This is a genomic window from Litoreibacter sp., assembly GCF_039974535.1.
GTDB lineage: Bacteria > Pseudomonadota > Alphaproteobacteria > Rhodobacterales > Rhodobacteraceae > Litoreibacter.
Window position 1 is genome coordinate 1 of record NZ_JBDWIU010000017.1, and the last position, 44,108, is coordinate 44,108.

The following is a 44,108-nucleotide window of genomic DNA, read 5'->3' on the forward strand; positions in this document are numbered from 1 at the left end:
CCCCGGCGTAGCGTGTCTCGCTGCCGGTGAAGTGGGTTCTAGGCCTACTGCCCCGTGCCCGCAACACCTTTTTTCAAGAAAGCCAAAGTTTTTTGCTGCACCGCACTCAATCCCCATAAAAACAAAGACTTAACGCTTAAACTTTCCATTAATCATAACAATCAACACACATCTACCAAACCCAAAACCAACCAAAACACAGCCCAAATACACCCCGCCAACATCCAAACCACTAAATCTAGCAAAACAAGCGGCATGAATCACCAAAACCGCACGACTCACAAACAATACGAGTCGGAGGAAGCCCCCTGCCCTCTCAAACAGAACACTCCATTATACTGTATAGCTGGCTCGCTCCCAAACCCTCACCCGCGATCAAAGGAAACCAACAAGCCCTATGAGGCTCAATCGACATCGTCTTTCAGACGAACCGTCAGAGCGGACATTCGTGGCTCATGCCGCGAGCGGTAATTTTGCGCCGACTTTACCGGTTCCTGCATCGCGCTTAACCGCATTTTTCAGGTCAATAGAATGAACTCACAATCATATTGCTGTTCCTCAAGATCAACACGAGAGCAGATATGATAACGGTGCTCCTTTATCTGGTTCCGGTACAGAAGCCTCTCCTCTCGACATGCGTCGCCTTCTTTATCATCGCTTTGGCCCATCTATGTGGCTGATTGCGCAAAATTCAGTCCGGCAAGCTGTATCACCGAGCCCTATGCCGGCACGCGTTAATGCCGTCATCCAGACTGCAATCTACGGGGTACACCCCCTGTCCGCTCTGATCGAAGGTGCATTTGTCGGGGCAACGACGCCCCAAGCAGGTCTTGCGCTGGTGTCTACAGCCTTCGCGCTATCTTTCTTGGCTGCGGCCTTCAGCAGCCTGCGGCATCTGAGAAACTACGAAAGCCTCGAAACAGAAGCCGTGGCATAGCTTTCGTATCACCACATAAGAGATGTGCAGCACACCATATTTTAGGCTTCACCGCCTCACTCATACGAGGTCAGTTGTCCGCCTTGTATATTAGAACGCTCGACGACACTGTCCAACGCGGTGCGGCAATTGTGGGCCGTCAGCATCATCGCCGACATCTACAAGGTAGTCCCAGATCTTTTCGGTCAGGGCTAGATCAATTTGGTGAATTTCCTCATCAGAAATGATGCCCCAGATATAATTGCAGCTGCGGTCGTCTTGTTCCGGCGCAAAGGTACGCAGAAAGTAGGGCCGTATGTTCGCTTCGTTGTCGCCGTCAAATTTAGTCGCGCGTGGACGCTCTGGCGGCGATCAGGTGCTGTGGTGGGGCAGATTTCCAGCTGTCCGATTCAGGCACCCTCATGCTGGATTTCGCGTGGGTCGTTCGCAAGACGCCCAAACCTTTCATCGATTTGCATGGCGTCACGCAATTGATCAAAGCAATAGCTTAGATGATTTTCGACCTCAGCGTCTGATGCATACGCACATCTCCGAAGTGACATTCTGCCGATGTTGTAAATGTGCAATATACACATCTATGCAACCGCTTGGCTGCTGGCCGTGCATGTAATAGATGCGCAGCCAACCTTCTTTGGTCAGGGTTGCGGCTAAGTCACGTCAGTCAAGCGCATCCAAAAACGCTTCAATAGCTTCCTGCAATCTTGCTTGGCTAATGGACGAGAAATCCCGATGCAATCGCAGCTCCACCTTGCCGTCTTGCGCAGTCACACGAGCCTCGCCTTCCGGCCGTGCCAACCTTAGGGACGTTTTCGCCACCGATTTTGGCGGAACAGGTTTCGACGCTTCAGATAGTTCCAAAGCAGACCGCAACACCTTCGCCTCCGAGGCGGCGTCACGGTTGGGAACAGCAGACAACTCGGATGCGATCGCAGCCCCCCTGCCCTCTTCCGCTTCTATGACCTTATAGAGTTCCGTCCCCAACGAACGCGGGATTGCTTCGGGATGGCGGACAGAATTTCCCAACGCATCTAGCACACGCGCAAATTGACGGATGTAGCTGCGCTTTTGCTTCAACGCCGACGCATAGAGAATGGAGACCGCTTTGCCTGACTCTATCCCCTCATCCTGCGCGTAGGACAAAGCCAACTGCGCCATCTCACCAAATGAGATGTCTTTACGGACCAAGTTTTCGTCCACCATCTTGCGATAGAGATCGGCCAAAGGTTCCCCGCGGGGAACCAACGCGGCGGGGATTTTCTTGTATCGCGCGTCCCCAGTTTCCGCCGCCAGTTCTTTGAAAGCCGCCAATCTGCGGAAGCCTTGGATCAGCTCATAGCCGTCATCGGTCTGCTCTACGCGAATGGAATTTGAGAGCCCAACTGCCTGTATAGAGTCTTTTAACTCCTGCAATTCAGGGTCTACGTTGGCAGATCGGTCCCGTGTCAGTTTTGTGATCACTACAGACGATGTGTCGATCAAGTCTGTGATCAAGCCCATCTTCTTCAGCCGAACATGCTCATGCGCCAATGCATCGTTCTCGGCGCGAATGGCGGCCTCTGCCGTTGCACGCTCAGACGTCGCGTCAGCGGCCTCAGTGATCGCACTCGCCATCGGACCGCGACGCGTGGAGCCCCCTTCATTTTGCAACGGATGCCCCTGCACATTGAAGGACTTGGTTTCCAACTCAGGGTTCCCCGCGGGGAACCTTTCTGTTTCCGCTTCGTCGTCAGCTTCGAAATTGATATCGAAAACGCTACGCTTCTTAGCCATCTATCAATCCTCCAGTTTTTCCCACGCATCCGTCAGCGTGTCGCGAAATTCATCATAAGCCCGATCAAACGACGCCCGAGCACGGCGCCACGTTTCGCGGGTCATTTGTCGGTAATCGATCTCGTAGACCGACGATAGGAACCGTCCAGATTGCTCCACGGCGCGGGTCATCTCGATCGGGTGCTCTGCCACATGTGACTTAAAGACCTGACCAAATGCTGACTGCATCGCGCGGTGCAAATCGTTGTTGGCCTCGAAACGAGTCAGCAGGAACTTAAGATCCAGGAAGGCTTTGTCGACATCGCCGCCGCCCGGCAGACGCCCTCTGAAGCGGCCGAGATCTTCCAGTGCTTCCGAGAGCTGGCCAATGAAGCTCGTTGTTGAATCGTATTCCCAATAGCCAGGACCCGATGGGATATAAAGCACATCCGCCGCGAAGACCGCATTCATGCTTTGGTAGCCAATAGCCGGCGGGCAGTCGAAGATGATCATGTCGTAGGCATCATCTGGAAGCTGGTCTAAGTAGCGATCAACAGCCGCAAAAAACGACCACTCTGGATTGAGGTGGCGATACTGTGCGGAAGCGAACTCTACGAACGCCGCATTGGCGCAAGACGGCACCACATCAATTGACGGCCAGCTAGTGGGCTTGATGAAATCCGAAACCCGCAGATCATTGAGCCCCATCCCTGTCACCGCGGCAGGTAATGAGCGGCGGGGCAGGGTAGTGCCACTTTCCGCACCGGCAGATGCGTTGTTCATCCGCTCCGTCTCACGGATCAGATCGCGGGCCATGATACCCCAGACGGTGAATTCCTCGGCGACGTCGGACAACCCCATAGAGTGGCTAAGTGTGGCTTGCGGATCGAAGTCCACACATAGAACTCGGTAACCATCCAGAGCCGCCGCATGAGCGAAGTGCAGGGCGACGGTGGACTTACCGGCACCGCCTTTGAAGTTGGCTATCGCTGCGCGAATGGCGCGCTTTCCGGCAGGTCGCTTCGGCATCAGCGTCTTGCCCTTCACTTTGATCTTGCGGCGCAGCTCATTGATCTCTTCCAGCGTGTACCAACGCTGACGACCGTCTTCCTCCACGAGCCCTTCTGGCAAGGACGGGTCAGCCGCGAGTTTACCGCGCAGCGTAGAAGGGTTCATCTTGAAGATAAGCTCCGCGACCTCCCAACTGGAGAACCGGCGAAGGGTTTTCTCCATCTCAGGGGAGTAGGTTTGCTGCCGAATGAAGCCCTGCATCTTCAACGATTGCGCCTGAAGCTTCGCTAAATCGGAGTGGTTGAACATATGTCGATCCCAATAGGTGGTTCCCCGCGGGGAACCTTTTCACCCACCGAGACGCTTTTTATCATTATTTCCTGATTTACGTCTAATTTGCCTTCTTTGGAAAGCCTAATTATCATTTTTAGAGAAATCAGCGTTCTTCGCCAAAACATTATGCAGCGTTGAACCAATCTGATTCTAAGTCGACCAACGCCTATTGCGCATTTGGTAGGGCAGGGGACCAAATATTGGGGGACATGATGTTGACGTTCACTGCATATTGGGGGACAAAACTGACACAATAGGGGACAGCCTGTATGGCCCCCTATACCTATAATACCTTTTTAATCTTTTGAGTTAGGTTTGAAGATGTCCATTTTCGAAAGCAAGACTTGACAGAATCGGGTTAAAGGACGCAAACCAGAGACAGATCGGGAAAGGCGTTGCCAAATACGAATCCCGACGACAGAACCACTATAAGTTCAAACAGAGCAGGCAGGCATCCATCTAACACGATCGGTGCAACTTCGAGGGTAATCATGCATTCTCCGAAAGCTGTGGGGCGTCAGGCCGCCACACGTAAATACGATATTATCACTGCACTGGGCACCTATGCCTTGGCGCGAGGAAAGCATGACCATCGGTTGGTGCTTCGACTGCTGACACTTATCACCGCGCGATATAATTGGCAGCGGGACGAACTGGCCGTTGGTCAGCGCGAAATTGCTCGCATGTGGTCAGTGGACGAACGTACCGTGAAGCGCGAGATGGCCAAACTACGTGGCATGGGCTGGCTTGTGATCAAGCGTCAGGGAGCGCGGGGCCGGGTGTCCGAATATTCGATGAATTTTGAACGGATGCTGGAGGACAGTCGTGAGGACTGGGCCAAGGTGGGTCCAGACTATAACCAACGCATGCAAGGTGACCCTGCGCCAACACAGGGAGCGGAGGTGGTCCCGTTGCCAGTGCGGGGTGTCGTGCCAACGCCTGTTTCGGGGAACGGGTCTACGTGGGATCTGGCCCGTGCCATATTGCATCAAGAGGACGCCGCGAACTACGGGAGCTGGTTCCACGCGTTAAAGTCCGGCGAGAGGGTAGGGGGGCGCTTAACGCTCGTCGCCCCCAGCCGGTTCCACGCGGCTTACGTGCAATCCCACTTCACCGTTCGTCTGTTAAACGTGTGCCAAACAGTGGACGAGGGGATCACTCAGGTGTTCGTGACGGAGTGAGGTGCAGATTTGCATTGAAAAATTCGTTTTTATGACCTATATGTTGGTCATAACGTCAATGGAGTGCGTCTTGTGAAAATTGCAATTGCAGAAGCTAAGGCTCAGTTCGCCGAAATCATCCGCCGCGCAGAAGCAGGCGAGGACATAGAGCTGACCCGTTACGGGCGTGCGGTGGCGCGTGTTGTGGCTGTGGATGCCGCCGCGAAGACGCCGCTGATAGGGGCGATGGCTGGTAAGTTTGAGGTGCCGGACATGAATAGCGGTGATGCAGAGGTCGCCTCGATGTTTGGATCCGATACGTGAAACTGCTGCTGGATACGCATATACTACTTTGGGCGCTGGCAGATGACCCGTCCCTGCCAAAACTTCATCGCGAAGCATTGGCGGAGGCAGATATATATGTGTCTGCGGCAAGCGTTTGGGAGGTTGGGATAAAGACCGCGCTTGGTAAGTTGGATGTGCCTGAGAACCTGTTCGATGTGGCCGTTCAATCGGGGTGCCGGCAGTTGCCGATCAGTTGGGCCCACGCAAAAGCGGCGTCTTCATTGCCCCTACATCACGGCGACCCGTTTGATAGAATGCTCATCGCCCAAGCGAACCTTGAGGGGATGACGTTGGCGAGCGTGGACAAAATGATGCGACGGTATGATGTGGAATTGCTGGAATAGTCAGTTATTTCTCATAACCCAGACCTTTGCACTTCCCGCGATGCTGCTGTTATTTCGCATTTCGGAGAAAACTTGTCGCCGGCCAATTTGATTGTGGCTTGATCACGAGATATAGGTATCGGTAATTGTTGAGGTAAGACTATGGATGTCGTTACCAGCTAATAAGAGAATGAATATGTCGGATGTAGATGAAGCGCCACGTACCCCATCTTTAGAGGGCAGTGAAACCAGACAGGCTGAGCAGACCCGTGAAATTGGGATGTTAACATCTGCGCTTTTGGAGGCTGAAGACGCGTTGGAGCGGGAGCAGGCCGCCCATGCGGCCTTGCGTGGTGAAATATACCAGTATGAAAACGCTGCGCGTAACTACGCAGAGATATTGCATAGCACATCCTGGCGTGTGACCGCTCCCATGCGTTGGGCAGTTAACAAAATACGGAAATAGATGAGGCCATACCTGTGCGCCAAAATGATGGCGCAGCAATCAGTGTGCCGCAGGTATTAGACATCGAAATGATTGGCGGGCGCGGAAGATCTCCGCACCCGGTTTGTTTAAAACATCATTGGCGATGCCGATACGACCGATACAGCATTTCACCAACAGTACTTGCCAGCTGGCGTGCAGATTTCTTGGCTGCAAATTTTGGTGTGATTTCAGAAAACGCTGCTCGCCCGATTTTACTGCGTAGCTTGGGATCACTGATGAGTTTCTCCAAAGCAGCTTCCCACTCCGCCGTTGTTTGTGCGAGCAAACCATTATGGCTATCTTTGATTGCCGCTGCATAACTGTTGGTGGCTGATGCGATCGTCGGCACGCTGTGTAGGGCGGCTTCAAAGATCTTCAACTCGCTTTTGCAGTCGTTGAAGTAACTTGGTGCTAGCGGAGCAAGGTTGATATCCATACCTGCGAGGAAATCATGCATCGCATCGTAGGGCATCAGATCATGACGCACAAAATCGATGTTCAGCTCCGAATGTCCTGCCTTTGTCTCGTTTATGTCCATGCGGCCTACGATGTGTAGTTCAGCCTGTGGGTGGCGCTCCAAGACGCGCGCTAGCCCTGCGCGGCATTGCTCGAAGTCTTCGGAATGGGTGGCTGTGCCAGACAGATAACAAATGCGCACCTTACCCGATGCGTCGGCGGCATGCGGGACGCCACCGTATTTTTTCATCAAGGTTGTTGAAATTGAGTTGGGAATTACCTCTACCTGCTTAGCCGGATCATTCAAACTTTTAGCGAGGGAAGGCGTGGTGACTGTCACCAGATCTGCCATATCGATCATCTGCTGTGTGCGTCTCGATAGTACTTTGAAATCGCTTGCAAATTCGGGTCTCATGCGGAAATACTCAGACTGACTGAAGGCATCCATATCATGGATCAAATCGTCTATATCAAAGATTATTTTACCGCCTAATGTATGATAGGTTTCGCACAAGTCACGTAGCGTTTCTGTCATTGGAATACGGCAAATGAATAGAGCGCTTGCGTCTTTGAGCATTGCTGGGGACAGCGCCTCTTCGGTTACAATCCTGCAGCTCCATTCCATGTCGCGAAGATGTTCGATTACATTGAAGATGCGGTAACGATTTGTGATGTTATTGTTGCCTGAGTAAACAAAGGTGATTGATCGCGGCTCATCAGGGGTGTGCAGAGTCTGCTCTGCCCACAGTGTTTTTGATCCTTTGTAAGTCTCTTTTACCTTTTCAATGACACGGTCGGAATTGTGGTCGTCGCGGAACTTATGGAAAAAATCAACTTTCGATTCATAAGCGGCCTGCTCTTCTGATGTTGGAGTTATCAGCAGCTTCTCCAGCCCGATCATCAGGTCGTTGAAATTTGTGCAAACAGGTCCAGGAAAGACCATTTCCTGATCGTAGAACAATCCTCGCTGGGTGTGCACATAGCTATCTTGATCGAACGCGAAGCTGGCCATAGGTCGGCCGGTGAGCATGAAATCAATGAAACAACTGGAATAGTCGGTCAGCAGCATATCTGCGTGCCGGTAGAGCAGTTCGATGTCTGGAAAATGCCGCTCTGATACATCAATGAAACAACTGCCCTGAAGTTGTGAACTGTATAGGCGTGTCGTGTCAGCCATATGTTCACGAATGCCCATGACCATATTGTTGCGCGTGAGCCAATCGGCAAGTTGCTGCACTTCGTCATCGGTAAACTGGTAATAGCCGTCTTCTTGATTTGCCCGAAAGGTAGGCGCGAACAAGACAAACTTACGACCGTTTAGCTGGTTTGCCAGATGATCGTATCTTTTGTGGAAATCTGACGGAAGATCGGCCTCATTGGCCAAGATAAAATCGTGGCGGGGCAGGCCAGTGACCCAAATGTCATGGTATGTCAGTGGCCAATAAGCCGCAGCCATCGCAAGACGATCTACATCTGAAGATGATATGACAGATTTCAATCGTTTGCTTTCCGCGGCAAGCCCCTCTAGGTCATGCGCTCTGTCCAGTGATGTATACCCGATCCGCTTTAGCGGGATGCCATGCCAAAGGTTGTAGAAGTTATGTTCTTCACTGGAGAGGGGATACCCCACGTTGGCGTCTACCCCGTGGCGCAAGAACACCTGGCGCGAGCGTAGTAGGTAGCTTTGACCTTCATAGCTGTGCAGCGGAGCCACCACGACATTAACGCCGTCAACGTCTATATGGTTGTTACGAGTCAGGATGATTTTTTTGATCGTAGGATCATTCTTGACGCGTTCGAACACAGCGCGGGTATTGTCGGAAAAAAGATGGCTATAGCTGCAAACCGGAAAGGCCCACCAATGGTCATATTTTGGTGTTGCCAAGTCTTCGGAGCGCATAACCGCGTGGCTGCGCGGCGGGCGGGACAAGATCGGATTCTGAGCAATGTGAAAATTATTATATAGCTTGGTAGCGTTTCCGACCCGATATAAGTTTTTTTCGAACATGGCGACATCTACGTCCGGATTGGCTCGCTTTACCCGCATTTTCCATTGCGCCAAGCCTTCAATTTTATAGTGATTTTCGGTCAGAAAGTACCGCTTGAGCAAAGGGAAGCCTTCGTCGATCAGATCAAAAGCACGTTCGGTGAAAATAGGATGTTGTTTCGTTACTGTGCTGACCAGCGTGTCGAATTCGTATCCATTCCCAATCAGAAAACGTGTGATCCCGATTTCGTATTTGCGAATAATCCGTAATTTATTGGTTTCTTCACCTACGTTATCCATTACGCGACGGAAGCCGGCGTCGTTGATCACGTCCTTACGGAAGGCCAAGAAGTAGGAACCAACATGAAAGTCGTAGGTAGGATCGGTTTCGAACAGGTCTAGATGCGTGCTCTTTATATCCTCAATCGTCAGTGGCTGGTCTTCAGCAATCTTGTTCTGATGATTGGTCGAAATAAGCCCTTTGGTGGCTTGCAATCCCCACCATGCACAGGGGCGTTCTGCCATCGTGTTGAAGGTGTCCTCTAGTGAATGGACCAGATAGCAGCTGTCGTTGGCAAATATAGTCTCATCGTAGGTCTCGATAACATCCCAACCGACTAGGTCGCGCGCCAAAATAGACCATGATCCGAAGTCATATTTTCCGTGCCGTTGACCCCAAGCACCTTTGACCAAGCCGTCTAGCTTAGCAAGTTCGGTGTCCTGCATAGGCCCGTCTGCAAGGTAATATATGTCCGCGAATTTTGACATGTCTCGCAAATACGCCAAGACATAGTCGTCAACGATCCCGTCGGCATCGTACGCCGCAAACAAACAGATTCTGCGAGGGGCGTTTGGCAATGGACGGGAATGGGACGCATCAAAAGCAACTGGTAGAGGAGGGTGTGGTAGATGCCCAAGTCCTGCCCCGACTTGGTTGTAATGTGCCAGTGCATTGGCATCACTATCTGGCGTACCCAAGAGGTAGTTTTGAGTGTACCACCACATGTCAAAGTCAGCGCGCGGATTGCGCATTTCCATATAGCCGTAATTATCAAAGTGCTTTTGGACACTTACACCAGAAATACCTATGTCTGGATTGTGTAGATGATAATAAGCCTGATCTATTTGCATGACATTATAGGCCACAGGATCAACAGGACCGTTTTCGGTCACTGTTTCTTCAGAGGCGGCATTTAACGCGTAGCTTGGGTCATCCTTGATGATCGAATGGATGAAGGGCACAATGTCCTTCCCACTGATCTCTGGATTTTCTCGCAGGTAGAGACTGGAATCAAATGTGGCGTTGGGTTCGCGACCCAACCAAGATCCGATGCGCAGATAGTGTTCGACTGCTCCCAATCCGCTTTGGGCGACATCTGGATACCGTTCCAGATACCATGCTTGGTCAAATGAGCCGGATGATTTTATGCGTTGTATCAAACTATTGTTTTCAGAACGGTCAATCATCTACGTCTACTTTCGTTCAATCTGTATTTAGCAGTTCTCATATTGGGTAACGCCTTTAAACGCCAGAGGTGTTGAGCTTCCCTTCGGCTTTGTTGCAAGAACTGGGCTGAAGTTTGATAGCACCTTGAATTACTTACCTTAACCACTGTGGAGGGTGCGGGAAGTTAGGTGATGAAAGACTCATTTGGCCGGCAAAATGTACCATCCAATGGCCTAAGAATAGGGGAATAGTGGACGCAATCACACCCGACCTTTCATACTTGGTCATCTGATATCCCCAACTGAATTTTAGAGGGAGGCTAAATCTATTTAAGCCATTGAATCAGAATCTTTTTACGGCAATTTCACTGTGAATCAGTAGCATTATTTTGGGTGGCTTAGAAGGGGAAGGTGCTCAGGGTGCCGTGCATTCGCCGGTTTACTTTGAGATTGTGAATGAAAGTGCGCTTTGCACGGGGACATCACCATTCATGTAGGGTTGGTGGGTGTTAGAATTAAGCGAGACGACCAACTCATATGCACCAGGAAGGATTGGGCCCAATGAGAAGGCCGTATCATATAAGCGCCCAAGCTTGAGGCCGTTTAGATAGATGTGGGCGTGACCATGATTTGGGACATGGGGGGCGTCATTCTCCGCCCGAACAAAAGTAAAGTTCTCAACCGCGATGGAGATTTCACCGCCGTCAGCGCTAAACCCGCTCAATGCAGTGAGCGTGATTGTCGGATTTTGCTCCGACTGGACGCCGTTGCTCATGTCGTGGTTCATACCTGTCTCGCGGCCTACATTGAGAACGCGAGCCGTTACCTCCGGTGCATCAGCAAATTCGAGGGTTAGGGGCAGGGATGCGCCTTCCGCAATGGCGCTATTGGTCCCCATAACCATCACATGTGCCCCGTCCATAGCGAATATTCCATTGCTGTTCGCGGGGATCACAAGTGGTGTGTCACCGTAGCCAGGGTTCATAAAGTGAACCATATTCGCGGATGCCGAATGCAGTCCTGTCACTGTTTTGGCTGGACCGTCGTTTTGGAGTTCAAAGGTCACCATAAAGCGGGTATTATCGTCGTTTAGAGGGATGCCTCGGGCGTTTAAAACCGTTACATCTGTATTTCGGTCAGTGCCGAGTATGAAAGCGCCGGAGACGATGATGGCGAGAAGCGCCAAACCTAATACTCGTTTGTTCATCGGCTTGCCTCTTTGGTAAAATTCATGTGTAAGCTAACGATATGCAGCCTGAGTTAAACCCCCGTTTTTATATTCTTTTGGCCTGTGCTGCGTTAGTGGCTGGATCAGCCAATGCTCATGCATCGGAGCAGGGGCTTGTCTTGTTGCTGCCCACAGACGCATATGCGGCTGCCGGAACGTTAACCGTGATTGCATCGATTGTTCTTGTCACCTGCCTGCCGCGCCAATTGCTATCGAAGCTGTTTTGCGGCGTGTCGTTGGGCATCGAGAGGGCGGGGTGGGCGATCACCGCGAGTAGACTGACATCTGTTGGGGCGACTTTGTTTTTGTTGCTGCTCATCTTGATTGGCCTTCTGGGCCCAACGGATCCACAAAGCAATTTACTCCCGTTAACGATCTGGACTGTTTGGTGGGCCGGTGTGTTCGTTACGCAAGGGTTGGTGTTCGATATCTGGAGGTGGGTTAACCCTTGGACAGGCATCGCCAGTGTTTTCGGATTGGGAGAGGACCCCGTTCTTAAGCTGCCAGACCGGTTGGCAGCGTGGCCCGCAGTGGTGGTGTTGATACTATTTCAACTGTTCCTACTCGCGGATGTTGCACCGAGTGATCCGCAACGGCTGGGGTATATCGTGCTGGGTTACTGGGCGATTTCCCTAATTGGGATTGAGGTGTTCGGACGGCGGGTTTGGTTGGAGCGCGTGGAGTGTTTCACCGTCATGTTCCGCCTCATTGGGTCGTTGCGACCTTACCAAGCTGGCGATCAGTTGCGCATAGGGTTTCCGGGATGGGCCGCCCTGAAGGATATTCCTTTGGAGCTGAGCCGCGCTGTCTTTTGTCTTGTTATCCTCACCGGAGGTAGCTTTGACGGTGTGAATGAGACGTTCTGGTGGTTGGCGAAACTTGGCATTAATCCGCTTGAGTTCCCGGGACGATCTGCCGTTGTGTGGTCATCGACGGTAGGATTGATTGGCGCGACCATATTGCTGTTTATGCTGTTTGGCATGTCGATTTGGATTGGCCTCAAGATCGTCCATAGACGCAGTCAGTCCGATGCCATCCCATTAAGTCATGCGTTTCGGATGTTCGCTGTGACGTTGCTGCCAATTGGGTTGGGTTACCATTTCGCGCACTACTTGGTGACCTTCATGGTTCAAATAAAGGTCACGCTTTCGACCGCCTCTGACCCGTTTGTGCAGGGGTGGAACCTGTTTGGTCTAGGGGCAGTCAAAGCGACAGTTGGGTTTCTGAGCCTGCCAGAAACGGTGAAAACAATATGGTTAACCCAAGCGGGTGTTGTTGTGTTTTCACATGTCGTATCGATTCTTATGGCGCACCACATAGCCCATAAGCTATGTCGTCAGCCCAAAGATGTAGTACTCGTTCAGGTCGGCCTAACAGGTCTTATGATCGCGTATACGATTTTCGGGCTGTGGTTGCTGGCAAGCCCAAGAGGGGCATGAGGACGAAAAAGCAGTAGAAATTTCATTCGCATACACATAATTGTTCTTGCGAAGAGCTGTGCGAACAATACCGCATCACTACATGGAGTACGAATATGACTAACGATCTTAAGAATTCGACGAAAATTAGCCGTCGTTCTACGCTGCTTGGATTGGGCGCAGGTGTAGGGGCGTTTGCTACAGCAGGTGCGCTGCCGGGATCCATGGGGTTTGCGCAAACGCAAAGCTCCGCCCCTATTAAGATCGGGTTTCAGAAACACGCGACGGGTATCGGGGCTGCATATGGCCGTTGGTATGACGCAACAACAGCCGCCGCAGTAAAACGCATCAATGACAACGGCGGCATCAATGGTCGGCCCGTTGAAGTTGTCACGGAAGATGACGGCACAGACCCCAGTCGCGGCGCGGAAGTGCTGGAGAAATTTGCCAATCAGCATGAAGTAGACGTCGCATTCGGGACTTTGTTCAGTCACGTTGTAATAGGCTCGGCTCCACGTGCAGGCGAATTGAAGCTGCCGTATTTTGTTGTCTCCGAAGGTCACCACGTCGCCAGCGGCATGTTGAACCGGTATACCCTACAGCCGGGCATTACGGATGTGAAAAGTCAGGTGCAATCTATGGCGCCGTTTGTAGCGAATAACCTGGGTAAGAAGGTCACCATGATTTTCCCTGACTTCGCGTTCGGCCACGACCACCGCGATTTCTTCACCAAAGCGATTGAGGCGCAAGGTGGCGAAGTGGTCGCTCATATCGCCATCCCACCTACCGAGACAACGTTCACCCGCTACTTCCCACAAATCCCGCGCGAGACAGAGGTTATCTATCACGTGATGGTTGGTCCGGCAGTTTTGACCTTCGTGAAGGAGCTTGGTGAGTTCTTCGGCCCGAACCGTCCTGAAATATTTGGCTTCATCGACAGCCTCGAGGCGGTTGATATCAATAGCACCGGTTTGGAGTTTCTTGAGGGTACGTATTTCTGGGAGGGCATGCCGCGCCACGCGCAGGACAACCAGGCGGACTTTGAAAAGAACTACCGCGCCGCTGTTGGCGTTGATGATCGCGGCGCGTCGCTTGATGATCCGGCTGATGTTTCAACCTACGCACATATGTTTGGTTGCTGGGAAACTTTGAACATCATCAAGGCCGGTATGGAGACTGCAGATTATCAAGGGCCGCAAGATCGCGCCAAGCTCATCGAGGCTGTTGAGGCCATGACCGATATGCCTGCATCTGAGGATCATCCGCAGGGTGCGAAGCGCTTCAACGGAAAAACGCACCAAACCTTTGGTTGCCAGTACATATCAAAGGTCACGGATGGGAAATTGGCAGTTGAGCACACCACGTCGATCGAAGACGGCATGTACGAAGACGAAGTCGATTACACAACGCAGTCCTTCTAAATCCTGATAGGATATGGTCTGACTGGGCGTTGCTCGGTCAGACCATATGAGAAGTAGGGATAGCAAAATGGATTTTGGCCCGCATCTGATGCTCGCCACCCTAGAGGGTGCGGTCATCGCAGCCATACTTGTGCTTACGGCCATGGGTCTGAGCATTGTTTTCGGCGTTATGCGCGTTGTGAACGTGGCACACGGCGAATTCTTCATGCTGGGCGCTGTAATGGCGTGGTTCGTGACCTCGTTGATTGGGGGGCATCCCGCATTAGGCTTCGCAGCGGCCGTGATTGTGGCACCTTTGGTGGTGGGGGCCTTGGCGGCATCGGCGGACTGGCTGATCTTGAAACGGATCAACTACGACCCTGACCGCACGATTGTGGGCACCATTGGCATGCTGTTTGTGATCCAGCAAACAACACTGATGACGTTCGGCCCCGAGGCCCGTCCGGTGGAGGCCCCTTTCAATCATCGCCTGTCATTGCCATGGTTCGAATTTGGCGAAAATGGTTTTGCGATGGTCTGGCCGTGGGGTTTGAGCATAACCAGCTACAAGTTGTTTGTGATCTTTGCCGCGATTGTTGTTCTCATTGCGTTGTGGCTGTTCCTGACCCGAACCAAGATCGGCCTGATCATGCGAGCCACCCAGCAAGATAGCGAAACCGCGCAGGCGTTCGGAGTGCCGGTTGGGTTGGTTTATTCATGCGTCTTTGGGTTGGGTGCCGCACTTGCCGCACTTGGTGCGGTTCTGGTCGTACCTATTCAGCAGGCGCATTACTTGATGGGCGCTGACCCGTTGTTGCTGGCCTTTATCGTGGTGATTATTGGCGGCTTGGGAAGTCTGCCGGGCACCGTGGTCGCGGCTGTTTTAATCGGGATGAGCGACGGGATAATCTCGGTCTTTTTCTCCCCCACATTGGCCAAAATCATCGCGACGCTTGTTGTGGCCATGGTGCTGGTATTCCGCCCACAAGGACTGATGGGGAGGAAAGGAGCATGACGCTTTCCCGTAAGCCGGTTGCGCTTCATCTTGGTGTACTTGCGATCTTGTTTGCGCTGTTCTTCGTCCTCCCGATTTACCACGTGGGTGCGCTTTCGCGGATCATGGTGTTGGCGATCTACGCGATGGGGTTCAATCTTTTGTTTGGCTACACGGGGCTTCTGAGCCTCGGGCATGCGATGTTTTTTGCCGCCGGCATGTATGGCTTTGGGCTTGTCATTAAATTGTTCGGCGCACCCGTGCCGCTGGCGTTTGTAAGCGCGATCGTTTCTGCGGGGCTCCTTGGGCTTGTCGTCGGATTTTTGGCACTACGCACCGCTGGTGTCGCGTTCATGATCGTGACGTTGATGTTCGCGCAAACCACATATTTGGTCGTGCTCTATTTTGGCGAATACACGCGCGGCGACGAAGGCTTCGTCTTGCAACAGGCGGATCGATTGTTGTTTGGGTTTGATGTCACCTCGGAGGCAGGGCGCTACTTCACCGCATTTGCCTTATTCGCAGCTTGCTTTTTGGCATTGGCTCGCTTGGTCCAAACCCCGTTCGGGAAGCGTTTGGTTGCCATCCGTGAGAACGAAGAGCGCGCGCAAATGTTGGGGTATGATGTTGGGCGATACAAACTTCAGGCGCTCATTATTTCCGCGATAGTGTCTGGCATTGCGGGCGCAAGCTACGCTTTGTTGTTCGGGTATGTTGGAGCGACGTTTGCTTCTGTTCAATACTCGATCCTTCCCCTGTTGTGGGTTTTGTTGGGCGGCGCTGGCACAACGATTGGCCCATTGATTGGCGTATTCTTCATGTTCTACCTGATTGATGCGTCCAGCGCGTACACCAACGCTTACATGTTGATTGCTGGTGTGGTCCTAATCGTTCTGACGGTCTTCGCGCCTAGGGGTTTGGCTGGGGTTCTGCGCTCGAAGGTGATGCCATGGTTGCCGTAAATATCCTTGAAACGAAGGGGCTGACCAAGATCTATAGTGGCTTGGTTGCGAACACGGACGTCGACTTCACCCTCGCACGAGGCAAGGTCACCGCTTTGATCGGGCCAAATGGTGCGGGCAAAAGTACGCTCGTTGGTATGATCAGTGGCCGGACCGAAGCCACCCGTGGGCAGGTGTTCTTTGAGGGGCAGGATATATCTGCGTTGCCTGCACATAAACGTATTCAGCTTGGGCTGGCTTATACGTTCCAAATCACCTCGATTTTTCGCGGTCTCAGTGTCTATGAGAATGTAGCCCTTGCGGGAGGCCGAACGTTAGCGGCGAAGCCTGAGATGCTTGATAACAAGGTTCGCGAAGTCTTAGAGCGTGTAGGCATTGCGGATCGCTCGCAGCAGATCGCGGGCGACCTGAGCTATGGGCATCAACGCATTTTGGAAATCGCAATGGGTCTGGCGCAAGATCCAAAAGTCTTCATCCTTGATGAACCGACACAAGGCTTGGCGGAGACGGAAGTGGCGGACTTCATTGAGTTGATCGGGTCGCTTGCAGGCCAGACCACAATTCTTTTGATCGAACATAATATGAAAGTTGTCCAAGAGACTGCCGACTACATCACGGTTCTCGACCAAGGGATGGTTCTTGCCGAAGGAACCCCTGACGATATCCACAATAATCCCGCCGTTCAGGCTGCATATCTTGGGACTGATATTGATGCTTGAAGTCAAAAACCTACACGCAGGCTATGGGCCGGTTAAAGTTCTATTTGGCTTATCGTTATCGGTGCAGCGGGGTGAGATTTTATGCCTACTGGGGCGCAACGGAGCCGGTAAGACCACAACGATGAAATCCATCATGGGGTTACTGCCCGCAACCGAAGGATCGGTGGAGCTGGACGGTGAGAACTTAAGCGCACTTCCCGCGCATATGGTTCCCAAACGTGGGGTTGGCTATATTCCGCAAGGGCGCAGGTTGTTTGCTGAATTTACCGTGGCCGAAAACATCGAGATGGGCTTGATTGCGGGGGGACAAGGTGGCGATACGCGCGCGTGGGTGCTCGATCTATTCCCCCGTTTGCGCGAACGCCTTGATCAACGGGCACACACTCTGTCTGGAGGCGAGCAGCAGATGCTTGCGACGGCACGCGCGCTTAGCCTTCGGCCCAAGGTGTTGTTGCTGGATGAGCCAACCGAAGGGTTGCAGCCCTCCATGATCGAGCACATTCGCCAGATAATTGTTAAGATGAAGGCTGAAGGGTTTGCGATTGTCCTTGTTGAGCAACGGGTCGACGCCGTGCTGTCGATTGCCGACAGGGTGACTTTCATTGAGGGCGGAAAAGATATGGAAACAACGACTGCCGCCGCCCTGCGAGAAAATCCTGCAAAGCTAAGCCGGTATCTAGGCGTGTAGCCGCCCTACGACATTTTTCGTAACAGCTTTAGAAAGGTCGTCTGCTCTTTTGCACTTAATGGAGCGAGCGTCTTTTCGGTGATGTGCAGGCCAGCCTGCTTGAGATCATTCACAAAAGCTGCACCCTTTTCAGACAGCGTAATAATAGATCGGCGTTTGTCCACTAGGTCCGGAGTTGACTGTATTAAACCCTTCGCTCTTAGCCGATCAACAACACCTTTGATGGTGGCAACATCCATCGCGGCAAGGCGCCCCAAGTGGTTTTGGGATGCGCGTCCAACCTCTGCCAGACGTATGAGTGTACTGAACTGTGTAGGAGTTAGTTTTCCAACGATATTCGATTGAAAAATTGCTGCATGGCGCTGACTTGCTATGCGCAACATGAAGCCAACCTGCTCTTCTAGGCTGTAGTCGATATCTTCGGAGGTCGTAGTGTCTGTAGCCATGGAAAGTGTGTATATTGCTTGCCCTTACAGCACAATATCGACCCGATCCTCCCAACCCAACGATTGGGAGCATTAAGTCACCGCAGGCCATCTTCTGTCTTTGCCTTTATGGCGGCGCGCACACGTGCAGGTGTTGCCGGAACCTTCAAGATGCGCACACCAATGGCGTTGTGGATCGCGTTTAGAATAGACGGAGCGGTCGGGACCAAAACATGTTCGCCTAATCCTTTGGCACCATACGGGCCATGGGCATCGGGTTCTTCGATGATCAATGTCTCGATAGGGGGGATGTCCCCAATCGTTGGGATCAAATAATCATGCAAATTCTCGGTGCGCCCGGGAATGTATTCTTCCATCAGCGCCATTCCAATACCCTGTGCAATGCCGCCGTGAACCTGGCCCTCAACCAACATCGGATTGATGGCCTTGCCAACATCATGAGCCGCTACAAATTTGATCGGCTTGACGGTGCCAAGCTCCATGTCCACTTCGACAACAACCAAATGTGCGGCATAACCGAATTGGGCGTAAGGTTCGCCCTGACCGGTTTCATCAAGTGGTTTTGTCGGCGGATCATAGGTTTCTTCGGCGCGGAAAATGAACGCGTCTGCATCGGAGGATAGACCGCTCAATGCCAGCTCATGGGTGCTGCTCTTATCGGTTGCGCGAACCGTCCCGTCATCAAAGCTCAGTTCTGCATCACCGTCAGCATTCACACGTTCTAAAATAGAGGCTCTCAAAGCCTCACCGGATAGACGTGCCGCGTTGCCTGATACGTAAGTTTGACGCGAAGCAGAGGTTTTACCTGCATCGGGGGTGACATCTGTATCCGGCCCCACAAGTGTGACTGCGCTGACGGGGACGCCCAAGGCCGTTGCAAAGATCTGTGTGATGACTGTGTTGGCCCCTTGGCCAATATCCGTGGCCCCTTGGTGTAGCAGGATCGTGCCGTCCGCAAGAATGCCGGATTTGATCGTCGAAGGATTGGGTTGAGATGTATTGCCGGATCCGTACCAGCCGCCGGCAAGCCCAACCCCGCGCTTGCGGGTTGTCTGCGTGGCGTTAAAGTCGGCGGCGGCTTGCCTTTCGCTGTTCCATGCGGGACGCAGCGCCTCGAAGCAGGACGTGATACCGACACCTTGGGTGAAAACCTGTCCACAAACCGTGGGTGCGTTGTTTTGCAACGCATTGGTGATCCGGAAATCGAGCGGGTCGATACCTAGCTTTGCGGCCAGCTCGTCGAATAGACATTCCTGCGCAATCGCTGATTGGGGCACGCCGAACCCTCGGAATGCACCAGCAGGTGGGTTGTTGGTGTGAATGCCTCTGGATTCCGCGCGGTAATCCGCGATGTTATACGGACCAGATGCATGTATTGGGACGCGGGTGGCCACCGTTGGACCCCAGCTGGCATAGGCACCTGTGTCGAACTCTCCATAGAAGTTAAACCCGTTGATCTTACCTTCTTTGGTCGCCCCTATCTTTAGGTGAATGTCTGATGGATGACGTTTCGTAGAGCTTTGCATCGACTCCGTGCGTGTGTAATTCAGCCGTACAGGTTGGCCTGTTTTTATTGCTGCGAGCGCCAAGTATGGCTGAACCGAGATGTCGAGCTTTGCCCCAAACCCACCGCCGACCGCGGTGGGAATAATCCGAATTTGGTCGCGGTCCATGCCTAGAATTTCTTCAAGCGCATCTAGATCCATAACAGGCGCTTGAGTGCATGCGTGGATTTCAACACGCCCGTTTACGAGCTGGGCAAACCCCGCTTCAGGTTCAATATATGCATGTTCAACAAACCCACTTTGGAAATGCCCCTCAACGATGACGTCCGCCTTGGCAAGCGCGGTTTCAGGGTCGCCGCAAGCCACGAAACCACCACACATGACATTGTCGGGGCGGCCTTCATGGAGTTGGTCCGCGTCGGGAGACTGGGCCGAGGTGATATTCGTCACAGCAGGAAGTTCGATCCAACTGACAGGGAAATTCGCAGGATTAAAGGCCTGAACGGCTGCAGGCGTGCCTATGATTGCGGCGACGGCTTCACCGCGAAAGCGTACCTCGTTTTCTGCAAATACGGGTTGGTCGACAAACTGGGGGATAACGCCAAACAGGTTACGGCCTTTGATGTCTGCGGCGGTGAGAACGGCCTCAAGCCCATCCTGCGCAGTAATGAATGTATCTGTGTCACCAAGCTCAAAACGAGCGCGCGCAAAGGGTGACCGAATGACGAAAATCTCGAGTGTGCCAGCAGGAGCGACATCATCGCCAAAAGCTTGTGCCCCTGATACCTTACTCAACGCGTCTACATGCCGGATAGGGTCACCAACGTTGCCCTGTGCATTTCGTGCGACCGCTGGCGCGGCCATCACGGCATCAATGATTTTGCGGTATCCAGTGCAGCGACACAGCACCCCACCAAGGGCATCTTGCACGTCTCTTTCGCTGGGTGTGGGATTCTTGCGTAGCAAGGCAACCGCAGAGACCATCATGCCGGGAGTGCAAATTCCACATTGCGCGGCACCCATATCTTGAAATCGTTCGGCCAGTTCCTGTGTGGTGCTGTCGGTCGTGTACAGACCAGCCAACGTCTCGACGCGGCGCCCCTCCACCTGTTGAGCAGGGGTCAGGCATGCGCAAACGGGAGCGCCATCGATCAAAACGGTGCAGGCACCGCAATCGCCAGCATTACAGCCTACCTTCACATCGCGCGCGCCAAGGTCTTCACGCAGCACCTGCGACAAACGCTTACCAGCGGTGGGGGTTATCTGGACCAACCGACCATCAAGTTTGAATGTCGTAGGACTCGTGTTGTTGGTCATGCACAGGCCCTTCGAATGGCGCGTTCACACTGGGTTGCGACGACATCAAGGCGATATGCCCGACTGCCACGAACATCAGTTATAGGTGATAAACGGGATAGATGGTCTGCGGCTACCTTAACCTCCTCCGCGCGTTTGCCGATCACATCCTTTTCGAGCTGGGGCAAACGCATCGCCACGGGTGAGCAAGAGCCAACTGAAATCCGTGCATCGGTTATCAGGCCGCTCGCATCGCATGTGATAACCGCAGCAACCATGGAGATTGAGATTACAAGATATTTGCGGCTGCCCAGTTTTTCAAAGGCTGACCTTGCCTCATCCGCGATTGGGGGAATGACAACGGCTGTGATCAATTCATCTGATGCGAGGGCCGTTTGACGTGAGCCTTTAATGAAGTCTGAAAGGGGCAATACACGGCAACCGCGCTCGGCGCTGCAAAGCTCAACTTGTGCATTCAATGCCATAAGAGGCGGGACGCCATCAGCTGCGGGGGAGGCGTTGCAGATATTGCCGGCAATCGTTGCGGCGTTTTGTATTTGTACGCTACCCACCGTTTGTGCGGCTTGTTTCAGCGCATCAAACGCGGGGGGTAAGTTCGTTTTGATAACATCGGCCCATGTTGTGGCCGCGCCAATTCGGAGTGAATTTTGGTCTAGTGAAATCCCCGCAAACCCCGCGATACATTTTACATCAAGATAGGACTCGGGCTGTTCGCCCTGCCTCAATGCAGGGTAAATGTCGGTGCCACCCGCGATAATTTTGCTCGTGCCACTAGCTACAATATCGAGGGCCGAGGCTAAATCAGTGGGTTTGTGGTATGTCACCTGGATCCTTGTTTTATGCAGTGTTTACATGCAAGTGCTATTGATGGGTCGGTGTGTTTGTCAACAAAAGAACATTCGGGACAATGCTGAGCGCGGTGCAAGCGGGTGTCGTTTGGCCGACGCTTTCAAAGGAGCGGTGCCAGATCATGCCTCCGCGGATACCTGAGGTATAGAAGGTCGCGTACCCCTACCATTTAGCGCAGTGAGAGCCCCAAAAATTGTAAAAACCGCCCCTTGGAGGGGGCGGTTAATTTTCCGAACAGAGAAATCAGATTGTTATAGCGCGTAAGTGCCGCGTGGTGGGTAATCGTGCTCCAGCGCGTAAGGCACCTTGCTCAGTAGGTTGCCAAGGTCGGGGCGTGCCCACGGCATGTTGGAAATATCAGCAAGATAGAGCGACCCATCTGGTTTGATCCAGAACAGGCCGGGCTCGGTGAAGAATTCAGCTTCAACGTCTTTGAACGCTTTGGAGACCCACAAGCCCCAGTCTTTTGCTTGCTCTAGGGTCAAGCCGTAAGCCACGCGTATATTGCCGAGGTCCCATTCTTCAGCGGCTTTTGTCGCCAATGCTTCGTCGTTCATCGAGGCGATGACAACATTGAAGCCTGCTGCCTCAAAATCTGACAAAAGTGCAGACAATCCGCCGAGGTAACCCTTGCAGACCGGGCAATGGTAGCCGCGGTAGAACAAGACCATTGTGAAGTTTTTTGGCGTCTCATCCGCAAGGTCGAACGACCCACCACCGACGAGTGGCAATTTGAGTGCGGGGGCTGGTGCCGCAGGCATCAATTTTTGGCTCATGATGATCGTTCCTTACATAAGTGATCCGAGATTTGCCGCCAGGATACTGGTGCAGTGCAATGACTTGAAATCAGTTCTAATCATGGCCCGTATCAGAAACGGTTCTATTTGGTCTCGCGCGCATAAATGCGTTCAGCAATGCAGAAATACATATCCAAATTGTCGGCTATGACCTGCTCGACATCGGGTGCCACACGGAGGTTTAAAACATGCTTACGCCAGCCGTAATGCATTAGCCCGCCGTGGATTTGCCATGCGGGCTCTAACTCGGCCGCTCCGACGTAGGCCTCGTCCGGTAGACCCAACTCGACGCGGTGCTCGCGAACGAGTTGCTTCAAGATTAGCTCTTCCACGAGGTGGTTGTACCACTGATTGATGTCGGCGTCGCGAAGTCCTGCATAGTAGGACAGGCGCAGGGGGATAGGGGTGAATGCTACGTCTACATATTCGCGGTAAAACGCTTCAAAGCGATCCCGTGTTGTTTGTGATCGGTCTTTTAGTTTTGCATCCCAATCTGCATTCCAGCGCTCTAGATACACAGTTCGGTAAACTGCCTCTATTAGATCGTTCTTTGTGGGGAAATACCGGTACAGAAGTGGTTGTGTGATCCCTGCACGTTTTGCGATCTCGCGGGTGCTGCCTCCAAACCCGACCTCTGAGAAATGCTCAGATGCGGCGGAGACAATGTCCCTTGCGCGCTTGCGCGACGCTTCACGCATGGGTCTAGGGTCCGCTGCGCGAAGCGAAAGTTGTTCAACCTGATTGCTAGACTCGGTCATGGTGTCGCTTTTTAAGCTTCGAATTTCTTGTATCTTAGCCGACTTCGCATATTGTCTACAGAGAAATATTATCGTTCGATAAATTTATAGAGAGAAATGTCTAAAATATGAAGCCAAAGCTTAAATTATGGGGCCGCGCAACCTCTTACAACGTCCAGAAAGTGGCGTGGATCGTTGAGGAACTGGGTCTTGAGTGCTCAAGAATGGATGCGGGCGGGGCTTTTGGTGGCTTGGATGATCCCGAGTACATCGCGATGAACCCCAATAAGCGGGTGCCGACATTGGTAGATGGTGATCAGGTGCTTTGGGAATCCAACGCAATTTGTAGGTACTTGGCGCGAGCTTATGACGCCCAAAGTGCCCTGGCCCATGAGACGTTGATCGCCGATGCACAAGCGGACATGTGGATGGAGTGGTTTCAGAACAACGTCTACACCAACTCTATCGCACTGTTTCACCAAACCGTTAAGCTGCCGCCCAGCCAACGCTCGGCTAGCACGCGCGAGGCCGTGCTCGATGGATTAACAAACGCGTTACGAATTTTCGATGCGGCACTTAGTGGGCGTAAATTTATCCTCGGGGATCAGCTGTCGCTTGGAGATATCCCCACTGGCTCGTTTTTGTATCGCTACTTCACACTGGAGATTGAGCGCCCACCACTACCCAACCTTGAACGCTATTACGACGAGTTGAAAACTCGGCAAGCCTACAAAGATGCAGTGATGGTGGACTATAGTTCGTTGCGTGGATTGGATTAACGGAAGGCTACGGCGCTTCCGTCATTCCCAAGAAATCCATAATCGCCAAGGAGAACGCCTTGGGTTGATTAACGTTAACAATGTGCCCCGCGTCTGGGATCACCGTGAACTCGCTGTTCTTAGCCTTAGCGTCCATTTCGCGCATGGTGTCAGGGGCGGCGCCTTTGTCTTCGGAACCGGCGACAAATAAGATAGGCACATCTAAGCCACCAAGATCTTTGAGGAAATCGAGGTCTTTCAGGGCCATTGCGCAGCCATGATACCCGTCGTCGGTTGTTTTCAAGAACTCCGTCTTCATTGTCGCTACGGCATCTGGGTTCGCTTCCTTGAAGGCAGGCGTTAACCAATTGCCAAGCGATCCGTCCCAGAGGGCTGCGACACCCTTTTCTTTGATGACGGCCACTCGGTCGTCCCAACTTTGGCGGAAGGGGGCGGGGGAATCGGCACGTGCCGCTGTGCACACGATACGCTCAATGCGTTCTGGCGAATGAATACCCATTCCTAGGGCGGTCATACTGCCAAGCGAGCAACCCATCACGCTTACTTTCTCAACTCCGTTTCGGTCCAATACTCCAAAAGCATCTGCGATCAGGTCATCGAAGCTATAGGGGCTAGGCGGCGTCGCACTTTGGCCGTGCCCGCGAGTATCAATTTGAATCACCTTGTAGAACTTTTCCAACATCGCAAGCTGTGGTGACCACATCTGGGTGGTTGTCCCCAGCGAGTTCAGCAGCAAAAGCGCCGGCCCATCAGCCTTGCCGGATATTTTGGTGAAAGGTTCGTAGTTGCTCATGTTCTCTCCAGATTTTTGAGTGGGCTGACGTAAGATTTCTCGATCATTGGCATCACGTCCTGCGCAAGGCGGAGCATTGTTGCTTTGGTCATATTCGGGTCGGTTCCAATTGGGTCGACGATGTTAAGAGCGCCAAATTCACCAACGGCTTCACGCAATTCCAAGATCTCCTCGGCCACTTTGTTGGCAGAGCCTGCGATGACGACCCGATTAAGGTGTGCATCAACATCGGAATCGATCAATCCATGCTGGGCGTGCCGCGCGAAGTGGCGACGATAGGGACTGTTAGCCCCATAGGCGTATTCATTCAATGTCGCGTCATCGTCATGCACTATGATCAAGCGATTTACCTGCCACTGTGAAGGCTGAGCCCGACGAACAGCAGATGTCGCGCCATTGACGATCGCAGGCCAAACCCTTGCGACATCCTTGTCGGATAACCAACTTGGGGTCATGGGCGAATAGCCGCGCGCCGCCGCGAGACGCGCTTCACTTGAGGCTCCGGTTACGGGTAATCCGATGATTTCGGGGCGCGGCGGCTTCATCGGGAAATGGGATACTGGGATGAGTTGTTCGACGCGCGGGTCATAGGAGAAGAGTGTTTCAAACGCCTGCGCTCGGGTCTTTGATTTGGTGTCGGAGGTGGCGCTAGACATCTGGATGCCAAGGGACAATTGTGCCCCTAGTTTATCGCTGACAAGACGGACGGCCTCTTCAATTTCGCTGGGGCTAAGCGGGCCAAATGCAGCGGCATCCAACGCAATTTTCATCGTGCTGGCCGGTTTGCGTTCCGGCGCGGCGAAGTATTCAGGTGAAGTTTCAGGAAAATAGGCCAGATGGAAGTTCAAACGATCCGCGAGTGCTAGATGTTCATGCGTTCTGAACTGGGAGTCCCCGTTCGGCATTCCGATATAACCAAGTTTCATAGAGCCCTCCCAAGCGCGGCGCAGGGTCTCAACGAAAAACACTGCCCTCTAAAGTTAGAGGCAGTGAGGCAGTCAATAAAAACAACAAAAGATGCGGAGGGCTATCAACTTTGTTGAGAGGCCTGCCAAGATCAAGCTGGCGGCCCGACTAATGTCAGGCCGCCAGAGCGGTGATTACTTCAGGTCGTAAACGACAGGCCACTTGTGACCAACCGCGGTGGCTGCATCAAGATAACCCTGCATAACCTCTAGTGCGGGCTCACCACGAGAAATGGATTCTGCCATTTGCTGACGTGGGAAATCTGCGAGGCTTGAGGCCCATTCAGCGCGAACTTCTTCAGGAAGTGTTCTGAGTGTAGCGCCGTTTTCTTTCAGAGCGTTCAGGCCGAAGGCTTGCACCTGGTCCATTTTAGCACCGTTTGCGGCTTCCCATTCTGCGCCCACTTCAAGGATGATCTTGCGGACGTCTTCAGGAAGGGATGCGAGCTTTTTCTCGTTCATTGTCATCATGATGACTGGCATCGCGCCAAACCCGATCAAGGTATAATAGGGTGCAGGCTCGTAGAATTTGAAGCCGTTATAGGCTGATGGAACCATCAACCAGCCAGTGTAGACGCCAGTTTGCAAGGCAAGGTAGCCCTCTGGCAGGGTTGATTGCACAGGAATTGCATCTACGTATTCCAGCCAAGGCAAGTTCGGGCCAGCGCCGCCGATTTTAATACCCTTGAGATCTTCTACAGTGTCCCACGGGTCCTTGGTGCCTAGGTGGTAGTTGTCCCAGACGCCCAATCCCAAGTTTACTTGGTCGAATTCTTCAACCATCACTTCGGACAGCCAAGGGTTTTCGTCATATACCATGCGCGCTGCAGTAATCGCGTCGGACGAGTCCTGCGGGCCGAATGCCATATAGTAAGGGAAGTTGTGTAGGAACATTTTGGATGGCTCGAAGCAGATGCAGAAGCCGCCAATGTCGAGAATACCCTGTTGAACAGACTCGAGGGTATCTGCAACGCCAGCGATCGCGCCACCGTAGGCTTCAATAAATTCGACTTCGTGCTCGGTCTCCTCAGCAACACGACGGTTCACCTCAACAGCGAAAAAATCGGACATTGTTGTCACGTAAGGGGCGGGGCCTTTCGGGTGTCCCGAGCCTATTCGTAACGTAAATGTGTCGGCGGCTGCGGGTACCGCAGTGGATAAAAGTGCGGCGATTGTGGGAATCACGGCAAAGTTAAGCGACAGTTTCATTAGTCCTCCCAACGGGCGTTTGCCCTTTATTTCTTGCAACAAATGATGCGCGCAAACGAAGTGCGGGCCCTTTGACACCACAACTCTAGTAAATATTTATCGATTGATAAATGTTTTATTGCGCGAAATACCGTGAAGCCTTACGCTATCAAGAAATTCGTCATCGAAAGGGATTTCATATGAGATTCGGAAATATGGTCGCAGCCGCTCGACTGATCCATATCTTGTCATCGGTCTGGGTCTTCATTCTGGCACTGGTCATCTTGATAGATGTGTTCGGCCGTGTTCTGTTCCTTGCGCCACTGCCTGGCACCAAGGAGATATTGCAGAACTCTGTAATTATGGTGACGTTCTTACAAATCCCTCTAGCCATCTTCTCGGGCTCTATGTTGCGAACGACGCTGCTAACGGAAGCGCTTCCTCCCTTTGCCCAACGCATCCTACGCACCCTGACATATGCACTTGGGCTTGGTTTGTTCGGAGCCATCGCATATGCCGCGCTACCCGAGGCCTTTGAGGCCATGCGTCTGAACGAGTACGAAGGCGAGGGATCGTTGCGTATCTACACATGGCCAATCCGCTTCTTGATGGTAGCCACATCGGCCTTCGCGGCTTTCGCTTATCTGTCGATGTTGATCGCAGATTGGTCTGGCACTCTAGGCCAAGACGAAACCCTCACCAATTCCTAATTCCACAGCCTGCATCTGAGCGGATCACTTACCGGAGCCCCAAATGACGACACTTATCTTCAGCTTTCTTGCCGTGCTCATGTTGCTGGTATTTCTCGGAGTACACGTCGCCGTCGCCCTCGGCGTGGCGAGTGCCTTTGGCGTCTACCTTATGTTGGGTAGCGTCGACATTGCACTCTCTGTGCTATCAGGCACCGCTTATGAAGCTTTGCGCAAAGACATCTTCATCGTCATTCCGCTGTTTGTCTTGATGGGGGAGTTCATCAGTCGATCGGGGGCCGCCAAGGATATATATACGATATGTAACCGCGCGTTCATGAAGGTGCCCGGCTGCTTGGCGGTTGCTACAGTTTCGGGAAACGCGATCTTCGCCGCGATCACCGGCGTCTCAATTGCGTCGGCGGCGACGTTCTCTCGCTTGGCCTACCCAGAGATGGTGGCGCTTGGGTATAAGAAGAGTTTTGCGTTGGGCGTCGTTGCGGGCAGCGCGTGCTTGGGGATGTTGATCCCACCGTCGATTCTGATGATCATCTGGGCGGTTCTCACCGAGATCTCAATCGGCGCGTTGTTCATTGCGGGCTTGGTTCCTGGTCTGTTGTTGTCGGGCTTTTTCGTCGCTTACTGCATCATCGGGGCAAAAATGTACCCTGAGATGGCACCGCAGTGCTCACCAGCTGACTTCGAGTCAGTGACACCGGCGCAGCGCCGCTCAGAGCTGATCAGCAGCCTGTCTATCATAGGCCTGATCATGGTGGTTATCGGCGGTATCTGGGGTGGATTCTTGACACCCACCGAAGCTGCTGGCTTTGGCGCAATCGGAGCCTTGACCGTGGGTCTCATCAAGGGGATGCGCCGCACCGATTTACTGGATGCGATCTTCCGCGCTGGTAAAACAACTGCACCGATCATGATCTTGTTGATTGCCGCACATATGTACTCTCGCTTTCTGGCGATGGGCGGCGCGGTGACTATTATCAACGGCTCTATCCTTTCAATCAGCGATAGCCCCCTCATCATTATGCTTATGCTGTTCACGATCTGGTTGATCTTGGGCATGTTCATCGACTCCACGTCGATCATCCTTCTGACCGTCCCAATCTTCGCACCAATCGCGGCCTCTATCGGTATTGATCAGCTGGCATTTGCGATCTTTGGGATTTTGGTCATCGAAGCGGGACTACTTACGCCGCCCTTTGGGTTACTGATATTTACCGTCAAAGCGGCGGTGCCCGACGACAGCGTCACGCTGGGAATGATCTTCCGTGGGGCAATCCCGTTTTGGATTATGATCCTGGCCGTTGCGATCTTGGTTGTTGTTTTCCCAGGTCTGGCCAACTGGCTACCGCAGAGCCTTTTGTAAACCTAGCCGTGATCTAACGCGTTTTCCAATTCCTCTTGGAGTGTATCCAAGAAGGCTTGGGCAGCGCGGTTTAGCGGGCGTGCTTTGTGTGAAACCCGCATGTATTCGACGTCCAAAGGTGGGTCAGACAGAGGAGTAAACTTCCGAGTGATCCCGTCGCGATCCGCACGGCCAAGAATGCTGGGTAGGATTGAAACCCATTCAGAATTAGCCACCATGTCCAACGTCCCCAACATGGCGTCCAGCTCCATCGTTTCGGCAACTTTGATACCGTTGAGCTGAAGATATTGCTCAATGCGCGGGCGACGTGAGTTGACCTTAGCCGGCAATACTATGCGTAAAGGAGGCAGGTTCTTTAGCCCGTTCTTCACATCGCCTAATATCTCGTTGCTGCTTGAGCAAACCAGACACTCACGGTCCTTGGCCATGCTGAATGTGTCCAGCCCGTGCTCACTTGAGTGAGCGGGCACGACAGCAAAATCCAGCAGGCCTTCTGCGACTTGTTCAGACAGATTCGCGGAATACGCTTCATGGATCGACACGCGCACGTGTTTGTATTCCTGTGCGAAGCGCAGCAAAGTTGCGCTGAGAATGGAGCCGGTAAAAGTAGGCATTAAGCCCACATCAATTTGACCCGAGACTGCGCCAGACAGTTCTTTCAACGTTTCTTCCGCGCGGGCCGCAGCATTCAGCGTTTCCAAAGCCATTTTGTAAAACGTGCGGCCAGCTTCAGTTGGCTCCGCTCCGGTAGAGCTGCGATTCAGCAAAGTGACACCGTAGCGTTCTTCCAACTGCCGAACATGCATGGACAGCCCAGATTGCGTAGCATTCACGCGAATGGCACCCGCTGAGAATGAACCTTCTTCATAGACGGCTACAAAAAATTTGAGCTGTTGAATTTTCAACATGTCTTGTCCGATCAACTTCTATTTGGAGCAAGGTATCAACTTTTATACTGGAAAGTACAGGGCGTTATTAACTGATCTGAATGCCAGCGAGATCATGTCTCTGGCCTTCAGATGGACGTCGACAACCTTCCCGACATCCAGCCATCAACTAATTAGATAGGCAGCATCAAAAACTATCAGTTTTGCTTTGATTTCGCTTGCTCCAAACTGAATTGGAAGCCGAGGAGTCACCATGAAGCTGTCATTTTTTACAATGCCGATCCACCCAGTTGGAAAACCTATCGTTCAAAGTTTGAATGAGGATCGCGAGGCATTTCTGCTGGCCGATAAGTTGGGTTTCGCTGAAGCCTATTGCGGTGAACACACCACTGATCAGGCCGAAATCATCACCTCCACGGTCGCGTTTCTTGCCAGCCTTGCCTATGAGACCAAGAACATTCGCCTTGGCACGGGTACTGTTAACATGCCGAACTCGCACCCAGCTCGGGTTGCGGCTGAGGTCGCGATGTTGGACCATATGCTCGAAGGCCGTTTGAATTTCGGCATCTCGCCTGGCGGCTTGATGTCAGACGCAGAGATCTTCGGAAACCTCAAGCGCGACCGCAACGCAATGTTCCTAGAAAGCATCAACATGGTGTTGGACATCTGGGCTGGCGAGGCACCCTACAATCTTAAGGGTGAATTCTGGGACATCTCTACCGAAAATACGATGATGCCAGAAATCGGACAAGGCGAAGTCATTAAGCCGTTTCAAGCGCCGCACCCGCCAATCATCGGCACAGCAGTTGCGCCATTCTCTAAAGGTGTGACCGCCATGGCGGCCCGTGGCTGGCAACCGATCACAGCGAACTTCTTGTTGCCTAAGTGGGCGGCAACCCATTGGCCAAACTATGCAGAGGGCTGCAAAGAGGGCGGCCTTATCGCGTCTTATGATGACTGGCGCGTGGCGAAGAACATTTGTGTGGCCAAGGATCAAGAAACTGCGCGTGCATATGCCCGCGATCCGGGCAGCCCTTATGTTTTGTACTACAGCCAACTGTACACCAAGCTGCGCAAGGGCGGCCGCTTGAACCTGTTCAAAGAAGACCAGAACATGCCGGATGATGATGTGACGCTGGAATACGTTTTGGACCGTCTGATTATCCATGGTGATCCTGAATCTGTGGCGGATCAAATCCTAGAATTCCGCGAAGCCACCGGTCCATTCAAACATTTGGTCTACGCTGGCCATGATTGGACGGACTACGATTTGGGCCGCGAAAGCATGATCTTGATGGCTGAAAAGGTCATGCCGATCCTGAACGAGGCGACCAAGGCAGAACCTGCTTACTCAGAATCGACATTGACCGAAGCCTAAACAAAAATACCGGGTCGCTGCGTTTTTACCGGACGCAGCGACCCGATCCTCAATTATCAGGATGTAACCATGACCAATTCCGCAAATGACGCCGCCTTCGATCCAAAGGCCTTCCGCCGGGCACTTGGCAACTTTGCGACAGGGGTGACAATCATCACCACGGTAGGTCCTGACGGGGAAAAGGTCGGCGTAACAGCCAGCAGCTTTAACTCGCTGTCTATGGACCCGCCGTTGGTTTTGTGGAGCAGCATGAAAGAGGCGCGTAGTTGCGTTGCTTTCGAGAATGCCTCGCACTTTGCGGTGAACATTCTGGCGTCTGATCAGATGGACATGTCGAACCATTTTGCGCGCCAGCAAGATGACAAATTCGCAGGATTTGACTGGGAAGAAGGCCTAGGCGGCGCTCCGATCTTCCCGAATTGCGCCGGTCGTTTTCAATGCGAGACTTATGACAAGCTAGATGGTGGCGACCACTGGATCTTCGTAGGTAAAGTGGTTGAGTTTGACGACTTCGGTCGTGCGCCATTGTGCTTCCATCAAGGGTCTTACTCGATGGTATTTAGCCATCCTGGGACTGGGTCAAAACAGACGATCGATGTCGACAATGTGCCAAGTGACGGGCGCATGGGAAACCACAAATTCTTCATGATGCTGCGCGCAATTCGTGCGTATCAAGATCGGTACCAACCAAAAGTGACCGCTCTGGATGTGAACCTAATCGAGTCGCGCAGCCTTCTGGTTTTGAGTGATATTTCAGGCCTGAACGAAGAACAGTTGTCTATCCATGTTAACACTCCGTTTCAGGAAGTGAATGAAGCCGTGGTGAACTTGTCCAATCGTGGCATGATCGTAAAGCAGGACGGTGTCTTGGCGCTGACACAAGCTGGCCAAGACAAAGCCGCTGAATGCTGGGAAGTTGCTAGCGCGCATGCGGATGACGCTTTCGGCGATTTTACGGACGATCAAATGAGCACATTTACGACTGTTTTGAAGGGGCTGCTCTAGCCCCTTCCTCCCCCCTCGCTCCAGCTAGTTCTGTAGTGCGGCGGCAACTTCGCGCACGCGCATAGCGTTGTCGTCTGCGAGGGATCCGTCTTTGTTCCAAAAAGAATTTTCGAACCCAACGCGCGCCTTGCCGCCGTGTTTTGCGGCTCGTGCTAGATTGTCGGTCTCATCGGTACCAAACGCGCAGAGCATCCAGTCAAACGTCATTCCATCAGCCTTGTCCAATTCGGCCAGATAGTCGCTCAACGCTGTTTGACCCTCGGAGCCATGTGCGTAGGTCCCTTGCACCAGTTGGATCAGATGAGACTTACCTGGAACCAACCCTTTATCTAGGGCGGACACAAAGCCCCGTACTTCGTCGGGAGAGTAAAGGATGTGCTGAATGTCGACTTTGGATGCGAGTGCCCATTCGTAAAATTCCTGCGCTTCACCCCAATCGGAGTCTTGGCGGACCATTTCGCGCACCGCGACAGACACATGCGCCGGAACCAGATCGCGCATCATCGCGCGCTGTTCGGCGCCGGTATATCGTTCCGCGGATTCTGAGGTGACCTGATGATACATATCAGGAGTGGCGTCGTGCAACTGATCAAGAATGGCGCGGTAATGCCCTGTATCGATCTCGTGTTTTCCGCCCGCGTCGCGAATATGCACATGGATGCCATCTGCGCCAGCGGCCTGACAGGCAATCGCAGTTTCAACCACCTCTACATCGGTGACAGGCAGGGCAGGATGATCAGATTTCGTGTGTCGCGCCCCGTTTGGTGCAACCATAATTTTGGGGAGTGGTTTCATTGATCTGGTCCAATCTGCGTCGAAATAGATGTCTGTCTTGCTAGCGATTTAGCGCTGCAGAAGCGGCGAGAGCAATCAATATGAAACCATAGGTAATATCCAAAAATCTGATGGGCGGCCTTGGGTAAAACCTCATAGCGGCTACAACGCTTTCTAATGCCTTGGGCTGTTTAACCTCTGCTACCGTGATGGCGCGCAAGCGCGCTTGTGCCTCGCATGAATGAAGACGCTTAGTTGCGTTTTCATGACCTCAGCTAGGCACCAAAGGGAGGGAAAAATGAAAACCAATCGCAAACACATGCTGGCTATGGCCGCAACATTCGCCGCTGCAGGAACCATGATTCCACAAGGCGTCTCAGCACAAGAAACCATCAATGTCACGGTTCTGTCTGGCTACACGGATCGGACGGCTTGGATCAAAAACCTCAAGGACTTCTGGATGCCAGAAGTGAACGCGCGGTTGGCTGAAACTGGGAACTACAAGCTGAACTATACCGAAGCCTTTGGCACTGTGGTTAAGCCACGCGGCGAGTTTGAGGGTGTTCAGCGTGGCATCGGCCAAGTTGGTCTCGTGGTTACCGCATTCCACACTGATAAGGTGCCATTATCCAGCGTTTCATACGTAACCCCATTCGTGAGCGTCGATCTTGGTGTCACGTCGCGCATCAATGACGAGCTCACATTCTCGATCCCTGAAATGCGCGAGGGGTGGGAGAAGTTCAACCTTGAGTTTCTAGGTCATATGGGGGCCATCAAATCTTACAACGTGCTGTCCACCGATCCAATTGACAACCTCGACGACTTTGAAGGTATCAAGGTCTCAGGCGCTGGATTGAACCTGCGTTGGCTTGAAGGGTTGGGGGCGACTGGCGTTCCAACGGCGTTACCAAATTTCTACCAAGAGGTTAGCAGCGGCGTGTCAGACGCTTTGGTCGGCTGGGCTGATGTAGTCGGCGCCTTTAAACTTTGCGAAGCCGCGCCACACTTCCTGTCGGCTGACATGGGCGCAGTTTCAAACTTCGCGCTGGTCGCGAACAAGCCGTGGTTCGAGGGGCTACCCGAAGAGGTCCAAAATGCCATCCGCGAAGTAACTCCGCTATACGGGGATCGCTTGGCCGAAGTGACAACTGCTGGCGATGCAAAAGGTCGTCAGGCTTGCGTAGATCAAGGCGGCACAATTCACGAGCTCTCTGCAGACCTACGTCAAGAATGGGCCGATACTTTGCCCAACATTGCGCAGGAATGGGCACAAGCAGCTGAAGGCAATGGCCTTCCAGGAACTCAAGTCCTGAAGGCATATATGGATTTGATGCGCGAAGCGGATCAACCCATCGCACGCCACTGGGACCGCAACTAAGACACTAAATATAAGGTTGCGCCATGACACTTCCGGACGCCCAAGCCCCACAGCCGCTACTTAGGCGTGCCGTTCAAAAACTAAGCTGGTGCCTTGGCATGGCGGTGACGTCGATGAACGCATTGGGGACGATGATTATCATTGTGATGATGGTGTTGATCTGTGCGGATGTCGTCGGGCGCAACCTTTTCGCGACATCCCTTCCGGGGGTGATCGAACTGGCGGAACTGGGCATAGTATCTTTGGTGTTTCTACAGATTGCAGACACGTTGCGATCTGGGAAGTTGATGCGCTCTGATGTCTTGATCAATACAATCGTGGCCAAGTATCCACGTGTAGGCGCTTTCATGAACCTGTGCTTCGATACCACTGGCGCGTTGCTGTTTTACTTTATCGCCAACGGCGCGTTCGAGCGCTTTTGGGACGCGTGGCGTGGCGGGTTCTATCTTGGAAACCAAGGATCATTCACCGCCCCAACATGGCCGATGGAGTTATGTGTCGCTATGGGGTCGGCGCTGATGTGCGTGCTGTTTATCACCCATGCGTTGGTTCATCTGGCTCGCCTGTTTGGAGTGCCCATGGTCACGGCCCAACCAGCGGAAGGATCCCAACAATGACCGGCCTAGAGATGGGGATTCTGTCGACAGGTTTGATCCTGCTTTTCGTCATTCTGGGCATGTATATCCCCGTCGTCCTGACCCTGATCTCCTTGGTTGGGGCGTGGATGATCACCAGCAATTTCGACATTGCGATCTTCTTACTGACCCAAAAATCTGTCGAGACCATTTCGAACCAAGAGTTTGCGGTGATCCCCCTGTTTGTCTTGATGGGATTGTTGGTTTCTGTATCCGACATCGCGCGTGAGACCTTTGGGGTGGCGAATTTTATATTCCGCAAAATTAGCGGCGGCCTTGGGGTCGCCACTATCGCGGCCAACGCTGTTTTCGCATCAATCACCGGAGTTAGTATCGCCTCTGCTGCGGTGTTCACCAAGGTCGCGGTCCCTGAAATGATCCGCTTCGGGTATCACCCGCGCCTCGCGGTGGGGATCGTTGCGGGTAGCTCGGTTTTGGGCATGCTGATACCCCCGAGTATCTTACTGATCGTCTATGCGTTCATTGCACAGGTGTCGGTTGGATCCCTATTTGTAGCCGCGATCATCCCGGGATTTATCTTGGCTGGTTTCTACGCGGTGTTCATTCTCGCCATCGGTAAATACCGACCCGAGTGGGTTGGGGCAGGGCATGCGGCCGCCCAAAGTGAAGCCGACGAACACATGACTGTTGGAACGGCCTTAAAGCTATTGGCCCCGATTGTTGGCCTCGTCATACTCGTTATCGGTGGCATCTACGGGGGGATATTTACTCCGACAGAGTCTGGTGCAGTGGGCGCCGCAGGTGCCTTGGTCTTAACCTTGGCCAAGCGCCGGATGACATGGGGCAAGTTCTGGAAAGTCGTCGTCGACACTGGCCATGTCACGGCGTCGATTTGTTTCATGATCATCGCTGCCAGCATGTATTCATCGATGCTAGGCCTGTCTGGGGTTCCAACCGAATTGCAAAATTGGGTTGTCTCGTCTGGGTTTAGTGTCGTGGCCCTGATCTGCGTCTATATTGCGATTGTAATCATCTTGGGAACATTGCTTGATTCCGTCTCGATCATCTTGATTGTGCTTCCCATCTTTATTCCGCTCTTGGAGTTCTTTCAGTTGGACCTCGTTTGGTTCGGTGTCTTGTCTATCATTGTCGTCGAGATCGGGTTGCTGACACCGCCATTGGGCATTGCGGTATTTGTGGTTAAGAGCTGCCTCCCAGATGATGAAATATCATTAAGAGACATATTCTTAGGGGCTATGCCCTTTGGTCTAATCATGTTGTTCGTTGCAGTGCTGATCACAGTCTTCCCAGCCTTGATTGTGTATTGAACTGTTTGACGATCGGCTCAGGAACATGGCTCAAAGCGGAGCACAACTTTTCCTGATGATTGCTTGAATATCTTATGATGAGGCCACTCGAAGGGGCCTGTGCATACTCGTCGAAGACCCAAACTCGCGGATTCAGTCCGGCGATGATTTGGGGGTTTGGTCCCATGAGACCAAAGGGGAGGAAGACCAGAGCGAGGGAGGCTAACGCCGGCTCAAGGTCAAAAATAGAGAGGAATATTATGTTTAAGAAAGCATCCATCGCCGTTGGTATGATGTTAGCACTTGCGGCCCCTGCTGTCGCACAACAGGAGCTAAAAGCTGCTATGGTCGCCGCCATGGGAGAGGCTATTGAAGACGACCGTTACCCAGGCGTCATCACCAAATACGGCCTGCCCGCACCAGATTTGTCTAACCCGACATTGGTGAACTCGCGTGACCACCCATACCCTGAGGCAACCGAGGGTTCACTGCTGTCCCATGTTCTCAACACAAAGAGTTTCCGCATCGGTTGGATCGGTGTTGGCGCGCCATGGGCAATCCCTAGCGAGGCGGATGCATCCATCCCCGAAGGGCTGTCGGTCGATTACTGGCACATCATGCTTGAGAAGCTGAACAATCACTACGACACGGACATCAAGTTGGATTGGGTGGAATATACAGACTCTGCGGGTAACAATGACATGTACCGCTGGCTGGCTACATCTGATGACCTCGATTGCACAGCCGAAGGGCGCGAGGTTAACGGGTGTTACGACGTGATTGGTGGCGCATATGCTATCAACAAGCGTCGCAAAGGTATCTCTGATATCTCCCCTGCGTATTACCCGTTGAATATGTCGGTCGTGCGTACCAATGTCCCGCTGCCTGATGGTGTTGGCCCGCTGAACACGGCTGATGAAATCCGCGCGGCGATGGCTGACCCGAAGATCAACATTGTTCTCGCAGGCTTGCCGGATACTGGTGAAGATTCCATTTTGTCGAACTTCACCAAAGAATATGGGGATACTTTCACCCATATCGACCGGACGCCGGGATCTAAAGTTATGGAGTTTGCCCAAGATTCCAAAGAGGCACACTTCGTTCTGGGAACAAACGTACGCATGGCGTCCATGCGGTTCTCGCTGCCTGAACTCTGCTCCAACTGCGATATCATTCCGAACCTGACCATCTTTGGCGGCGTTGGGTTTGCAACCGCGTTGACGGAGTAAAGGCGAACGGAACGCAATACCTATCCGTCTGGTAACAGATCTCGGTCCAGACATTAAAAATTCGGCGCACAGGGTATTCAATTGCCTTGTGCGCTGATCATCTAAATCTCAGACCTTTAGAATACCGCCGCACGCTCTATAATGTAATATAGGCGAGGGAAGCCATGACTTCCCCATAGAGAAGAGCGGCGTCTTGAAGTCAGATACACCAACCATAAAGCGACAACATCTTCGTAACATTCGGACCAGTAACAGGGCGCGGATACTACAGGTGTTACGTGGACCCGGTCCAGTGTCACGACAAGAACTAGCCGAACGCCTTGATCTAACGCCGGCGACAATGTCTCGTATATCCAAGGATCTGATCGCTGACGGTATATGTCACGAAACCCCTCTTGCTCGAGATGGGACCCACCGTGGCAGACCCAGCAGGGCCCTGTGCATCAACCCGCAAGGCGGGTTACTCATTGCGATTAGCATTTCATCCTTTTCAAGGATGATTTCCGTGATCGACATCTCTGGTCAGCAACATGAGCAGACTAAAATTCCTAAGCACGTGACCTGCACTGGTCACGACACCGTAGAGTTTGTCGGTAAATATATCGACGGGTTGGTGTCAGCCAACAAGCTGGATCGTCGACTTATTCTTGGCGCGGTAATGACGATCCCAGGGTCAATTAACCTGCAATCTGGCTTTTTGACGAAGTCAGTCTTGTTGAACTGGCCTGAATTCGCGATTGAGGAGCGCCTGTCAGAGAGGTTGGGGTGCCACGTGCGTGTTGAGAACAATGGCGATGCCTTGTGCCGGCACTTCATGGATACGCATCAAGTCGTTGATGAGCAGCACTCTTGTGTATTCTTGGCTCACGTTTCCGAAGGCATGGGCGCAAGTATCGCCATGGGTGGTCGAATAGTCAGACGTCTGGCAGATGAGGGGTGGATCAACGACATCAAGATATCCGCCTCACCGTCAAACGGCGACAATGCGCAAAGGTTAGGTGATCTTACGTCTGGTCGTGCGATCTTGCGTTGCGCTCTAAAGGCGAATGAAGCGGTTAAAAGGAACGGCGTTGAATTCGGTCCCATGATTCAAGAAGCCGTTGCTCTTGCCAATCAAGATGCCGGCTCGATCGCCTCTACTTTTTATGACCGCGGGTGCATATTGGGGGCAAACCTTGTTCCGTTGACGACAGCGATTGCACCAGAAGTTATCGTTCTAGCGGGGCCAGTGCTGGGTGCACAGGTGTATTCGCAGGGCGTGAGGGCAGGGTACGAAAAAGCTGTGGCTGAGATGAATTTGCAGCCCAGCAAAATCATCGTAAGTGACGCGAGCTATAGCGATGCCGCTGAAAACTTAGCGCTTCATGATTTTTTCCTCTCGGGTGCATATCACGGCTAACCACGAGCATGACTCTTTCTGCTTCGCTGAAATCTGCGAATCTTACGTGAACTCAAAAATCGCATCACGCTAATTTTATTGGCACTTATCAGCGCTCTACGGCTTCGTCTGTAACTCCCGGAGAAACTATCTTGACAGGAGGTTGTTTCGAAAACTACATTTAATTACATCATGTAAATTATCATGAGTGAATGCTGAATATCAACCAATGGAACTGCTGCGGGGCGGAGAAGGTCGCGCGGCACATCACTTTCCTGGGGAGAAAAAAATGCTAACGAGAAGAAAATTACTCAAGACTGGCACAGCCTTTGCAACAGCAGGGGTTGCATCACCGTTTGTCATTACGTCCGCACGAGCTGCGGCAGATCACAAATTGACGTTCGGCCATACATTTGGCGCCGCGACCGAACAGTATATGATTACAGGCCTGTCACAGTTCAAAGAAGCCGCTGAGCGCTATTCAAACGGAGCGCTTGAAGTCGATATCCACGAGGCCGGTAGCCTTGGCGGGCAAAATGTTCTGCCACAAAAGGTCCTGACAGGCGCGGTGCAAGGATGCCAGTTGTCCACTGGTAACTTTGTAAACTACTCAGAAGTCTACAATATTCTCGATTTCCCATTCCTGTTCAATTCGAATGATTCCTTCGAGAACGCGATCCAAACCGAAGAATTCCGCAACTCTGATTTCCTCAGCCGACCAGCGTCCAGTGGGTTCCAAGTGGTTCCTGGCATGTGGGCTAACGCTGGTTTCCGCGTATTGGGCATTTCGAACAAAGTAGACCGTACAGTGCGTAGTCCAGGCGATTTGGAAGGCCTGAAAGTCCGTACAAACGGTACGCGTGTTGAAGACGTCATGTTCAACCTCACCTCCGCCAACCCTGTCTCGATTGCATGGGGCGAAGCCTATCAAGCAATGCAACAAGGCGCCGCTGACGCCCTTAGTGTTGGCTTGGGTCCCCTGACCGCCAGCAAAATTTACGAGACGTTGAGCAGTGCGACAATGTACGAGCTGAACTTCAACTGCCACATCACAGTGCTGGATCGTAACTGGTACGCGGCTTTGCCTGATGACATCCAAGCAGCCATCATGCGCGCGGGTGCGGAAAGCTATGAATTCCAACGCAAGCAGCAACTGGCAGCTAACGAAGAGATGGTTAAACTTTGGACTGACTCAGGCATCGAAGTCATCACGCTGTCGGACGATGAGAAGTCCGAGTGGGTATCCGCAATGGGCCACCAACGCAGCGAATATGACGAGTTGAAAGACGCGTTCGGCCGCGAGGCGTTAGATACCGTCGTCAGCTTACAAGGCTAATATCCTTCGCGGCGGGGGCTAATTCCTTCCCGCCGCGACAGCCACCAAATATGCCTCCTCGTGAAAGTAACCTTCCAGATGCAAACTGAAGCCCACAGCAACGGGTTCGTTCGTTTTATCGACGGATCCCTTGTGAAGATATTGGTCGTCTCGGCCTACGCGTATTTCTTCCTGATCATCTTGTCAGAAGTTTTCATGCGGTACTTTTTCGCACATTCAACCAATTGGGGAGAGATGACCGCGCGGTACTCCTTCGTATATTTCGCCTATATCGCCGCCGCTGAAGCCTTTCGTCATGACGAGCACATTCGTATTGACCTGTTGCCAAACAAGCTGGGACCAACGGGGCGTAAGGCGCTGGAAACATACAGTGACTTCCTCTGTATCCTAATCTCGATCGCGGTGATCTACTACTCGATCAAGCTGATGAACATCCAGCAGATGGCCAACATTCGCATGCATGCTTTGCCGTTGAATATGTCATGGGCGCAACTCGCACTGCCAGTTGGTTGGGGCTTGATGATCATACGAATTTTGCAACGGGCGCAGCGGAGGTTTTTCCCGAAACCTGAATTTGATGGAGGGATTACAGCGTGATTGATCTCAGTAACATGCAAGTCGCATCAATCGTCATCGTGTTGATGTTGATCCACCTCGTCATAGGTCTGCCGTTGTTCATTGTGCTCGCTATGGGGTCGCTATCACTGATGCTGCTGACGGGCGCATACTCATTGAGCAGCCTTAGCACGACATTGTTTGCCTCCCTCGACAGCTGGGCACTGCTTGCCTTGCCACTGTTCATTTTGGCGGGAGAGATCATCTCTCGCGGCCGAATAGCTCGTGACCTCGTCGGGTTGGGCGAGGCGCTCGTCGGGTGGCTCAAAGGCGGCTTGGGGATGGCGACTATCTTCGGGTGTTTCTTCTTTGCAGGCACCAGTGGGTCAAGTTCTGCTGACACAGTTACTATCGGCAAAATCATGGTGCCAGCCTTGACTGACCGCGGATACAACAAGAGCTATGCGGCCTCGCTCGCAGCATCTGGCGGTATCTTGGGCGTGATCGTGCCGCCAAGCTTGATATTTATCATCTATGGCATCGCGACGGGCACCTCGGTGGGCGATTTGTTCATCGCTGGCGTAGTACCGGGTTTGTTGGTCGCATTGAGCTTATGTGTTGCGAACTACATCGTGTGCTCTTTCTCAAGCTGGGGTGCGAGTGAGCGCACGCCGTTCTCAGGCTCGAAGGCGTTAACTGCGATCTGGCGCGCACGCTATGGTTTTGGCGCACCCTTTGTTATTCTCGGTGGCATTTATGGGGGGTTCTTTACACCCACAGAGGCCGCAGCCGTTGCGGTGTTCTACGTGATGGTTGTCGAGCTGGTGATTGTCCGCGAAGTGAGCTTCAAAGAGATCGGAAGCATTTTTCTCAACGCGTCCAAAACCACGGGTATTCTAGCACCAATCATCGCTTTCTCGATCTTGTTCGCTGAAGTTCTGGCAGTTCTTCGAGTGCCCGGAGCGATTGTTGAGGCGTTCACCTCATATGGAACAGGCCCTGTGACTTCGGTGGTTCTGATTGTCTTGATGCTCTTGCTCGTAGGTTGCTTGTTGGAACCTATCGCGGCGATCCTTGTGATCATGCCGATCCTCTACCCCATTGGGCAGCAGCTTGGATTTGATCCGGTACATTTCGGCGTGTTCGTGGTTACGACCTTATCGGTTGGCTTCATCACCCCGCCGGTGGGGATCAATTTATTCGCGGCCTCAGCGGTCAGTGGAGAACCCTTCATGCGCATTGCTCACAAGGCATTTCCTGCCTTCGGTGCCTTGATCGTGGTTTGCTTCGTGATCGCCTTCTCACCGTCGCTGATCTTGTGGTTCCGATGAACATATTGGGCACCGCAAAAAACCTTAACGCGCTGTCTTTCTGCGCACTTAATTCAAATGCCAACTGAAGGAGATATTCTATGGCCCCTCCCAAATCAATCAACCACCTGAAATACGCAAACCTGCCGCAGGTTGCACGGGGTATTGGAATCGTTAATCAACCAATCGCCAGCAAAGAGATCGGTGCGCGGTCACTGCATTCCGGCATCACTGTTATGCCCGCCAAAAGCGCTGTTCCGCCTCACATCCACAATGCTGAAGAGCAGGTCACTGTGCTTGAAGGCACGATGCGGATCATTTTGGACGGCGACAAAGAAGTCTTTTGCAGCAAATACGATTCCACCTTTATCTCCCCCGGTGTTCAACACGAGTTGATCAATGACACCGATGAAGAGGTCATCGCCATGGTGATCTATGGCAGCGCAAACGTGAACCGGACATTCTCGGAAACGGGTGAAACCGTCGAAATCGGCTCAGATCGCGACAAGTTTCCTGCAAACTAACTGCGATACGCAGGATGCAATCCGTCTCCCTAAGGCCTTGCATCCTGCAACTAAGGAGAACCCTGTGACACCTGAAACGATTGGCCAAAAGGGCGGGCTTTATTGCTACCTGATAACCCCCTTCAACGAGGCGGGGAACGTGGATTTCGCGACTTTGGAACGCTACACCGACGCCATCATATCCGGCGGTGCAGATGGTGTGACATGTGTGGCAAGCACGACAGAAGGGGTCTATCTTACTGAGGCCGAACGTTTCGCGGTCACCAAGGCAGTGTGTGATACCACCGACGGGCGCGTGCCCGTGAATGTGGCTGTTGGTGACTTCTCAACACGGCAGGTCAACCATTGGGCGGATCAAGCTCAGAAAGTCGGGGCGTCTACATTGATGCTCGAGATGCAAACTTATCTGCCGGACATTCATTTTCAAGACGTGATCCAGCACTACCAATCGGTTTCTGACAACGTTGATATTCCAATCCGGCTCTACAATATTCCGCGGACCACGCGGTACGACATGACGCCAAAGATGATTGCAGAGCTTGCAGCGGTAGATGGGATCGATTCCGTAAAAGACGCCACCGGAGACCCGCACAGAGTTCGCGACATTATCGCCCTAACGGGGGATCGTTTCGCGCTCTACACTGGCCTGCATTTTGTCGCTCGCGAAAGCTACAAATACGGGGCAATTGGCTGGGAAGCAGCATACCACCCGCTTTTCAACGACGACATGGTAACGCTGCACCAGCAACTGCGGGCAGGGGATGCAGCAGCGGCCACACTCTACAAAAAGATGGAGCCGCTTTTCGTCTTCTTCCGCCAATACGGCGTGCCTCAATGCATTCGCGCGATGTCTGCATGGTCCAATCTGAATTTAGGTCAGGCCCGCGCACCTTTGCCCAACCTTTCGGAACAGCAATCGAGCCAGCTCAAATCCCTTATGATGGATTTGAAATACATTTAGCTCTGGATCACGTTGCAGTCACAATTTCGAACTCTGCACTACCCTGAAGCAAGACCATCGGGATTGTCATTTTTCATCCCGTTTCTTGATAGGCGGTATAGCTTCAAGCGCGTTGTTTTTCGGTCATCATATCAAGATGAGCATTGAAATCGGTTTCTGAAACCTCCTCACCAAGTGCGCGCAACACGTAGGCTTGCTGGCTTTCCGGAGCGAGACCGCCAACGGGTGGGTCGCGATCCAGACTTGTCGGAAATGGATACCCTTCTGCCGTAGCACCGATGGCGGCACGCAGTTCCGATGGGGTCAGGGAGCCTGATTGATGTGCCTTCAAAGCATGGGAATAAATCTGTTTGCACATTGCCTTTCGGTCAACCGCTTCCAACACCCGCCCCATGGCCGAT

The 44,108-nt window shown here is 52.7% G+C and carries 41 protein-coding genes and 1 pseudogene; 26 read left to right on the forward strand and 16 right to left on the reverse strand.

Annotated features, from left to right (window positions below; all coding sequences use genetic code 11):
* Positions 1 to 721: 721 nt before the first annotated feature.
* Positions 722 to 937: a hypothetical protein gene (locus ABJN86_RS16970; protein WP_348377746.1), complete on the forward strand. Its 216-nt coding sequence runs from the start codon at positions 722 to 724 to the stop codon at positions 935 to 937.
* Between the two features lie 657 nt (positions 938 to 1,594).
* Here the strand turns inward: ABJN86_RS16970 and ABJN86_RS16975 are convergent.
* The 3 genes from ABJN86_RS16975 to ABJN86_RS16985 form a co-directional block, all read right to left on the reverse strand.
* Positions 1,595 to 2,707 (reverse strand): ParB N-terminal domain-containing protein, encoded by a 1,113-nt coding sequence (locus ABJN86_RS16975; protein ID WP_348377747.1) that lies wholly within the window; start codon positions 2,705 to 2,707, stop codon positions 1,595 to 1,597.
* Positions 2,708 to 2,710: 3 nt separating this feature from the next.
* Complete coding sequence (locus ABJN86_RS16980) at positions 2,711 to 4,006, reverse strand: AAA family ATPase (RefSeq protein ID WP_348377748.1); 1,296 nt, start codon at positions 4,004 to 4,006, stop codon at positions 2,711 to 2,713.
* Positions 4,007 to 4,388: 382 nt separating this feature from the next.
* Positions 4,389 to 4,523, reverse strand: a complete 135-nt coding sequence (locus tag ABJN86_RS16985; RefSeq protein WP_348377749.1) for a hypothetical protein — start codon at positions 4,521 to 4,523, stop codon at positions 4,389 to 4,391.
* On the opposite strand from ABJN86_RS16985, the gene ABJN86_RS16990 reads away from it, so the two are divergent.
* The 4 genes from ABJN86_RS16990 to ABJN86_RS17005 all read left to right on the forward strand — a co-directional run bounded on the left by ABJN86_RS16990 (position 4,522) and on the right by ABJN86_RS17005 (position 6,324).
* Positions 4,522 to 5,211: a DnaA N-terminal domain-containing protein gene (locus ABJN86_RS16990; RefSeq protein ID WP_348377750.1), complete on the forward strand. Its 690-nt coding sequence runs from the start codon at positions 4,522 to 4,524 to the stop codon at positions 5,209 to 5,211. The genes ABJN86_RS16985 and ABJN86_RS16990 overlap by 2 nt on opposite strands.
* A gap of 72 nt (positions 5,212 to 5,283) precedes the next feature.
* Positions 5,284 to 5,514 carry a type II toxin-antitoxin system prevent-host-death family antitoxin gene (locus ABJN86_RS16995; protein ID WP_348377751.1) on the forward strand — a complete coding sequence of 77 codons (231 nt, stop codon included), beginning with the start codon at positions 5,284 to 5,286 and terminating at the stop codon, positions 5,512 to 5,514.
* Positions 5,511 to 5,879 (forward strand): type II toxin-antitoxin system VapC family toxin, encoded by a 369-nt coding sequence (locus ABJN86_RS17000; RefSeq protein WP_348377752.1) that lies wholly within the window; start codon positions 5,511 to 5,513, stop codon positions 5,877 to 5,879. Before ABJN86_RS16995 ends, ABJN86_RS17000 begins: the two co-directional genes overlap by 4 nt.
* A gap of 175 nt (positions 5,880 to 6,054) precedes the next feature.
* Positions 6,055 to 6,324 carry a hypothetical protein gene (locus ABJN86_RS17005; protein WP_348377753.1) on the forward strand — a complete coding sequence of 90 codons (270 nt, stop codon included), beginning with the start codon at positions 6,055 to 6,057 and terminating at the stop codon, positions 6,322 to 6,324.
* 115 nt (positions 6,325 to 6,439) lie between these two features.
* Here the strand turns inward: ABJN86_RS17005 and ABJN86_RS17010 are convergent, their stop codons facing one another.
* Together ABJN86_RS17010 and ABJN86_RS17015 are read right to left on the reverse strand one after the other, a co-directional pair.
* The gene (locus ABJN86_RS17010) at positions 6,440 to 10,255 is read right to left on the reverse strand and encodes a CDP-glycerol glycerophosphotransferase family protein (RefSeq protein WP_348377754.1); all 3,816 of its coding nucleotides are present in this window, start codon (positions 10,253 to 10,255) and stop codon (positions 6,440 to 6,442) included.
* Between the two features lie 418 nt (positions 10,256 to 10,673).
* A complete protein-coding gene (locus tag ABJN86_RS17015) occupies positions 10,674 to 11,441 on the reverse strand; it encodes a copper chaperone PCu(A)C (RefSeq protein ID WP_348377755.1) in 768 nt (255 codons plus the stop codon).
* 140 nt (positions 11,442 to 11,581) lie between these two features.
* Here ABJN86_RS17015 and ABJN86_RS17020 point away from each other — a divergent pair, with 140 nt between their 5' ends.
* The 6 genes from ABJN86_RS17020 to ABJN86_RS17045 all read left to right on the forward strand — a co-directional run bounded on the left by ABJN86_RS17020 (position 11,582) and on the right by ABJN86_RS17045 (position 17,643).
* Entirely contained in the window at positions 11,582 to 12,901 is a 1,320-nt protein-coding gene (locus ABJN86_RS17020; protein WP_348377756.1) for a hypothetical protein, read from the forward strand.
* A 95-nt stretch (positions 12,902 to 12,996) separates the two neighbouring features.
* Positions 12,997 to 14,301 carry an ABC transporter substrate-binding protein gene (locus ABJN86_RS17025; RefSeq protein ID WP_348377758.1) on the forward strand — a complete coding sequence of 435 codons (1,305 nt, stop codon included), beginning with the start codon at positions 12,997 to 12,999 and terminating at the stop codon, positions 14,299 to 14,301.
* A 67-nt stretch (positions 14,302 to 14,368) separates the two neighbouring features.
* Complete coding sequence (locus ABJN86_RS17030; RefSeq protein ID WP_348377759.1) at positions 14,369 to 15,295, forward strand: branched-chain amino acid ABC transporter permease; 927 nt, start codon at positions 14,369 to 14,371, stop codon at positions 15,293 to 15,295.
* Positions 15,292 to 16,236, forward strand: a complete 945-nt coding sequence (locus ABJN86_RS17035; protein WP_348377760.1) for a branched-chain amino acid ABC transporter permease — start codon at positions 15,292 to 15,294, stop codon at positions 16,234 to 16,236. The genes ABJN86_RS17030 and ABJN86_RS17035 overlap by 4 nt, the downstream gene beginning before the upstream one ends.
* On the forward strand, positions 16,224 to 16,955 hold the full coding sequence (locus tag ABJN86_RS17040; protein ID WP_348377762.1) for an ABC transporter ATP-binding protein: 732 nt from the start codon (positions 16,224 to 16,226) through the stop codon (positions 16,953 to 16,955). Before ABJN86_RS17035 ends, ABJN86_RS17040 begins: the two co-directional genes overlap by 13 nt.
* Positions 16,948 to 17,643 carry an ABC transporter ATP-binding protein gene (locus ABJN86_RS17045; protein ID WP_348377763.1) on the forward strand — a complete coding sequence of 232 codons (696 nt, stop codon included), beginning with the start codon at positions 16,948 to 16,950 and terminating at the stop codon, positions 17,641 to 17,643. Before ABJN86_RS17040 ends, ABJN86_RS17045 begins: the two co-directional genes overlap by 8 nt.
* A 5-nt stretch (positions 17,644 to 17,648) precedes the next feature.
* Here the strand turns inward: ABJN86_RS17045 and ABJN86_RS17050 are convergent, their stop codons facing one another.
* From ABJN86_RS17050 to ABJN86_RS17070, 5 genes are all read right to left on the reverse strand, one after another.
* Positions 17,649 to 18,089 carry a MarR family transcriptional regulator gene (locus ABJN86_RS17050; RefSeq protein ID WP_348377764.1) on the reverse strand — a complete coding sequence of 147 codons (441 nt, stop codon included), beginning with the start codon at positions 18,087 to 18,089 and terminating at the stop codon, positions 17,649 to 17,651.
* Positions 18,090 to 18,166: 77 nt separating this feature from the next.
* Positions 18,167 to 20,911, reverse strand: coding sequence for a molybdopterin cofactor-binding domain-containing protein (locus tag ABJN86_RS17055; protein WP_348377766.1), 2,745 nt, complete (start codon positions 20,909 to 20,911; stop codon positions 18,167 to 18,169).
* A complete protein-coding gene (locus tag ABJN86_RS17060) occupies positions 20,908 to 21,735 on the reverse strand; it encodes an FAD binding domain-containing protein (protein ID WP_348377767.1) in 828 nt (275 codons plus the stop codon). Before ABJN86_RS17060 ends, ABJN86_RS17055 begins: the two co-directional genes overlap by 4 nt.
* A 276-nt stretch (positions 21,736 to 22,011) precedes the next feature.
* Positions 22,012 to 22,536: a peroxiredoxin-like family protein gene (locus ABJN86_RS17065; RefSeq protein ID WP_348377768.1), complete on the reverse strand. Its 525-nt coding sequence runs from the start codon at positions 22,534 to 22,536 to the stop codon at positions 22,012 to 22,014.
* 104 nt (positions 22,537 to 22,640) lie between these two features.
* A complete protein-coding gene (locus tag ABJN86_RS17070; protein WP_348377770.1) occupies positions 22,641 to 23,315 on the reverse strand; it encodes a TetR/AcrR family transcriptional regulator in 675 nt (224 codons plus the stop codon).
* A gap of 107 nt (positions 23,316 to 23,422) precedes the next feature.
* Here ABJN86_RS17070 and ABJN86_RS17075 point away from each other — a divergent pair, with 107 nt between their 5' ends.
* Positions 23,423 to 24,073, forward strand: a complete 651-nt coding sequence (locus tag ABJN86_RS17075) for a glutathione S-transferase N-terminal domain-containing protein (RefSeq protein WP_348377771.1) — start codon at positions 23,423 to 23,425, stop codon at positions 24,071 to 24,073.
* A gap of 7 nt (positions 24,074 to 24,080) precedes the next feature.
* Here the strand turns inward: ABJN86_RS17075 and ABJN86_RS17080 are convergent, their stop codons facing one another.
* The 3 genes from ABJN86_RS17080 to ABJN86_RS17090 all read right to left on the reverse strand — a co-directional run bounded on the left by ABJN86_RS17080 (position 24,081) and on the right by ABJN86_RS17090 (position 27,040).
* A complete protein-coding gene (locus ABJN86_RS17080) occupies positions 24,081 to 24,866 on the reverse strand; it encodes an alpha/beta fold hydrolase (protein WP_348377772.1) in 786 nt (261 codons plus the stop codon).
* Positions 24,863 to 25,792 (reverse strand): hypothetical protein, encoded by a 930-nt coding sequence (locus tag ABJN86_RS17085; RefSeq protein ID WP_348377773.1) that lies wholly within the window; start codon positions 25,790 to 25,792, stop codon positions 24,863 to 24,865. Before ABJN86_RS17085 ends, ABJN86_RS17080 begins: the two co-directional genes overlap by 4 nt.
* A 174-nt stretch (positions 25,793 to 25,966) precedes the next feature.
* Positions 25,967 to 27,040 carry a C4-dicarboxylate TRAP transporter substrate-binding protein gene (locus ABJN86_RS17090; RefSeq protein ID WP_348377775.1) on the reverse strand — a complete coding sequence of 358 codons (1,074 nt, stop codon included), beginning with the start codon at positions 27,038 to 27,040 and terminating at the stop codon, positions 25,967 to 25,969.
* A gap of 179 nt (positions 27,041 to 27,219) precedes the next feature.
* Here ABJN86_RS17090 and ABJN86_RS17095 point away from each other — a divergent pair, with 179 nt between their 5' ends.
* Together ABJN86_RS17095 and ABJN86_RS17100 are read left to right on the forward strand one after the other, a co-directional pair.
* The gene (locus ABJN86_RS17095) at positions 27,220 to 27,729 is read left to right on the forward strand and encodes a TRAP transporter small permease (protein WP_348377777.1); all 510 of its coding nucleotides are present in this window, start codon (positions 27,220 to 27,222) and stop codon (positions 27,727 to 27,729) included.
* 43 nt (positions 27,730 to 27,772) lie between these two features.
* Complete coding sequence (locus tag ABJN86_RS17100; RefSeq protein WP_348377778.1) at positions 27,773 to 29,089, forward strand: TRAP transporter large permease; 1,317 nt, start codon at positions 27,773 to 27,775, stop codon at positions 29,087 to 29,089.
* A gap of 2 nt (positions 29,090 to 29,091) precedes the next feature.
* On the opposite strand, the gene ABJN86_RS17105 is transcribed toward ABJN86_RS17100, so the two are convergent.
* Positions 29,092 to 29,997, reverse strand: a complete 906-nt coding sequence (locus ABJN86_RS17105; RefSeq protein WP_348377780.1) for a LysR family transcriptional regulator — start codon at positions 29,995 to 29,997, stop codon at positions 29,092 to 29,094.
* 232 nt (positions 29,998 to 30,229) lie between these two features.
* On the opposite strand from ABJN86_RS17105, the gene ABJN86_RS17110 reads away from it, so the two are divergent.
* Positions 30,230 to 31,354 carry an LLM class flavin-dependent oxidoreductase gene (locus ABJN86_RS17110; protein WP_348377782.1) on the forward strand — a complete coding sequence of 375 codons (1,125 nt, stop codon included), beginning with the start codon at positions 30,230 to 30,232 and terminating at the stop codon, positions 31,352 to 31,354.
* A gap of 69 nt (positions 31,355 to 31,423) precedes the next feature.
* Complete coding sequence (locus ABJN86_RS17115) at positions 31,424 to 32,359, forward strand: p-hydroxyphenylacetate 3-hydroxylase reductase component (protein ID WP_348377783.1); 936 nt, start codon at positions 31,424 to 31,426, stop codon at positions 32,357 to 32,359.
* A gap of 24 nt (positions 32,360 to 32,383) precedes the next feature.
* On the opposite strand, the gene ABJN86_RS17120 is transcribed toward ABJN86_RS17115, so the two are convergent.
* Entirely contained in the window at positions 32,384 to 33,154 is a 771-nt protein-coding gene (locus ABJN86_RS17120; protein ID WP_348377784.1) for a 3-keto-5-aminohexanoate cleavage protein, read from the reverse strand.
* 277 nt (positions 33,155 to 33,431) lie between these two features.
* On the opposite strand from ABJN86_RS17120, the gene ABJN86_RS17125 reads away from it, so the two are divergent.
* The 10 genes from ABJN86_RS17125 to ABJN86_RS17170 all read left to right on the forward strand — a co-directional run bounded on the left by ABJN86_RS17125 (position 33,432) and on the right by ABJN86_RS17170 (position 43,707).
* A complete protein-coding gene (locus tag ABJN86_RS17125) occupies positions 33,432 to 34,511 on the forward strand; it encodes a C4-dicarboxylate TRAP transporter substrate-binding protein (RefSeq protein WP_348377785.1) in 1,080 nt (359 codons plus the stop codon).
* 23 nt (positions 34,512 to 34,534) lie between these two features.
* The gene (locus ABJN86_RS17130; RefSeq protein WP_348377787.1) at positions 34,535 to 35,128 is read left to right on the forward strand and encodes a TRAP transporter small permease; all 594 of its coding nucleotides are present in this window, start codon (positions 34,535 to 34,537) and stop codon (positions 35,126 to 35,128) included.
* Positions 35,125 to 36,435, forward strand: coding sequence for a TRAP transporter large permease (locus tag ABJN86_RS17135; protein ID WP_348377789.1), 1,311 nt, complete (start codon positions 35,125 to 35,127; stop codon positions 36,433 to 36,435). The genes ABJN86_RS17130 and ABJN86_RS17135 overlap by 4 nt, the downstream gene beginning before the upstream one ends.
* 239 nt (positions 36,436 to 36,674) lie before the next feature.
* On the forward strand, positions 36,675 to 37,643 hold the full coding sequence (locus tag ABJN86_RS17140; RefSeq protein WP_348377790.1) for a hypothetical protein: 969 nt from the start codon (positions 36,675 to 36,677) through the stop codon (positions 37,641 to 37,643).
* A gap of 505 nt (positions 37,644 to 38,148) precedes the next feature.
* Entirely contained in the window at positions 38,149 to 39,042 is an 894-nt protein-coding gene (locus tag ABJN86_RS17145) for an ROK family protein (protein WP_348377791.1), read from the forward strand.
* Between the two features lie 268 nt (positions 39,043 to 39,310).
* Positions 39,311 to 40,357 (forward strand): TRAP transporter substrate-binding protein, encoded by a 1,047-nt coding sequence (locus tag ABJN86_RS17150; protein ID WP_348377793.1) that lies wholly within the window; start codon positions 39,311 to 39,313, stop codon positions 40,355 to 40,357.
* A gap of 78 nt (positions 40,358 to 40,435) precedes the next feature.
* Positions 40,436 to 40,954: a TRAP transporter small permease gene (locus tag ABJN86_RS17155; RefSeq protein WP_348377795.1), complete on the forward strand. Its 519-nt coding sequence runs from the start codon at positions 40,436 to 40,438 to the stop codon at positions 40,952 to 40,954.
* Positions 40,951 to 42,243: a TRAP transporter large permease gene (locus ABJN86_RS17160; protein WP_348377796.1), complete on the forward strand. Its 1,293-nt coding sequence runs from the start codon at positions 40,951 to 40,953 to the stop codon at positions 42,241 to 42,243. Before ABJN86_RS17155 ends, ABJN86_RS17160 begins: the two co-directional genes overlap by 4 nt.
* A gap of 80 nt (positions 42,244 to 42,323) precedes the next feature.
* Complete coding sequence (locus tag ABJN86_RS17165) at positions 42,324 to 42,746, forward strand: cupin domain-containing protein (protein WP_348377797.1); 423 nt, start codon at positions 42,324 to 42,326, stop codon at positions 42,744 to 42,746.
* Positions 42,747 to 42,810: 64 nt separating this feature from the next.
* Positions 42,811 to 43,707: a dihydrodipicolinate synthase family protein gene (locus tag ABJN86_RS17170; RefSeq protein ID WP_348377798.1), complete on the forward strand. Its 897-nt coding sequence runs from the start codon at positions 42,811 to 42,813 to the stop codon at positions 43,705 to 43,707.
* A 103-nt stretch (positions 43,708 to 43,810) separates the two neighbouring features.
* On the opposite strand, the pseudogene ABJN86_RS17175 reads toward ABJN86_RS17170, so the two are convergent.
* Positions 43,811 to 44,108, reverse strand: a pseudogene (locus tag ABJN86_RS17175) (phytanoyl-CoA dioxygenase); the annotation flags it as partial.

Excerpts from the sequence above, each read along its gene's own strand:
- ABJN86_RS16970 (WP_348377746.1), top strand. The coding sequence starts at position 722 with ATGCCGGCACGCGTTAATGCCGTCATCCAGACTGCAATCTACGGGGTA.
- ABJN86_RS16975 (WP_348377747.1), bottom strand. The coding sequence starts at position 2,707 with ATGGCTAAGAAGCGTAGCGTTTTCGATATCAATTTCGAAGCTGACGAC.
- ABJN86_RS16980 (WP_348377748.1), bottom strand. The coding sequence starts at position 4,006 with ATGTTCAACCACTCCGATTTAGCGAAGCTTCAGGCGCAATCGTTGAAG.
- ABJN86_RS16990 (WP_348377750.1), top strand. The coding sequence starts at position 4,522 with ATGCATTCTCCGAAAGCTGTGGGGCGTCAGGCCGCCACACGTAAATAC.
- ABJN86_RS16985 (WP_348377749.1), bottom strand. The coding sequence starts at position 4,523 with ATGATTACCCTCGAAGTTGCACCGATCGTGTTAGATGGATGCCTGCCT.
- ABJN86_RS17005 (WP_348377753.1), top strand. The coding sequence starts at position 6,055 with ATGTCGGATGTAGATGAAGCGCCACGTACCCCATCTTTAGAGGGCAGT.
- ABJN86_RS17010 (WP_348377754.1), bottom strand. The coding sequence starts at position 10,255 with ATGATTGACCGTTCTGAAAACAATAGTTTGATACAACGCATAAAATCA.
- ABJN86_RS17015 (WP_348377755.1), bottom strand. The coding sequence starts at position 11,441 with ATGAACAAACGAGTATTAGGTTTGGCGCTTCTCGCCATCATCGTCTCC.
- ABJN86_RS17025 (WP_348377758.1), top strand. The coding sequence starts at position 12,997 with ATGACTAACGATCTTAAGAATTCGACGAAAATTAGCCGTCGTTCTACG.
- ABJN86_RS17030 (WP_348377759.1), top strand. The coding sequence starts at position 14,369 with ATGGATTTTGGCCCGCATCTGATGCTCGCCACCCTAGAGGGTGCGGTC.
- ABJN86_RS17035 (WP_348377760.1), top strand. The coding sequence starts at position 15,292 with ATGACGCTTTCCCGTAAGCCGGTTGCGCTTCATCTTGGTGTACTTGCG.
- ABJN86_RS17040 (WP_348377762.1), top strand. The coding sequence starts at position 16,224 with ATGGTTGCCGTAAATATCCTTGAAACGAAGGGGCTGACCAAGATCTAT.
- ABJN86_RS17045 (WP_348377763.1), top strand. The coding sequence starts at position 16,948 with ATGCTTGAAGTCAAAAACCTACACGCAGGCTATGGGCCGGTTAAAGTT.
- ABJN86_RS17050 (WP_348377764.1), bottom strand. The coding sequence starts at position 18,089 with ATGGCTACAGACACTACGACCTCCGAAGATATCGACTACAGCCTAGAA.
- ABJN86_RS17055 (WP_348377766.1), bottom strand. The coding sequence starts at position 20,911 with ATGACCAACAACACGAGTCCTACGACATTCAAACTTGATGGTCGGTTG.
- ABJN86_RS17065 (WP_348377768.1), bottom strand. The coding sequence starts at position 22,536 with ATGAGCCAAAAATTGATGCCTGCGGCACCAGCCCCCGCACTCAAATTG.
- ABJN86_RS17070 (WP_348377770.1), bottom strand. The coding sequence starts at position 23,315 with ATGACCGAGTCTAGCAATCAGGTTGAACAACTTTCGCTTCGCGCAGCG.
- ABJN86_RS17075 (WP_348377771.1), top strand. The coding sequence starts at position 23,423 with ATGAAGCCAAAGCTTAAATTATGGGGCCGCGCAACCTCTTACAACGTC.
- ABJN86_RS17080 (WP_348377772.1), bottom strand. The coding sequence starts at position 24,866 with ATGAGCAACTACGAACCTTTCACCAAAATATCCGGCAAGGCTGATGGG.
- ABJN86_RS17085 (WP_348377773.1), bottom strand. The coding sequence starts at position 25,792 with ATGAAACTTGGTTATATCGGAATGCCGAACGGGGACTCCCAGTTCAGA.
- ABJN86_RS17090 (WP_348377775.1), bottom strand. The coding sequence starts at position 27,040 with ATGAAACTGTCGCTTAACTTTGCCGTGATTCCCACAATCGCCGCACTT.
- ABJN86_RS17095 (WP_348377777.1), top strand. The coding sequence starts at position 27,220 with ATGAGATTCGGAAATATGGTCGCAGCCGCTCGACTGATCCATATCTTG.
- ABJN86_RS17100 (WP_348377778.1), top strand. The coding sequence starts at position 27,773 with ATGACGACACTTATCTTCAGCTTTCTTGCCGTGCTCATGTTGCTGGTA.
- ABJN86_RS17105 (WP_348377780.1), bottom strand. The coding sequence starts at position 29,997 with ATGTTGAAAATTCAACAGCTCAAATTTTTTGTAGCCGTCTATGAAGAA.
- ABJN86_RS17110 (WP_348377782.1), top strand. The coding sequence starts at position 30,230 with ATGAAGCTGTCATTTTTTACAATGCCGATCCACCCAGTTGGAAAACCT.
- ABJN86_RS17115 (WP_348377783.1), top strand. The coding sequence starts at position 31,424 with ATGACCAATTCCGCAAATGACGCCGCCTTCGATCCAAAGGCCTTCCGC.
- ABJN86_RS17120 (WP_348377784.1), bottom strand. The coding sequence starts at position 33,154 with ATGAAACCACTCCCCAAAATTATGGTTGCACCAAACGGGGCGCGACAC.
- ABJN86_RS17125 (WP_348377785.1), top strand. The coding sequence starts at position 33,432 with ATGAAAACCAATCGCAAACACATGCTGGCTATGGCCGCAACATTCGCC.
- ABJN86_RS17130 (WP_348377787.1), top strand. The coding sequence starts at position 34,535 with ATGACACTTCCGGACGCCCAAGCCCCACAGCCGCTACTTAGGCGTGCC.
- ABJN86_RS17135 (WP_348377789.1), top strand. The coding sequence starts at position 35,125 with ATGACCGGCCTAGAGATGGGGATTCTGTCGACAGGTTTGATCCTGCTT.
- ABJN86_RS17140 (WP_348377790.1), top strand. The coding sequence starts at position 36,675 with ATGTTTAAGAAAGCATCCATCGCCGTTGGTATGATGTTAGCACTTGCG.
- ABJN86_RS17150 (WP_348377793.1), top strand. The coding sequence starts at position 39,311 with ATGCTAACGAGAAGAAAATTACTCAAGACTGGCACAGCCTTTGCAACA.
- ABJN86_RS17155 (WP_348377795.1), top strand. The coding sequence starts at position 40,436 with ATGCAAACTGAAGCCCACAGCAACGGGTTCGTTCGTTTTATCGACGGA.
- ABJN86_RS17165 (WP_348377797.1), top strand. The coding sequence starts at position 42,324 with ATGGCCCCTCCCAAATCAATCAACCACCTGAAATACGCAAACCTGCCG.